Origin of the sequence: Streptomyces sp. NPDC014734, assembly GCF_043083325.1 — a bacterium.
GTDB lineage: Bacteria > Actinomycetota > Actinomycetes > Streptomycetales > Streptomycetaceae > Streptomyces.
This window is the reverse complement of the sequence record NZ_JBIBYN010000016.1, coordinates 115,343-172,288: the sequence shown is the minus strand read 5'-3', so window position 1 is coordinate 172,288 and position 56,946 is coordinate 115,343. Positions and strand designations below refer to the sequence as shown.

Here is a 56,946-nt window from a genome sequence, read left to right as displayed (position 1 = left end):
TGACGCCGCCGCCGCAGCGCACCGCGTACTTCTCCATGGCGCGCAGGCCGGGCGTGGTCTTGCGGGTGTCGCGGACCTCGGCCCCGGTGCCCTCCAGCACGTCGGCCCAGGCGCGGGTGGCGGTCGCGATGCCGGAGAGCCTGCACAGCAGGTTGAGCGCGCTGCGCTCGCCGGTGAGCAGGTCGCGGGTGCGGGTGGTGACGGTCAGCAGCTTCTGGCCGGGGACGACCCGGTCGCCGTCCTCGACGTGGCGCTCGACCGCGAACTCGTCGGTGCAGACGATGGACAGGACCGCCTCGGCGATGCGCAGCCCGGCCACGACACCGTTCTCGCGGGCGGTGAAGTCGCCGGTGGCCACGGCGTCCTCGGCGACGGTGGCGACGGTGGTGACGTCGACGCCGCCGTCGAGGTCCTCCGCGAGGGCGACGTGCGCGACGTCCTCGACCTGGACCGGGTCCAGACCCGCGTCGGCGAGGAGCCGGGCCAGGTCGGGATCGAGACCGCACTCCAGGTCGTCGATGTCCCCGCCGCAGCCGCAGCCGTCCCCGCAGCCGCCCGCGGACGGTGCGGGCACACCGATCTGGATCAGCGGTACGTCCACGGGTTCGGGGCGCGGGTTCTCTTCGGGCGTGCTCACGGTTACGACTCCTCGGTGACGTCGGAGGGGTGGTTCGGGGGTGCTGCTGCGCAGTGTGACGGCTGTGCGGGGTCCACGGGGCCGAATGCCTCGGTCTCCGTCCGGCGCAGGACCGGACGGCGCTCGGGGGTGAGCCGGACGACGAGGTGGCGGCGCCAGTTCTCGTCGTCGCGCTCGGGCCGGTCCTCGCGCCAGTGGCAGCCGCGGGTCTCCTCGCGCCGCCGGGCGGCGGCGACCAGGACGCGCGAGACGAGCAGCAGGTTGGTGGCCTCCCACGCGTGGACGCCGGGCTCCACGGGCTTCGGCCCGTCCGTGCTCCCGTCCCCGGCGGCGGCCCGGACGGCGTCGTCGTGGAGGGCTTCGAGCGCCTCGGCGGCGGCGGCCAGGCCCTCGGCGGAGCGCAGGACACCGGCGCCGCGGGTCATGATCCGCTGGACGGCGGTCCGGGCCCCGGGGTCGAGCAGCGGGGAGGGGGCCGGGCCGGGGTCGGTGACCGCGGCGCCCGCGCGGGGCAGGTGCCCGACGATGTCCGCCGCGATGCGCTCGGCGAAGACGAGGCCCTCCAGCAGCGAGTTGGACGCCAGCCGGTTGGCACCGTGCACACCGGTGCAGGCGACCTCGCCGCAGGCGTACAGGCCGGGCACGGTGGTACGGCCCCGCAGGTCGGTGCGGACGCCGCCGGAGGCGTAGTGCGCGGCGGGCGACACCGGGATCGGCTCGGTGACCGGGTCGATGCCGTGGGTGCGGCAGGCGGCCAGGATGGTGGGGAAGCGTTGTTCCCACATCCCGGCGCCGAAGTGGCGGGCGTCGAGGTACATGTGCTCGGTGCCGTGCCGTTCCATCTGCCGGGTGATGGCCTTGGCGACGATGTCGCGCGGGGCAAGCTCGGCGAGTTCGTGCTGTCCGAGCATGAAGCGGGTGCCGGACGCGTCGACGAGATGGGCGCCCTCGCCCCGTACCGCCTCCGACACCAGCGGCTGCTGGCCCTCGGAACCGGCGCCGAGGAAGAGGACCGTGGGGTGGAACTGGACGAATTCGAGGTCGGAGACCTCCGCGCCCGCCCGCAGCGCCAGGGCGACGCCGTCGCCGGTGGAGACCGCCGGGTTGGTGGTGGCGGAGAAGACCTGACCCATGCCGCCGGTGGCGAGGACCACGGCGGGGGCCCGGACCGCGCCGACGCCGTCGTGCCTGCCCTCGCCCATGACGTGCAGGGTGACGCCCGCGGTACGGCCCTCGGCGTCGGTGAGGAGGTCCAGGACGAGGGCGTTCTCGACCGTGTGCAGGGCCGCCTCGCGGACCGCGTCGACGAGGGCCCGGGAGATCTCGGCCCCCGTGGCGTCGCCGCCCGCGTGGGCGATGCGGCGGCGGTGGTGACCGCCCTCGCGGGTCAGCGCGATGTCGCCGCCGTCCGTGGTGTCGAAGCGGGCGCCGGTCCCGATGAGCCGACGCACCGCGTCCGGGCCCTCGGTGACCAGGGCGCGGACCGCGTCCTCGTCGCACAGGCCCGCGCCCGCGACCAGGGTGTCGTCCAGGTGCTGCTGGGGGGTGTCGCCCTCGCCGAGGGCCGCGGCGATGCCGCCCTGTGCCCAGCGGGTGGAGCCGTCGTCGAGGCGGGCCTTGGTGACGACGACGGTGGCGAGGCCCGCGGCGGCGCAGCGCAGTGCGGCGGTGAGACCGGCCACGCCCGAGCCGACCACCACGACGTCGGCGTCGATGGACCAGCCGGGGGCAGGGGCGGTCAGCCGTATTCCGGTCACGTGGTGGCTCCGAAGGTCAGCGGGATGTTGTCGATGAGGCGGGTCGTGCCGACCCGCGCGGCGACGGCGAGGATCGCCTCGCCGGTGGTGCGGTCGTCGGGGATCTCGGTGAAGTCGGCCGGGTCCACGAGCGCGAGGTAGTCCAGGGCCAGCGGCGGCTGTTCGGCGGCCGCGTCGTCGAGGATCAGTTGCGCGGCGGCCCGCACGGCCGCCGGTCCGTCGACGGGGCGGGCCAGGGCCACCGCCTGGGTGTCGGCGGCGGCGCGGGCCTCGCCGAGCGCGGTGAGCGCGGCGGCCCGGCCGGTGGTCGCCGCGGTGGTCTGCGCGCGGGCGTGCAGCGCCTGCTGGGCGGCGAGCCTGTCGTGTGCCGCGAACAGGGCCCGGGACAGGGCGAGGGCGGTGTGCCGTTCCCCGGGGTCCAGGAAGCGGTTGCGGCTGGACAGGGCAAGCCCGTCCGGCTCGCGGACCGTCTCCACTCCGACGATCTCCACGGGGAAGTTCAGATCGCGCGCCATGCGCCGGATCAGGGCAAGCTGCTGGGCGTCCTTCTGCCCGTAGAACGCCAGGTCGGGGCGGGTGAGGTGGAGGAGCTTGGCGACGACGGTGAGCATGCCGTCGAAGTGCCCGGGGCGCGAGGCGCCTTCGAGCCGCTCGCCCATGGGGCCCGCCGAGATCCGGACCTGCGGTTCGCCGCCGGGGTAGACCTCCTCGACGGACGGCGCGAAGACGGCGTCCGCACCGGCCGCCCCCGCCACGGCGACGTCGGCGTCGAGGGTCCGGGGGTAGCGCTCCAGGTCGGCGGCCTCGCCGAACTGGAGCGGGTTGACGAAGACGGTGACGACGACCTGGCCGTCCCGGCCCGCGGCGGCGCGTGCGGCACGGATCAGGGTGGCGTGGCCCTCGTGCAGGGCGCCCATCGTCATGACGACGGCCCGCAGGCCGTTGCGAGGGGCGAAGCCGGCCAGCTCGGCGGCCGTGCGGAGCAGGACCGCCCCCGGGCTTCCGGCGGACGCGTGAAGGCCGGACGCGTGAGGACCGGACGCGTGAGGACCGGACGCGGAGGCGGGGGACGCGGAGGCGGGCGCGACGGGCGCGTGCGCGGAGGTCGTGGTCATGGTTGCGGTGCTGTCGGTGGTGGGGCGGGGGCTGTCGGCGGCGGTGGGGCGGGGGGCGCCGGCACCGCCCGGTGCGTGGGTCATCGCGACTCCCCGGGTCCGGGGCCGCCCGTGGTGCCGGGGTCGTCGGCGAGGACTCCGAGCAGGTCCTCGGCCGGTTCCGGCTTGAGCATGCCGTGGGCGAGCGCACGGTCGGCGGTGGCACGGGCCATCGCGACGTACCCGGCCACGGCCTGTGGCGCGTGCCTGCGCAGCTCGCCGATGTGCGCGGCGACCGTGCCCGCGTCGCCGCGGGCCACCGGGCCGGTCAGGGCGGCGTCGCCGGAGCGCAGGGCGTTGTCGAGCGCGGCACCGAGGAGCGGGCCGAGCATCCGGTCGGGGGCGGCGACCCCGGCCGTGCGCAGCAGTTCCATCGACTGGGCGACCAGGGTGACCAGGTGGTTCGCGCCGAGCGCGAGCGCCGCGTGGTAGAGCGGGCGGGACTCCTCCGCGATCCACTCGGGCTCGCCGCCCATCTCGATGACCAGCGCCTCGGCGGCGAGCCGCAGCTCTTCGGGGGCGGTCACTCCGAAGGAACAGCCGGCCAGCCGCTGGACGTCGACGGGGGTGCCGGTGAACGTCATCACCGGGTGCAGGGCCAGCGGCAGCGCACCGGCCCGCAGGGCGGGGTCCAGCACCTTCGTCCCGTACCGCCCCGACGCGTGGACGATGAGCTGGCCGGGCCGCACCGCACCGGTTCCGGCAAGGCCCTCGACCAGGCCGGGAAGGGCGTCGTCGGGCACGGTCAGCAGGACGAGTTCGGCGCGGGCGAGCACCTCGGCGGGCGCCACCAGCGGTACTTCCGGCAGCAGCTCGGCCGCCCTGCGCACCGACGCGTCGGAGACGCCGGAGACGGCGACCGGGCGGTGCCCGGCGAGGCGCAGGGAGGCGGCGAGCGCGGGGCCGACGCGGCCCGCGCCCACGACGCCGACCGTGAGTCGGGCGGGACGGTCCCTCGCGTCGAGGGGCTCCTTGGAATTCGTTGTGTTCACGCGGCGGTGGCCTTCCGTTCCAGTCCGCAGGGGGTACCGGACGATTCCTCTGCATGCTACGCCAGCGCTTCGCCCGGGCCCCGGCCGTCCACAGCCTGTGGGCGAGGCCCGCGGACCGCGGAGGCGGGGCGCAAAGGGCCCCGGGCGCGGAACGGAGCGCGACAGGAACGGTACGGACGGCGACGGGCACCGGGCGGAGAGCCCCGAAAACCATGCGGGCCCGGGGTCCGCCCTGCGTGATGATCGTGCCATGACGGATACGGCAGACACGGACGAACAAGCACGGCGGGAACGGCCCCGGCAGGAGGCCGCTCCGGCGGACGGACAGCCGCACGAGGACAGTCGCGCGGCGCGCGACGAGCAGCGGCTGCGCCGGGTACGGGCCTGGCACTCGGCCGACCGGACCCTGTGGCGACCGCACATGCACGTCCCGCTCGGTGAGCGCCTGGCGGAGCTGGTGGCGGACGCCGGGGGCGTCACCGATCTCGACCGTCCCACGGACATGTACGGGGACGGCGTGGTCGCCGAACTGGAGGAGCGGATCGCGGAGCTGCTGGGCAAGGAGGCGGTGGCGTTCTTCCCGACCGGGACGATGGCGCAGCAGGTCGCACTGCGGTGCTGGGCCGGGCGCACGGGCAACCCCGTGGTCGCCCTGCACCCGCTGTCCCACCCCGAGGTGCACGAGCGCGGCGCGCTGGGCGTGGTGAGCGGCCTGCGCACCGTCCACCCGACGTCCGAGCCCCGGCAGCCCACGGCAGAGGAGATCCGTGACCTCGACGAGCCGTTCGGCACGCTGATGCTGGAGCTGCCGTTGCGCGACGCCGGTTTCCTCCTGCCCACCTGGGAGGAGCTCCAGGACGTGGTGGCGGCGGCGCGGGAACGCGATGCCGTGGTCCACCTCGACGGGGCGCGGCTGTGGGAGTGCGCCCCGCACTTCGGGCGGGAGCCGGCGGAGATCGCGGCGCTCGCGGACAGTGTGTACGTCTCGTTCTACAAGACGCTGGGCGGGCTCTCCGGGGCGGCGCTGGCCGGCCCCGAGTCCCTGATCGAGGAGGCCCGCACCTGGCGGCACCGCTACGGCGGCCAGTTGTTCCAGCAGTTCCCGGCGGCGCTCGCCGCGCTGATCGGACTGGACCGGGAGCTGCCCCGGCTGCCGTCGTACGTGGCGCAGGCGAAGGTGGTGGCCGAGGCGCTGGTGGAGGGCTTCGAGGCGTCCGGCGTCGGCTGGTACCGGGTGCATCCGGAGCCGCCGCACACGCACCAGTTCCAGGTGTGGCTGCCGTACCCGGCGGCCGTCCTGACGGAGGCGGCGGTGCGGCAGGCGGAGGAGACGGGGGTGGTGCTCTTCTCCAGCTGGCACACCACGTCGGCCGGTCCGCCCGGTGTGGCGTTCACCGAGGTCACGGTGGGACGGGAAGGGCTGGAGTGGACGGCGGCCGACGTCCGGGAGGCGGTCGCGGCGTTCCTGGAGCTGGTGGCGTCCGCCTGAGGACCTGCCTGTCGGACGGCACACCGCGTCCTGCCCGCCCACCGCATTGCCCGCTCACCGCATCGGCCGGACGCGGCGGGTGCGCGGGGCGCGGGCACGGCGGCGGGTGAACAGGTCCCGCGGCACCGTCCGCCACCGGCCGCACGGTAACGAGCCGGGGAGGCCGAACGGCGTCCGTGGACCCGCCCCGGTCCGGGCCCCGCCGCCGCGCCCCGTCGTTTGACGACCCCCGTCAAACGACGGGGGCCTTCCGCACGCGACCCCGCACCATGGAGGGGTGAGCGTGCACATCGACATCAAGGGGCTGGCCCCCGAACGCATCGTCTTCGAGACCTCTCCCCTGGCCGAACTGTGCCTGGCCCTGCACGCCCTCTCCGAGCCCGGTCACCACCCGGGCCTGCACGGCTGGGCGACGGCGACCGCCAGCGCGCTGGAACCCGATCTCGCCGACCGGCTGCACGAGGCCGACTTCCTGTGGCGCCACACGTTCTCGGACATCTTCCTGGCGTTCGCCGGGGTCCGCGGCGGCAACGGCGGAACGGGCGCGAACCTCGCCGAGGACCTGGACGTCCTCGACCGCCTCGACGACGAGCGGTTCGTCTCCGCCGCCCTGGAGTTCACCTGCACCAGCCTGTACGGGGTCGGCGCGCCCTCCCCGCTCGGCAACGCGACGATGGGTGCCAGGGCCCTGGAGATGGCGGCGGCGCGCGGCCCCCGGCAGGTGGAGTTCACCCAGCAGCTGCTGGCCGATCCCGCCCCGGTGCGCCGCTGGGTCCGGCGCCTCTTCGAGGACTGCGACCAGGCGTTCTTCGCCGACACCTGGCAGCGGGTGCGGGTCCAGCTGGTCGCCGACGCCCGGCACAAGACGGATGTGCTGCGGCGCAAGGGGCTCGCCGAGGCGCTGGCGGCGGTGTCCCCGGCGCTGAGCGTCGACGAGGCGGGGAGCAGGATCAGCGCCGACAAGCTGACCGAGGGCCGTACCAGCGCCGTGGACCTCGGGCTCACCCTCATCCCGTCCACCTTCGGCTGGCCGCACCTGAACCTGCTGCACGCACCGGGCTGGCGTCCGGTGATCCACTACCCCGTGCACCAGCCGGAACTGCCCTGCCCGGCCTCCGTGGAACTGCTCCAACTGCGCATGGAGGCACTGGCCCACCCGATGCGGATGCGCCTGTGCCGCCATCTCGCCCGCTCCGCGCACACCACCGGCGAACTCGCGGAAACGCACGGCATCACGGCCCCCGAGGTCTCCCGGCACCTGTCGGTGCTGAAGAAGGCGGGCCTGGTCACCACCCGTCGGCGCGGCCGGTACGTACTGCACCAACTGGATCTGACCACCGTGGCCCGGCTCGGCAGCGACTTCCTGGAAGGCATCCTGCGCTGATCCGGGCCGCCGCCGGCCGGAGGCCGCGGTCAGGCTCTCAGCCGACGCCGCCCATTCCCCCGGCCCGGACCATCCCGGTCTCGTACGCGAGGACGACGACCTGCACCCGGTCGCGCAGCCCCAGTTTCGTGAGGATGCGGCCGACATGCGTCTTCACGGTCGCCTCGGAGAGCACCAGGCGCGCCGCGATCTCGCCGTTCGACAGGCCCTGCGCGACCAGCAGCATCACCTCGCGCTCGCGCTCGGTGAGCCGTGCGATGCCCTCGTGCCTCGGTTCGCTCGCACCGCTCGGCAGCATCGGCGAGAAGCGGTCGAGCAGCCGGCGGGTGGTGGACGGGGCGACGACGGCGTCGCCGCTGTGCACCGCGCGGATCGCGCTGAGCAGTTCGGCGGGCGGGACGTCCTTGAGCATGAAGCCGCTGGCCCCGGCCTTCAGCCCGGAGAACGCGTACTCGTCGAGGTCGAACGTGGTCAGGATGAGCACCTTGGGGGCGCCCGGCTGCGCACAGATGCGCCGGGTGGCCTCGACTCCGTCCAGTCGCGGCATCCGGACGTCCATGAGCACCACGTCCACGGCGGTGGAGCGCAGGACGTCGACCGCCTCCGCGCCGTCGCCGGCCTCGGCCACGACCTCCATGTCCGGCTGGGCGGCGAGCACCATCCGGAAACCGGTGCGCAGGAGCACCTGGTCGTCGACGAGCATCACGCGGATCGCCATGAGGGTTCTGTCTCCTGTCTGTCCCGCTTCGTCCGAAGCGTGAGGTCCGGTGGAACGGTGTTCCGGGTGCGTGCGGTGCGGTCGTACCAAGGTCCGACCGGTGGAACCGACCCGGCAGGCCCGACCGGAGGAACCGGCCGGCAGGCCCGGCCCGGCGGGCGGATCCGCCGGGCCCGGCGTCAACGCGCCGGTTTGAGCGGCAGCAGCGCACTGATCCGGAAGCCGCCGCCGGGCCGGGGCCCGGCGTCCAGCGTGCCGCCGACCATGCCGACGCGTTCACGCATCCCGATCATCCCGTGTCCCGCGCCGTCGGCGCCCCCGTCCTCGTACAGCTCGTGCGAGGCGCCCCGTCCGTCGTCCTCGACGAGCAGTCCGAGTCCGTCGTCGAAGTAGACGAGGCGCACACTGGCACCGGCGTCCGGGCCGCCGTGCTTGCGGGTGTTCGTCAGCGCCTCCTGCACGATGCGGTACGCGGTGAGCTCGACGCTGCTGGGGAGCGGACGCGGCGTGCCCTCGATCTTGAAGTCGACGGTCAGCCCGGCCTGCCGGACCTGCTCGATCAGGACCTCGATCTGGTCCACGTCGGGCTGCGGAACGTACTCCCCGGCCTCCTCGGTGTCGCCGGTGCGCAGTACCCCGAGCAGCCGCCGCATCTCGGCGAGGGCCTGCCTGCCGGTGCCGGAGATGGTCTCCAGGGCCTGTTTGGCCTGGTCGGGGGCCGTGTCCATGACGTATGCCGCGCCGTCGGCCTGCACCACCATCACCGACACGTTGTGCGCGACGACGTCGTGCAGCTCACGGGCGATACGGGCGCGCTCGGCCGCCACCGCGACCTTCGACTGCGCCTCGCGCTCCCGCTCCAGCCGGGCGGCACGCTCCTCCAGCTGGGTGAAGTAGGCGCGCCGGGTCCGCATCGAGTCGCCCAGCACCCAGGCCAGCACGAACGGCACGGTCATCACGACACCCATGAAGGTCTGCTGCGCCCAGCTGCTGTACAGCTCCGGCTGCGACCAGCGGAGTTGCGCGATCCCGGCCGCGCACAGGCTGCAGACCAGCGCGAGCCGGGACGCCCAGCGCCGCCCGACGGCGGCCACCGTGAAGACGATCACCAGCATCGCGAAGTTCATGAGGCCCGGCCGGACGCCGGACAGCAGTTGCACCAGGCCCGCCCCGACGGCCAGCAGCAGCATCTTCTCCGGCGCGCGACGGCGCAGCGCCACGACGGTGCAGAGTCCGAGGACGACCAGCACGAAGACCGGCAGATCGTGCTCTTCGCCCGCTTTCGCCGCCGACAGGCCGGAGAGCCCGAGGAGGAAGACAGCCCAGAAGGTGTCGACGCCCGTCGGGTGTCTGCGGAGGAAGTCGTAGAGACGCTGCACGTGCCCCAGGGTAGGGACAGACGGAAGGCGCGCGGGTCAGCCGAAGGGCCGATCCGGCCTGCTGGACCGTACTCCCCAAGGTGGAGACTTGGGAACGTGACGGACGAGTGGCGTGGGTGGCGGGAGGCGGCGGAGGCCGCCCTGTACGGGGACGCGGGGTTCTACCGGAGTAGCGAGGGACCGGCCGGACACTTCCGTACCTCCGTCCACGCATCTCCGCTGTTCGCCACCGCCGTCGCCCGGCTGCTGGTGAGGACGGCGCGGGAGCTGGACGTCGACGAGGTCGATCTCGTCGATGTCGGGGCGGGGCGCGGTGAACTGCTCACCGGGGTGCTGGCGGCGCTTCCCGCCGAGGGCGCCGACGGTCTCCTCGTGCGGGCGTGCGCCGTGGAACGCGCCGCCCGGCCGGACGGTCTCGATCCCCGGATCGAGTGGTGCGCCGAACCGCCGCAGCACACCTGCGGGCTGCTGTTCGCCAACGAGTGGCTGGACAACGTGCCGACCGAGGTCGCCGAGACGGACGCGGACGGTGTCGACCGCTACGTCCTGGTCCGGGTCTCGGACGGTGCGGAGCGGCTGGGCGAGCCGGTGACCGGGGCCGACGCGCGGTGGCTGCGGCGGTGGTGGCCGTCGGACGGGCCGGGCCGCCGGGCGGAGATCGGGCGCCCGCGCGACGAGGCGTGGGCGCGGGCGGTGTCCACGCTGGACGGCGGGCTCGCGGTGGCGGTGGACTACGCCCACGCGTACGGGGAACGGCCGCCCTTCGGGACGCTCACCGGTTTCCGGTCGGGCCGCGAGGTGCGGCCGGTGCCGGACGGCAGCTGCGACCTCACCTCGCACGTGGCACTGGACTCCTGCGCGGCGGCGGGGGCGCCGGGCGGGCCCGACGGGGGCACCGGGCCCTCGACGCCGCCCCGGCCCGAGGTGCTGACGCAGCGCGAGGCGCTGCGCCGGCTCGGCATCGACGGCGGGCGCCCGCCCCTGTCCCTGGCGACGACCGACCCGGCCGGATACGTACGGGCCCTCGCCGCGGCGGGCGAGGCCGCGGAGCTGACGGCCCGGGGCGGCCTGGGGGACTTCGGCTGGCTGACGCAACGCGTCGACCGGTCGGACCACGCACACCGCGGGCGGCCCGGCCGCCGCACGGCGCGCACGGGCCGAGAGCCTGTCGGGTGACCTTCGGCCGGAAAGCGGACGCGGCATGGTGCGTGCGATTCCCGGGCGCCGGGAGGGCCCAGTAGCGGAGCTGCTCGGCCCTCCCGGCAACGCCGGAGGCGTGCGTGCCAGGACGTGGCCGCCCGGCCAGAGGCCACCCGACAGGATCTGAGCGGCACCGGAATCACGCGCTGTGCGGTCCGTGCGCCCGGAGGGCACGCACCGGCCGGGCGGCGCGGGGAGCACCGCGCCACCCACCGCCCCGTCACCCCGCCGTTCAGGGAATACTGGCCGCATGACGGAGACGACAGTCGGCATCGGCGGCGCGGCGGAGAGCACCGACATGGTGCTCAACATCGGTCCTCAGCACCCCTCCACCCACGGCGTGCTCCGTCTGCGCATCGTCCTCGACGGCGAGCGCGTCCAGCAGGCCGAACCGGTCATCGGCTACATGCACCGGGGCGCGGAGAAACTGTTCGAGGCCCGCGACTACCGGCAGATCGTGATGCTCGCCAACCGCCACGACTGGCTGTCGGCGTTCTCCAACGAACTGGGCGTCGTCATGGCCGTCGAGCGGATGCTCGGCATGGAGGTCCCGGAGCGCGCGGTCTGGACGCGCACGCTGCTCGCCGAGCTGAACCGGGTCCTGAACCACCTGATGTTCCTCGGCTCGTACCCGCTCGAACTCGGCGGCATCACCCCGGTGTTCCACGCCTTCCGCGAGCGCGAGGAGCTCCAGACCGTCATGGAGGAGATCTCCGGCGGCCGGATGCACTACATGTTCAACCGGGTCGGCGGCCTCAAGGAGGACCTCCCCGCGGGCTGGCTCGGCCGTGCCCGGGACGCGATCGCCTCGGTCCGCTCCCGGATGAACGTGTACGACGACCTGGTGCTCGGCAACGAGATCTTCCGGGGCCGCACCCGCGGCGTGGGGGTGCTGTCCGCCGCGGCCGTGCACGCGTACGGCGTGTCCGGGCCGATCGCCCGCGCCTCGGGCGTCGACTTCGACCTGCGGCGCGACGAGCCGTACCTCGCGTATCCGGAGCTCGGCGACACCCTGCGGGTCGTCACCCGTACAGAGGGCGACTGCCTCGCCCGCTTCGAATGCCTGCTGGAGCAGACGCACAACTCCCTGGACCTGGCGGACGCCTGCCTGGACCGGATGGACGGTCTCGCCCCCGGCCCGATCAACCAGCGGTTGCCCAAGGTGCTGAAGGCCCCCGAGGGCCACACCTACACCTGGACCGAGAACCCGCTGGGCATCAACGGCTACTACCTGGTGTCCAAGGGCGAGAAGACCCCGTACCGGCTGAAGCTCCGCTCCGCCTCGTACAACAACATCCAGGTGCTCGGCGAACTCCTGCCCGGCACCCTGGTCGCCGACATGGTGGCGATCCTGGGCTCGCTCTTCTTCGTCGTCGGCGACATCGACAAGTAGTCCCCGGCGACCTCGACTGCACCGACGCCGCGCGAGGTGCGGCGCGAGCCGCGCGGCGTGCCGCCACGGCGGGCAGCACCCCGCGCGGTTACGAGATCGCGCTGCGCAGCTCCCCCATGTCCAGCTGTTCCGTCTCGTCGTGGGCGGTCAGGTCGATCACCTTGCCGACGGCACGGTTGCCGGCCGTTCCCGTGCGGTGCACGGCCAGGGCCTCCTCGCCCACCACGTCCGCGAGGTCCTCGTTCTGCACGGACTCGATCGCGGCGCGCGCCTTCTGCGCACCGAAGAAGTCGAAGCTGCCCTGCGGGACGTTCCTGCGCCGCGGCGCGGCGTCCGGGGCGACCGGGCTTGCCATCGGCATCGGGCGGGCCGGGGGCAGCGCGGCGGACTGCCGGGGCGCCGGAAGCGGGGTCGGCGGGCGGAGGTGCTTGGCCGCGGACGCGTCCGCGGCGACCGCGTGCCTACCGCGCCGTTCCTCCGCCTCCCGGGCGCGCTCCGCGAGATCCCGCTCCCGCGCCCGTTCGGCGATGCGACGGGCCTCCTGGAGCGCCCCGTTGCGCGACAGGTCCTCCAGCGCCTGGGCGGCGCGCAGGTAGGCGGCGGGGGTCGGGGTGCTGCGCGCGGGCGGCAGCGCCCTGGGCGCGGCGGCTTCGAGTGCGAGCTGCCGACGCCCCTCCAGCGCGCTGGCCCGCCCGGTCTCGGCGTTGGCGTAGCGGCGCAACAGCGCGGCGTGCTCGCCGCGCAGATGGGCGATCTCCACCCGCTTGCGCCGCAGCTTCGTCTCCAGCCGGGCGCGCAGCTCCCGCGCCTCCTCCAGATCGGACTCCAGCTCGGCCAGGCGCTCCTCGGCCCGCCACTCGTCACCGGCACGGGCCCGCTTCAGCTCCGCGACACGAAGGCCCGCTTCCCGGTCCCAGCTGCGCATCAGATACGCGCCCGTCACGGCGGCGGCGGCCGCGACGGCCGCCAGACCGCGCAGGACCAGGGGATCGGCGAGCAGCCAGGCGCCCGCGGCACAGAGGACCGGGACTCCGGCGACGACCGAAGGCGGAAGGATTCTGTGCAGAGGTGGCGAATGGCGATGACGTCCACGTGGCATGGCCTGAAATTTACCGTGTGTAGGAAGCACTTGGGAGGCCGCCCGCCAATCTGTTCCCTGCCGGTTACCTGACACCCTCCTGTCACCCCGAATCCCTACGTCGTTTCCGCTTCCTTCGTTCCCGTTTTCTTCCTCACCGCCGCGTTCCTCACGGCTTCCCGATGAGGCCCTTCGCTCGCAGATAGTCCGCGGCCACATCGGCGGGCTTGGCTCGCTCCGCGTCGACCTTGCGGTTCAGTTCCGCGAGATCCGCGGTGGTGAGCGCCTTGGTGATCTTGCCGAGTGCGTCGGCGACGTCCTGCGATCCCGCGTCCTTCGCATTGACGACCGGCAGAACGTTGTCCGCGTTCTGAAGCTTCTTGTCGTCCTCCAGGAAGACCAGACCATAGCTGTCCAGCACCGCGTCCGTGGTGGTGGTGAGGACCAGTTGGTCCTTGCCGTCCTTGACCGCCTGCTTGGACTGGGGCGTCCCGACTCCCTTGGGGTCGACGCCGGTGACATTGATGCCGTACGTCTTTTCCAGACCCGGCGCGCAGAACGGCCGCACCTCGCACTCGTCGCCCGCGGCGATCTTCACGGCCGCCTTCGACCTGCCGAGATCCGAAAGGCTCCGCAGCTTGTGCTCGGCGGCGAATTCCTTGCTCACCGCGAAGGCGTTCTGGTCGACGGCCGCGCCGAACGGGAGCACCTTCAGTCCGCGTGGTGCGGCGAGCTTCTCCAGCGCCGCGACCGTGGCTGCCGCGTCACCGGAGGCGACCGGCTTCCGCGCGGCCTCCTTCGCCCCGTTCGCCTTCGCGTTGAGGAATTCGGCGATCGTCGCGGCGTATTCGGGAACGACGTCGATCTCGCCCTTCTCCAGGGAGGGTTCGTACAGTTCCCGGTTGGTCACGGTCGTGATGGAGGTGCTGTATCCGGCGTCGGCGAGGATCCGCGCGTACAGCTCGGCGAGCACCTTGGACTCGGTGAAGGAGGCCGCGCCGATGACCAGCGAGCCCTTCGTGCCGGAGCCGCCGGAGCCGTCCGGGCCACCGGACGCGGAGCCGCCCTTGTTCTTCTCCAGGCTGTCGCCGCCGCAGGCGGCGAGCGAGCCCGCCAGCGCGACCACGCCGATGACCGCGCCGGCTATGCGCGAGGTCTTTCTCATCGTTGTTGTTCTCCGTCCGCAGCGACAGGGCTGCACGAGATGGAACAGGGCTGTGGGCAGGGGCGGGGCACCGACGGCGGGCCGGCCGTCATGCCGTCCCGCGACGGCGCAGCGGCGACAGCGTCCGGTCCAGCACCACCAGTACCGCCTCCACCAGCAGGGCGAGCACGGCGACCAGCAGCGCCCCCGCGACCACCTGCGGCGTGTTGTACGTGTTGAAGCCTGCGGTGATGATCCGGCCGAGGCCGCCCTGACCGACCATCGCGGCGATCGTCGCCGTGGCCACCACCTGGACCGCGGCCGAACGGAGCCCGGTCATGATCATCGGGTAGGCCAGGGGGAGTTCGACCCGCAGGAAGAGCTGTCCGCCGGACATCCCCATGCCCCGTGCCGCCTCGGCCACCGAACGGTCGACCTCCGTCATCCCGACGTAGGCGTTGGTGAGCAGCGGCGGCACGGCGAACAGCACCAGCGCGGTGACCGTCGGTATGTACCCGGCGTTGCGCAGCGGCGAGACCATGAAGAGGGCGAGCACCGCGAAGACCGGGATCGCCCGCCCCACGTTGGAGATGTTGACGGCCAGCGCGCCCCCCTTGCCGATGTGCCCGAGGTACAGCGCGAGCGGCAGCGCGAGCGCGCAGGCCACGAGGAGCGCGACACCGCTGACGTAGAGGTGCTCGACGAGCCGGTGGGCGGCCCCGCTCTCCCCGGACCAGTTCGCCCCGGTGGTGAGCCAGGTCCACGCCTGACCGAGAACTCCCATGACTCAGACCGCCTTTGCCGCGGTGTCGACGGAACCGGCCGCCGCGGAAACCGTGTCCCCGGCCGTGCGGCGTATCCGGGTCCAGGGGGTCAGCAGGCGCTGGAGACCCAGCAGGAGCAGATCGGCGACGACCGCGAGCAGGACGCACAGGACCGAGGCGGTGAGCACCTGGGCCTTGAAGAAGCTGGGCAGGGCGTCCCCTATCAGGTTGCCGAGACCGCCCCTGCCGATGATCGAGCCGACCGTCGTCAGGGCGATCGTCGAGACCGTGGCGATTCGCAGGCCGGCCATCACCGCGGGCAGGGCGAGCGGCAGTTCGACCTCCCACAACAGCCGCAGCGGCCCGTACCCCATCCCGCGGGCGGCCTCCTTCGCCTCCTGCGGCACCGCTTCGAGGCCGGCCAGGATGTTCCGGACGAGGATGGTCAGCGAATACAGCACGAGGCCGGTGACGACCAGTGCCGCGGAGAGCCCGAAGAGCGGCAGCAGCAGTGAGAACATCGCCAGCGAGGGCACCGTGTAGAGCACGGTCGTCAGCCCGAGGACCGGCCCGGCGAAATGACGGCCGCGGCGGGCCAGCAGCGCCAGCGGAAAAGCCACCAGCAGCCCGATCAGCACCGACACCGCCGTGATTCCGATGTGCTGGACCGTCGCATCGGTCAACTCCTGGCTACGGGTCCGGAGATACTCCCCGCAGATCCAGTCGTTCGTCACCATGCAGTTCTGTGCGGTCATCCGTCCCCCCACCTCCCGTTCACCGCTCCATGGCGCCGTGCGCCGAAGCACCGCCGTACCGATGTCCCGCCACCGATGCGCCGATTGCCCGTACCGATGTACCGCCGCACCGATTGCCCGTACCGAATACCCCGGATCAGCCGGCGTACGCGAAGTCATCGATGTCCGGCGACCCTATCCTCGACCACTGACAATCGCCGAGGCCGTTGTATTCCAGCAACATGTCCTTCACAGAACACCCGCGACAATGGGGAACCATGATCCGTTTCGAGCACGTCACCAAGCGGTACGCGGACGGCACCACCGCCGTCGACGGCCTTTCCTTCGAGGTCGCCGAGGGTGAACTCATCACGCTCGTCGGACCGTCGGGCTGCGGCAAGACGACCACGATGAAGATGGTGAACCGGCTGATCGAACCGACCGAGGGCCGGATATTCCTCGACGGGGAGGACATATCCGCCATCGACCCCGTTCAACTGCGCCGCCGTATCGGGTACGTGATCCAGCAGGTCGGCCTCTTCCCGCATCGCACGATCCTGGAAAACACCGCGACGGTCCCTCATCTCCTGGGCTGGAAACGGCAAAAGGGCCGGGAACGCGCGGCGGAACTCCTCGACCTGGTCGGACTTGACCCTTCCGTTTATGGCGACCGCTATCCGGAACAGCTCTCCGGCGGTCAGCGCCAACGCGTGGGCGTGGCCCGGGCACTGGCGGCGGACCCACCGGTCCTGCTGATGGACGAGCCTTTCGGCGCGGTCGATCCCGTCGTACGGGAACGGCTGCAGAACGAATTCCTGCGGCTCCAGGCGCAGGTCCGCAAAACCGTCCTGTTCGTCACGCACGACATCGAGGAGGCCGTGCGGCTCGGCGACCGCATCGCCGTCTACGGGCAGGGAACCATCGAGCAGTTCGACGCGCCGGCGACCGTGCTCGGCGCACCCGCCACGCCCTACGTCGCGGACTTCGTGGGCGCCGACCGCGGCCTCAAGCGGCTCTCCGTGACCCCCATCGAGACGAGCGACCTCGACCAGCCGCCCGTCGTCCATCTCGACGACCCCCTGGACCGGGCGACCGAACGGCTACGGGCCGAGGGGGCGCGCTGGGCGGTCGTGCTGGACGGCAAGGACAACCTGCACGGCTGGATCCCGGCCGACCGCGCCACCCCCGCGACCGCGACCGCAACCGGCTCCGGCTCCGGCTCCGGCTCCGGCTCCGGCTCCGGGGACACGGTGCGGGCGCACGCCCGGCGGATGGAGGCGTGGCTCCCGGTCGGCGCCCCCCTCAAGCAGGCGTTCGCCACCATGCTCCAGCACGACGCGGGCTGGATCGCCGTCATCGACAAGGAGGAGACGGGCCGCTTCCTCGGCGTGCTCACCCCGGCCCGGCTGCACGAGGCGCTGCGCCGCTCCATCGACGCCGACGCCCAGGACGTACCGCGTGCCGCGGTGGCCGTCGAGTCGGTGGGGAGCCTCGCCGAACCGGCGTGACGACGCGCCGCCGCCGGCCGGCCCCGCTCGCCGCCGCGCGCCCGTCCGTCACCGAGCCAGCCGCCCATCCGTCACCGAGCGGACCGTTCATCCGTCACCGGGTCGACTGCTCATCCGTCGCTGAGCCGGCTGCTCATCCAGTCCAGCGTCGACGGTATCTCCCGCCGCCAGGTGTTGAAGTTGTGACCACCGCTGTCGAGCACGATCGACGAGACGTGGGCCGGCGCCTTCACCTTGTCGATGAACCGCTGCGTGGAACGGTAGTTCCCCTCGCCCTGCTTGGAGGTCGTGACCAGGAAGGATCCGGCGGGCTGCGGCAGGTGGTCCAGACTCCACAGCAGATTCGCCCGCTCGCGGGCCCGCCGATCGCCGTGGAAGAGGTCACCCGTCGTCGGGTCCTCGGCCGCCTTGTAGTACGCGGAGAGCCCGGCACTCGCGGCGAACCGGTCGGGGTGGTGGAACCCGATCTTCAGCGCGCAGTAGCCGCCGGTCGAATTGCCCATGATGCCCCAGTTCCGGGGCAGCGTGCCGACCCGGTACATGCCGGAGACCGCCTGCGGCAGATCATCGGCGAAGAACGTCTCGGTCTGCGGTCCGTTCTTGATGTCCACGCACTCGGTGTCCCTCGGCGGCGCGACCGTCGGCCGCAGCATCACCAGGATCATCGGCTGCGCCCGCCCCGCCTTCACCCGCTCGTACGCCGTCTGCGGGTACCGGAGGCCCTTCAGGAGGTTCTCCGCCGTCCCGGGGTAGCCGGTGAGCACCACGACCGCCGGGAACTTCCGGTGGGCGAACGCGGGCTGGAAGTACTCCGGCGGCAGGTACACGTACGCCGCGCTCTCGATCTTCGACTTCCGGCCCGCTATCACCACCTTGTCTATTCGCCCGGCCCTGGTGGGGCGCACCCCGCCGGGCACCCCCGTGTGCTGCATCCCGAGCCGGACGATGTTCCCGGACGCCGCCGTTCCGGCCGCGTGTTCCGTGACCGTGCCCAGTTCCTGCTCCTGGCCCAGCAGATCCGCCCAGGAGCCGTAGAAGAGGAAGGAGTTGTTGGCCACCAGGCCCGCGGAGGCGAAGATCATCACCTGGGTCGCGAACAGCAGCCCCACCCTGCCGAACACCGCGGAGACGCTGCGCCGGGCCAGCCGGGGCCAGAGCCAGACCGTGGCGGCGAAGGAGACCGCGGCCAACAGGATGACCACGGCCAGGAGCGTCTTGCTGGTGAGACCCATGGGGGGTGAGCTTTCTTGTCTGGAAATTTCCGGTCGGCGGGTGAACCCTCCGCCCGGAAGCCTCGTCCTACAGGGCACACGTCGTCCGAACGGCCTCGGCCGAAGGACTCAGGAATCTCTCGCGGAGCCACGGGAAGCCATGTCTGTCACGCTAGATGGGGATAAATCAGGATCGGTTCCGAGTCCCACACGCGACTTCGTACGCAAGTTCGCACGTGGGCCTCGTCCCGAGACCGTGCCGACGCTGATCGGTACCGCCTGCACCGTCGTCGGCCTGATCGATGTGGCCGCGGGCGTCTTCCCGCGCTTCCGGCACAGCCGGATGCACACCCTCGCCGAAGTGCTCCCCGGCGCCCTCGGGCCGTTCGCCGCCGCGCTCTCGCTGAGCGCGGGCGTCCTGCTGCTGCTCCTCGCCCACGGCCTCAAGCGGCGCAAGCGGCGGGCCTGGCGGGCCGCCGTGGTGCTGCTGCCTGCGGGCGCGCTGGCGCAGTTCGCCTACCGGCACTCGATCGTCGGCATGCTCGTCTCCCTGGCGCTCTGCCTGCTGCTGGTCCGTCACCGCGGCGAGTTCGCCGCTCTGCCCGATCCCCGGAGCCGCTGGCGGGCGCTTGCCAACTTCGTCCTGCTCGGCGCCGGCTCGCTCGGCCTGGGCCTGGTCGTCGTCAGCGTCCACCCCGGCCGGGTCGTGGGCAGCCCGAGCATCACCGACCGGCTCCAGCACGTGCTGTACGGACTGTTCGGCGTCGAGGGCCCCATGGAGTACGCCGGGGACACCTCCTGGACCGTGGGGTACTCGCTCGGCGCCCTCGGCCTGCTGACCGCCGTCACCACCATCTACCTCGCCTTCCGTCCCGAACACCCGGCCGCACGCCTCACCGAAAACGACGAGGCACGGCTGCGCGCCCTGCTGGAGAAGCACGGCGGCCGGGACTCGCTCGGCCACTTCGCGCTCCGCCGCGACAAGGGCGTCGTCTTCTCGCCGAGCGGCAAGGCCGCCGTCTGCTACCGCGTCGTGTCCGGGGTGATGCTGGCGAGCGGCGACCCGATCGGCGACGTGGAGGCCTGGCCCGGCGCCATCGAACGCTTCATGGACGAGGCAAGGGCCCACTCCTGGACCCCCGCCGTGATGGGCTGCAGCGAGACCGGCGGCGAGGTCTGGACCCGCGAGACCGGACTCTCCGCGCTGGAACTCGGCGACGAGGCGGTGGTGGACGTCGCGGATTTCTCGCTCGCCGGGCGCGCGATGCGCAACGTGCGCCAGATGGTGAAGCGCATCGAACGGCTCGGCTACGAAACCCGGGTCCGGCGCACGAGTGACATCGGCGAGGAAGAGCTGGCCCGCATCCGGCAGGCCGCCGCCGACTGGCGCGGCACCGACAACGAACGCGGCTTCTCGATGGCACTCGGCCGGATCGGCGACCCGGCCGACGGGGACTGCGTCATCGCCACCGCCCACAAGGCCGACGAGCACACCGCCGAGTCCCCGTACGGTGACCTGAAGGCCGTGCTCCACTTCGTGCCGTGGGGCAGCGACGGCATGTCCCTGGAGCTGATGCGCCGCGACCGCTCCGCCGACCCCGGCATGAACGAGCTGTTGATCGTCGCCTCGCTGCAGGCCGCCCCGCGGCTGTCCGTCACCCGGGTCTCGCTGAACTTCGCGATGTTCCGCTCGGCACTGGCCCGCGGCGAGAAACTGGGCGCGGGACCGGTGCTGCGGCTCTGGCGCGGACTGCTGATCTTCCTGTCGCGCTGGTTCCAGATCGAGTCGCTGTACAAGTTCAACGCCAAGTTCCGGCCCCGCTGGGAGCCCCGCTTCGTGGTCTACCGCGCCGCCCGGGACCTCCCCCGGATCTCCCTCGCGGCCATGCGGGCCGAGGGCTTCGTGAACGTCGCGCTGCCCCGTCCCTTCGCCCGCCGGTTCCCCCGGCACCAGGCCCGCCCCTGCGCCCACACCCCACAGCCCGGCCAGGAGCACCACGTGCGCGCGGCGTGACCGGAAGCACCGTGTCCGCGCGGCGTGGCGGCACACCGCGCGGGCCTACGCTGGTCGCATGAGTACGTTGCGTGGACGAGGCACGGTCCAGGGCCTGCCGGAGTGGGACCGCTGCGCGGTCATGGGTGTCGTCAATGTGACCCCGGACTCCTTCTCCGACGGGGGGCGCTGGTTCGACACCACGGCCGCGGTCAAACACGGCCTCGACCTGGTCGCCGAGGGCGCCGACCTCGTCGACGTCGGCGGCGAGTCGACCCGGCCGGGCGCCAGCCGGGTGGACGCCTCGGAGGAGCTGCGGCGGGTGATCCCGGTGGTCCGGGGCCTGGCGGCCGAAGGGGTCGTGGTCTCCGTGGACACCATGCGGGCCCGGGTCGCCGAGGAGGCGGTCGCGGCCGGAGCCGTCCTGGTCAACGACGTGAGCGGCGGACTCGCCGACCCGGCCATGGTCGGCGTCGTCGCCGCGGCCGGCGTGCCGTTCGTCGTGATGCACTGGCGCGGCTTCAGCGAGTCGATGAACAGCCGGGCCGTGTACGAGGACGTCGTCGCCGAGGTCGTCCGGGAGCTGCGCGAGCGGATGGACGCCGTGGTAGCGGGCGGCGTCGCCCCGGAGCGGATCGTCATCGACCCCGGACTCGGTTTCGCCAAGGACGCCGCCCACGACCTCGCCCTGATCGCCCACCTCGACGAGTTGCGCGCCCTGGGCCGCCCGCTGCTGGTCGCCGCCTCCCGCAAACGTTTCCTCGGCCATGTACTGGCCGGCGAGGGCGCGGCGCCGCCGCCCGCCCGTGAACGCGACGCCGCCACCGCGGCGGTCTCCGCGCTCTCCGCCCACGCGGGCGCCTGGGCCGTCCGGGTCCACGAGGTCCGGGCCACGGCCGACGCCGTGCGGGTCGCCCGCGCCGTCGAGGGCGCCGCGTGAGCGGCCACCGCGACGAGCACGCGGAGGCGGCCGCCGACATCGCCGCCGTCGAGCAGGCCAACACCGCCTTCTACGAGTCGTTGGAGCGCGGCGACCTGGAGGGGCTCTCCGCGCTGTGGCTGCCGGGCGAGGACCTCACCGTCTCCTGCGTCCACCCCGGCTGGCCGGTGCTCACCGGCCGCGGCGAGGTGCTGCGCAGCTACGCCCTGATCATGGCCAACACCGAGTACATCCAGTTCTTCCTGACCGATGTCGTGGTGGCGATGACCGACGACACGGCCCTGGTGACCTGCACGGAGAACATCCTCAGCGGCGGTCCTGCGGAGGACGGCAACGCGCTCGGGCCCCTGGTCGGCCAGCTCGTCGTGGCCACCAACGTGTTCCGGCGCACCGCCGACGGCTGGAAACTCTGGTCCCACCACGGCTCCCCGGTGCTGGCCGAGGCCGACGAGGACGGGGACGAGGGCGAGGAATCCCCCTCCTGACCGGGATCCCACCGGACCGGGCGGAGGTCCGCACCGGGACCGGGACCGGGGCCGGGCGAGGACGGGAACGTCTCGCCCGGCGGGGATATCTCACTCAGCCGGAAGGGTTGGAATCCACGACCGCGGGTAGTAGCGGCTACCAGTCCCGTGAGGTCCTGTCCATAGCCCCCACGGGGGAGCACTGTCGGTGCTCGCAGGTAAATTCGGAAGAGAGCACCTCGCCGTCCGCACGCGGCCGCGTGTCTCTACGCCCTACGACAGCAGGAGTGATTCGCGTGGATCGTGTCGCGCTGCGCGGCCTCAAGGCCCGTGGACACCACGGCGTCTTTCCCCGGGAACGGGAAGAGGGCCAGACCTTCATCGTCGACCTGGTGCTCGGCCTGGACACCCGCCCGGCGGCGGCCTCCGACGACCTGGAGAAGACCGTGCACTACGGCATCGTCGCCGAGCAGGTCGTCGAGGTCGTGCAGGGCGAACCCGTCGATCTGATCGAGACGCTCGCGGAACGCATCGCGCGGAAGTGTCTCGAACACGAAGGAGTCGAGGAGGTGGAGGTGGTGGTGCACAAGCCGGACGCGCCGATCACCGTCCCCTTCGACGATGTCACCATCACGATCACCCGGAGCCGAGTATGACCGCGTTTTCCACGCAGGGGCAGAGCGACCCGACCGTGCAGCCGGTGCCCGCCGCCGTGGTCGAGCAGGTGGACGCCGCGGACATCACCCTCTCCAACCCCAAACGCGCCGTGCTCTCCCTGGGCTCCAACCTCGGCAACCGCCTGGAGACCCTCCAGGGCGCCATAGACGCCCTGGAGGACACCCCCGGCCTGCGGGTCAAGGCGGTCTCCCCGGTGTACGAGACGGAGCCCTGGGGCGTCGAGCCCGGCTCCCAGCCGTCGTACTTCAACGCCGTCGTGGTGGTGCGGACGACGCTCCCCCCGACGTCGCTCCTGGAGCGCGGCCAGGCCGTCGAGGAGGGCTTCGGGCGGGTCCGTGAGGAACGCTGGGGCCCGCGCACCCTCGATGTCGACATCGTCGCGTACGCGGACGTCGTCTCCGACGACCCGGTGCTCACACTCCCCCACCCGCGGGCCGGCGAGCGGTCCTTCGTCCTCGCCCCGTGGCACGACGTCGAACCCGACGCGGAACTGCCCGGTGCCGGCCCCGTGGCGGAGCTGCTGGCCGCCGTCGGCCGGGACGGCGTGCGTCCCCGTCCCGACCTGGAACTCCGGCTCCCCGAGTAGGGCCCGGCCAAGGACCGTCCCGTCGTCCCCGGCGGGCGTACGACGACGAAGCCGCGGCGCGCTCGCCGGGCAGACGGGACTTTCGGAACACGCTTGAGTCGATAGGCTCGGCGGGCACGGGTCCACGGACGGCCGCCGCACCCACGGGTGTCGTCGGCGGCCGGGACCACCGGCGACGGACATCGCCCGCGGCGGGAGACCCCGGCGGCGGGGCCACTGGCGGCGAAGGGCGGATCACTCGGTGAAGCAACTACGGCTCGGGGTACTGGTCGGCCTCTTCGCCGCGGCCGGAGTGCTCTCGTGGGGCGGTGCCCGCCTCTGGGACTCCCTGGGAAGTCTGCCTGGCGTCCCCCTCGCCGCACCGATCGTCCTCGCGGTGATCGCCGCCGTGCTGTGCGCGGCGGCGCTCTCCATCCGTTCCCGACTGCGCGCCCAGCGCGAGCGCAGGCCGGGAGCCAAGGGCGTCGAGCCGCTGATGGCGGCCCGGGCCGTCGTCTTCGGCCAGGCCAGCGCGCTGGTCGTCGCCCTGGTCTCCGGAATGTACGGCGGCACGGGCGTCTTCCTGCTCGGCTCGCTCGACATCCCGGCCCGCCGCGACCAGGCGATCTACGCCGGTTTCGCGGTCCTCGCCGGTGTCGCGGTGGTCGCCGCGGCCCTCTGGCTGGAGCGCGTCTGCAAGCTCCCCGAGGACGAGGACGACAACACGAGCAGGTCGTCGGCCTGACCCGACCGGTCCGGGCCCCGGGACCGTCCGCACCCGCCTCCCGGCCCGCGCGAAGGGCCGGGGCTCCCGCTCGGTCCCGGTCCAGCCCCCCGGAGGCTCAGAGCCTGCCGGGGGCCTTCGACCGGAAGGCGGACGCGGCATGGCGCGTGCGATTCCCAGGCGCCGGGAGGGCCTGGTAGCGGAGCTACTCGGTCATCCCGGCAACGCCGGAAGCGCGCGTGCCAGGACGTGACCGCCCGGTCAGAGGTCACCCGGCAGGCTCTCAGCGGGCCAGTATCAGGCTCATCGCCTCGGCCCGGGTGGAGGCGTCGCGCAGCTGCCCGCGCACCGCCGAGGTGGTGGTCTTCGCACCCGGCTTGCGGATGCCGCGGACCGACATGCACATGTGCTCCGCCTCGATGACCACGATCGCGCCGCGCGCCTCCAGAATGCGCATCAGCGAGTCCGCGACCTGTGTGGTCAGCCGCTCCTGCACCTGAGGACGGCGGGCGAAGACGTCGACAAGGCGGGCGAGCTTCGACAGCCCCGTGATCTTGCCGCTCTCCGCCGGGATGTAGCCGACGTGCGCGACCCCGTGGAAGGGGAGCAGATGGTGCTCGCAGAGACTGACGATCTCGATGTCCTTCACCAGGACCATCTCGTCGTGTCCCAGGTCGAACGTCGTGGTCAGAACGTCCTCGGGCTCCTGGCGCAGACCCGCCAGGATCTCCTTGTACGCCCGCGACACCCGGCCCGGCGTCTCGCGCAGCCCCTCGCGGTCCGGGTCCTCGCCCACGGCGAGGAGGAGCTCGCGCACGGCGGCCTCGGCCCGCTTCTCGTCGAACTCGCCGATCGGCCCCTGGCCGTCCAACGTCACCGGGTCGGTCATCTGTGCCTCGTTCCTCTGAGCTGTCACCCGCACATTTCTCGTACGGTCATACGAAAACGCCGTGCCCCCACAGGCTAGAACCTGTGGGGGCACGGCATCCATTCCGGACCCGGTCCGGCCCCGTGACAGGGGCCACACCCGGCGTCAGCCCTCGGGGCGGTCCTCCGGGATCACCTCGGTGGCCGGGACGGTGTCCGTGGAAACGGCCGCGCCGTTCGCCGTGGTGGCACCGTTGGTGAGGGCGAGCTCCTTCGGCGAGAGCACCGGCGGCCGCGTCGACGGGGTGCGTCGGGCGGAACCGGTCCACGCCGGACGGGCGGGACGCTTCACGATCGGGGCGAAGATCTCGGCGATCTCCTCCTTGCCGAGCGTCTCCTTCTCCAGGAGCTGGAGAACGAGGTTGTCCAGCACGTCACGGTTCTCTACGAGGATCTCCCACGCGTCGTTGTGGGCGGTCTCGATGAGCTTCTTGACCTCTTCGTCGACGAGGGCCGCGACCTCTTCCGAGTAATCGCGCTGGTGCCCCATCTCCCGGCCCACGAAGGGCTCGGTGTTGTCGCCGCCGAACTTGATCGCGCCGAGCCGCTCCGTCATGCCGTACTGCGTGACCATCGCGCGGGCCGTGGCGGTGGCCTTCTCGATGTCGTTCGCCGCACCGGTGGTCGGGTCGTGGAAGACCAGCTCCTCGGCCGCGCGCCCGCCCAGCATGTACGCGAGCTGGTCGAGCATCTCGTTGCGCGTCGTGGAGTACTTGTCCTCCTCCGGGAGCACCATCGTGTAACCGAGGGCGCGACCGCGGGAGAGGATCGTGATCTTGTGGACCGGGTCCGCCTGCGGAGACGCCGCCGCGACCAGGGCGTGTCCGCCCTCGTGGTACGCGGTGATCTTCTTCTCCTTCTCGGACATGATCCGGGTCCGCTTCTGCGGGCCCGCCACGACGCGGTCGATGGCCTCGTCGAGCATCTTGTTGTCGATCAGCTTCTGGTTGCTGCGCGCCGTGAGGAGCGCCGCCTCGTTCAGCACGTTCGACAGGTCGGCACCGGTGAAACCGGGCGTGCGGCGGGCGACGGCGCCGAGGTCGACGTCCTTCGCGACCGGCTTGCCCTTCTGGTGCACCTTGAGGATCTCCAGGCGGCCCTGCATGTCCGGCCGGTCGACCGCGATCTGCCGGTCGAAGCGGCCCGGGCGCAGCAGCGCCGGGTCGAGGATGTCCGGCCGGTTCGTGGCGGCGATCAGGATGACGCCGCCCTTCACGTCGAAGCCGTCCATCTCGACGAGCAGCTGGTTCAGCGTCTGCTCGCGCTCGTCGTGACCGCCGCCCATTCCGGCACCGCGGTGCCGGCCGACGGCGTCGATCTCGTCGACGAAGACGATCGCCGGGGCGTTCGCCTTGGCCTGCTCGAAGAGGTCGCGGACCCGGCTGGCGCCGACACCGACGAACATCTCGACGAAGTCGGACCCGGAGATCGAGTAGAACGGGACGCCCGCCTCGCCCGCGACGGCGCGCGCGAGCAGGGTCTTGCCCGTACCGGGAGGCCCGTACAACAGGACGCCCTTGGGGATCTTCGCGCCGACGGCCTGGAACTTCGCCGGCTCCTGGAGGAACTCCTTGATCTCCTCAAGCTCCTCGACGGCCTCGTCCGAGCCCGCCACGTCGGCGAAGGTCGTCTTCGGGGTGTCCTTGGTGATGAGCTTGGCCTTGGACTTCCCGAACTGCATGACCCGGGAGCCGCCGCCCTGCATCTGGTTCATCAGAAACAGGAAGACGACAACGATGAGGACGAAGGGCAGCAGCGACAGGAGGATCGAGATGAACGGGGACTGCTTCGACGGGGAGACCGTGTAACCCTTGTCGATCTGGCCGCTCTCGAACTTCTTCTGCAGCGTGTCGGCGAGCTGGACGCCCTGGTTGCCGATGTAGCTCGCCTGGAACTTGCTGCCGGACTCGCCCGAGAGCTTCTGGTCCTTCTTCAGCTCGATCTTGATGATCTGTTCGTCACCGGTGGTCAGCTTGGCCTGCGCCACCTGGTCCTTGCTGATCGCCTGGATCACCTTGCCGGTGTCCACCGATTTGTAGCCGCCCGACGAGCCGACGACTTGCATCAACACGACCACGGCGAGGACGGCCAGCACGATCCACATGACCGGCCCACGGAAGTATCGCTTCACGTCCATCCATACGGGGCGATGACGCCCCGTCCCTCCTGCCCGTAGGTAAATGCTGCTGTGAGAAAAGACTGTTCTTCGGACGGTACCCCAGCATTGTCACCCGCGGCTGCCGGGGACGTCTGTCAAAACCCGCCTTCCACGTCCCAACGACGGGAATCCGGTGAAAGGTTCCCTTCCGCCGTACCCGGCCGGGCCGGACGCTCCGGAGCGGCCGGGGAGACGGGACCTCGGGGCCGGGAGACGGCGGGTCAGCCGCCGTAGACGTGCGGGGCGAGCGTGCCGACGAAGGGGAGGTTGCGGTACTTCTCCGCGTAGTCCAGCCCGTAGCCGACGACGAACTCGTTGGGGATGTCGAACCCTACCCATTTGCAGTCGAGCGCGACCTTGGCGGCGTCCGGCTTGCGCAGCAGCGCGCAGATCTCCAGGGAGGCCGGCTCGCGCGACCCGAGGTTCGACATCAGCCAGGACAGGGTCAGCCCCGAGTCGATGATGTCCTCGACGATCAGGACGTGCTTGCCCTTGATGTCGGTGTCCAGGTCCTTGAGGATCCGGACCACTCCGGAGGACTGGGTGCCCGCGCCGTACGACGAGACGGCCATCCAGTCCATGGTGACGGGGTTGGACAGCGCGCGCGCCAGGTCCGCCATCACCATCACCGCGCCCTTGAGGACGCCGACGATGAGCAGGTCCTTGCCCGCGTACTCCGCGTCGATCTTCCCGGCCAGCTCGACGAGCTTCGCGTCGATCTCTTCCTTGGTGAGGAGCACCGACTGGAGGTCGGTGCCCATGTCCTTCTCGTTCACCCGCGTCTCTTTCTGTGCCTGCCGGGCCCGGGGTGGTGCCCGGTACCCGGCGCGGCCCCGCTCGCCTGCGTGTCAGCCGCTCGTGCTTCAGCTCTGCCGAATCACCAGTCTGCCACCCTGGCGACTGGCCTCGACGCGACCGGGCAGGTTGATGGCCCGTTGGCCGCGCCAGCCGGTGATCAGCCGGTCGACCTCCTCGATGTGCCGGGCGAAGAGCGAACCGGCCGGGGAACCCGCCTCCATGGCGGCCCGGCGCAGCACCCGGCGGCGCACGGCGGGCGGCAGCGCGTGCAGCTTGGCGCACTCCAGCCGCCCCGCCTCGTCGCGGACGGTGCGTTCGGCCTCGGCGGCCCAGGTGTCCAGGGCGTCGGCGTCGTCGCGGGAGAGCTGCGCGGTGCGGGCGAGGGCCTCGACGACGCCCTTTCCGAGGGCCTTCTCCAGGGCGGGCAGGCCCTCGTGGCGCAGTCGGGAGCGGGTGTAGGCGGGGTCGATGTTGTGCGGGTCGTCCCAGACGGGCAGCGACTGGACGAGGCAGGCCTTGCGGGCGGTCTGCCGGTCGAGCTGGAGGAAGGGGCGGCGGTAGCGGCCGGACGCGGCGGCCATGCCGGAGAGGGAACGGATGCCGGATCCGCGGGCGAGGCCCAGCAGCACCGTCTCCGCCTGGTCGTCGCGGGTGTGGCCGAGCAGGACGGCGGCGGCGCCGTACCGTTCGGCCGCCGCGTCCAGGGCGGCGTAGCGGGCGTCGCGGGCGGCGGCCTCGGGGCCGCCCTCGTGGCCGACGCGCACGGCGACGGACTCGACGGGGTCGAGCCGCATGGCTGCGAGGCGGTCGACGACCTCGGCGGCCCGGGTGTCGGAGCCGTCCTGGAGGCCGTGGTCGACGGTGATGCCACCGGCCCGGACGTCGAGTTTGCGCGCCTCGAAGGCGAGGGCGGAGGCGAGGGCCATGGAATCGGCGCCGCCGGAGCATGCGACGAGCACCAACGGGGTATCGGGGCGTTCGGGGAGTGCGGCGCGGTGTCGGCCCGCGCCTGCTTCGGTGAGCTCGGCGTGCGGGGCGCGCCGGGTGTGTTCGGCGTTCCTGGTCTGTTCGGTGAGTACGTCGTGGAGTACGCGGCGGACCGCCAGGCGTATCGCCGCGACCGCAGGATGGGGACCCATGTCCGGTGCCCTTCGTGAAGTTTCGGGAGGTGCCTCGGAGCGGCGGAACGGGAGAAAATGCCGTCACTCAGAGTGCATCGATGGTGACAGAGGCAAGCCGTCCATCGAGCATTGCACGCCTTCCCATGCCTCTACGGTCCCTCGGATGGGTGATTACCGGCGCGTTTCCGTCCTGTCGTGCGCCGTCCGAGCCGTCGGGATCAGGACTCTGCTTTACGGTGCACCCTCGCGATCCAGTCAGCGGGCTTCGCGATCTCGGCCTTGGTCGGGAGGGTGTTCGGCGAGGTCCAGATCCGGTTGAAGCCGTCCATGCCGACCTCGTCGACCACGGCGCGGACGAACTGCTCGCCGTCGCGGTACTGACGGAGCTTGGCGTCGAGCCCGAGGAGCTTGCGCAGTGCCTGGTCGAGGCGGCTCGCGCCGCGTGCCCGGCGCTGCTGGAACTTCTCCCGGATCTCGGCGACGGAGGCGACGGCCTCGGGTCCGACGCCGTCCATCACGTAGTCCGCGTGTCCTTCGAGCAGGGACATCACGGCGGTGAGCCTGCCGAGGATCTCGCGTTGGGCGGGCGTCTGGACGAGTTCGACGAGGCTGCTTCCGCCGTCCTCGCCCCGCTCGCCCTCGGGGCGGCCCCCGGCGAGGGACTGGGCGGCCTCGCGGAGCCGTTCGAGCACGGTCATGGGGTCGACGTCGGTCTCTTCGAGGAAGGACTGGATCTCGCCCTGGAGGTGGTCGCGGAGCCAGGGCACCCCGGTGAACTGGGTGCGGTGGGTTTCCTCGTGGAGGGCCACCCAGAGCCGGAAGTCGTGCGGGTCGACCTCCAGCTCGCGCTCGACGTGGACGATGTTCGGGGCGACCAGCAGCAGCCGGCCGCCGTCGGCCGCGGCCGGGAACTCGCGGCCCGCGGGGGCGAAGGTCTCGTACTGGCCGAGCACCCGGGAGGCCAGGAACGACAGCAGCATCCCCACCTCGACGCCGGTCACCTTGGAGCCGACCACGCCGATCACGGCGCCGCCGGGGCCGTTGCCGCGCCGCTCCCGCATCTTGCCGAGCAGGGGGCGGAGCAGTTCGCGGAAGCCGTCGGCGTTGGCCCTGATCCAGCCGGCCCGGTCCACGACCAGGACCGGGGTGTCCTCCGGTTCGGTCCCCTCGGGGATCATGCGGGTGAAGGAACGGACGTGCTCCTCCGCGGCCTTGGCGTGCCGGCGCAGCTCCGCGACGACCTCGCGGGCCTCCTCCCGGCTGATCTCGGGCCCCGGCCGGACAAGCCGGGTCGCGGTCGCGACCGCGAGATTCCAGTCGACCAGTTCGGCACCACCGATGCTCGTCATGTGTCAACCGTACGTGCTCGGGTCCGTCCGTGGTGGGGTGTTGACCGGGTCATCGGGTGGCGGCGTCCGGTGCCGGGGCCGCCGGACGCCGCGTGTCTCCGGTCACCGCACCAGGCGGGTCGCGAGGGCGTCGAGGGAGGACTGCGCCTCGGACGGCGAGGTGGTGCCGGAGGCCAGGAAGGCGAAGGCGAGCAGGCGGCCCCGCGTGTCGACGACCGTGCCGGCGAGGGAGTTGACCCCCGTCAGGGTGCCGGTCTTGGCCCGGACCAGTCCGGTGCCGGCGGACTTCGCGGTGTAGCGGTCGCTGAGCGTCCCGGTGAACCCGGCCACCGGGAGGCCGGTGAGGACCGGGCGCAGTTCGGGGTGGGCCGGGTCGGCGGCGCGGGCGAGCAGCCCGGCGAGCAGCCCGGCGGTGACCTTGTCCTTGCGGTTCAGCCCGCTGCCGTCGGCGAGGTTCGCACCGGCCAGCGGCAGGTGGAGCCGGGTGAGCCGGTCCGTGACGGCCCGTCGGGCCCCCGCGAAGTCGGCCGGGGCGCCCGCGGCGAGGGCGGTCTGCCGGGCGAGGGCCTCGGCGATGTCGTTGTCGCTGTTGGTCAGGGCACGTTCGACGAGGGCGGAGAGCGGGGCGGACCGGTGCCGGGCGACGGGCCGGGAGTCGCCTGCCGCGCGGCCCGGCACCGGGGCGGGCCGGACGACGACGCCCGCGTCGCCGAGCAGTTCGCCGAAGGTACGGGCGGTGTCACCGGCCGGGTCGTCGCTGCGCTCGGCGGGTCCGCTGTCGCTGCTGTCGAGCCTGCCCTCGTTGGTCATCAGTGCGCTGACGGGCGCGATGTTCTCGTTGCGGCCGATCGGGTGCCGTGCGGGACCGGAGTAGCGCGAGGTGTCGTACCCGAGGCGGACCTCCTTCACGCCCTTGCCCTTCAGGACGCGGGCGGTGTCGGCGGCGAGCGTGCGCAGACCCGCCTTGTCGAGGGTGGGATCGCCGCCGCCGACCAGGGTGAGGGCGCGGAGGTCGGGGGACGCCCGGACCGTCGTGTCGATGCGGTGGTGGGGTCCGAGCGCGCTCAGGGCGGCGACCGAGGTCGCGATCTTCACGGTGGAGGCGGGCGTCATGGGTGTGTCGGCGCCCTGCGCGTAGAGCCGTTCGCCGGTGGCGGTGTCGATCACGACACCGGTGCGCACGGTGCCCAGTGCGGGGGCCTTCAGCAGCGGGGCGAGGGCGGCGGCGAGGGCGGACGGGGTCCGGTCGGGGGCGGTGCCGGCGCCGGGGGCGGAGTTGTCGGCGGCGGCGGAGAGGGGCGCGAGGACGGGCGGCGCGCTGGGGGCCGTTCCCGGTCCCGACGACGTACCCGCATCGTGATGTGCGCCACCTGTGCCGGACTGGGCGGCCGCCCAGTCCAGCTCGGCCTTACGCTGACCCGAGTCCCATGGGCCGGCGGCAAGGGCGACGCCGGCCGCGAGCACCAGACCGAGGCCGGCGGCGACGGCCGTGAACTGCCGGTCGCTCCGCACGTTCAGCCTGATCGCACGGCCCCTCCGGGTCAGCGCGGCCAGCTTGTCCAGCGGATCGACCGACGGTCTCTTCACCGGCTCGTCCACCGTTGACCAGCCCCTTTCGCGAGCACACATCTGCGTGGGGGACACTTAACCACCAGTCGCATGTCTTGATCATGGAGGAGCCACCCGTGGAGTTCGACGTCACCATCGAGATCCCGAAGGGTTCGCGGAACAAGTACGAGGTGGACCACGAGACCGGTCGGATCCGCCTGGACCGTCGGCTCTTCACCTCGACGAGCTACCCGGCGGACTACGGATTCGTCGAGAACACCCTCGGCGAGGACGGTGACCCGCTGGACGCGCTGGTCATCCTGGACGAGCCGACCTTCCCCGGCTGCCTCATCAAGTGCCGTGCCATCGGAATGTTCCGTATGACGGACGAGGCGGGCGGCGACGACAAGCTGCTCTGCGTTCCGGCCTCCGACCCCAGGATGGAGCACCTGCGCGACATCCACCACGTGTCGGAGTTCGACCGCCTGGAGATCCAGCACTTCTTCGAGGTCTACAAGGACCTGGAGCCCGGCAAGTCGGTCGAGGGCGCCGACTGGGTGGGCCGCACCGAGGCCGAGGCCGAGATCGAGGCCTCCTACAAGCGCCTGGAGGCGCAGGGCAACGCGCACTGACCCACGGAGCACGGCCGGGTTCCTCCGGCCGGGTCGCCCCGTACGGTTCCGTCGAACGGTTCGGCCGGACGGGTCCGTCGAAAGGTTCCGCGCCGGGACGGGCGGCACTCCTCACGAGGGGTGCCGCCCGTCCCGCGTGAACGGGGGACATGGCCGCGCACGGCCGTTCACACGGCCGCGCCACACGCCCGGCACGCCGCGCACGTTCCGCACAAGGGCGTGTCCCGCATTCCGCATGGGTGCGTTCGCCGCGTTCCGCATCGGAGTGCGTTCCGCGTTCTGGAGGGGACGCGGTGGCCGCCGTACACCTCACCCGCACGCACCTCGCACGGCCGGTCCGCCGATCCCCGCCCCGCGTGATTCCGGCCGTCCCGCGTGATCCGCCCATGCTCGTGGCCATACTGGGCAGCAGCGCAACCGAAGACGCGCAGCCAATGGGGAGCGAGGTCGAGTGGTGGCGGAAACGGGCGGTCCGGAGGACCAGAAGCCCCAGTCCGACGAGGCGCGCAGCGCCTTTGTCCCGCCTGCCGGGGTGGGGCGGCGGACGACTGCGTCCGAGGACGACCAACCGACATCGGAGTTCGCCATTCCGGCCGGTCTGGCGTCCGAGCCCCAGGGGCCGGGCGCGGGCCCGTCCCCGGGCTCCGGTTCCGGTTCTTCCTCCGGTACCGGCTCCGGTTCCTTCTCCGGCTCGGACACGATCGGTTCCGCCTTCGCCCCTCCGAAGACGTATCGCGCCCAGCATTCGCCGCCCGCCTTCACCCCGGCGCACGGCATCCCGATGATCCGGCTGACCAAGGAGGCGCCCTGGCAGGACCGGATGCGCACGATGCTGCGGATGCCGGTCGCCGAACGCCCCGCGCCCGAGCCGGTGCAGAAGCCCGACGAGTCGGGCCCGGCGGTGCCGCGCGTACTGGACCTGACGCTGCGCATCGGTGAGCTGCTGCTGGCCGGCGGCGAGGGGGCCGAGGACGTCGAGGCCGCGATGTTCGCGGTGACCCGCAGCTACGGACTGGACCGCAGCGAGCCCACGGTCACCTTCACCCTGCTGTCGATCTCGTACCAGCCGTCGCTGGTGGACGACCCGGTGACGGCGAGCCGCACCGTGCGCCGCCGGGGCACCGACTACACCCGGCTTGCCGCCGTCTTCCGGCTGATCGACGACATCACCACCGGGGACGTCGAGGTCTCGTTGGAGGACGCCTACCGGCGCCTGGCGGAGATACGGCGCAACCGGCACCCGTACTCCGGCTGGGTGCTGACGCTGGCCGGTGGCGGCCTGGCGGGCGCGGCGTCGGTGCTGGTCGGTGGTGGTGCGCTGGTGTTCGTGGTGGCCGCGATCGGCGCGATGCTCGGCGACCGGCTCGCCTGGCTGTTCGCCGGGCGCGGGCTGCCGGAGTTCTACCAGTTCGTGGTGGCGGCGATGCCTCCCGCCGCGATGGGGGTGGCGCTGACCCTGACCCACTGGTCGGACGTACGGCCATCGGCGGTCATCACCGGTGGGCTGTTCGCGTTGCTGCCGGGGCGGGCCCTGGTCGCGGGCGTGCAGGACGGGCTCACCGGTTTCTACATCACGGCCGCCGCGCGCCTGCTCGAAGTGATGTACCTGTTCATCGGCATCGTCGTCGGTGTGCTGCTGGTGCTGTATCTGGGCCTTCAGCTGGGCGCCCAGCTGAACCCCGGAACCAGGTTCTTCGCCCCCGACCGGCCCGTGGTGCAGATCCTGGCGTCCATGGCGCTCTGTCTCGCCTTCGCGATCCTGCTCCAGCAGGACCGGTCCACCATCCTGGTGGTGACCCTCAACGGCGCCGTGGCCTGGGTGATCTTCGGGGCGATGGCCCGCACCGGCAAGATCTCGCCGGTGCTGGCGACGGCGACGGCGGCCGGTCTGGTGGGCCTGTTCGGACAGTTGTTCTCGCGTTACCGGTACACCTCGTCGCTGCCGTACATCACGGCGGCGATCGGGCCGCTGCTGCCGGGCTCGGCCACCTACTTCGGACTGCTGGCCGTGGCGCAGGGGAAGGTGAACGCCGGGCTGGTCTCGTTGTCGACCGCCGTGGCGACGGCGCTGGCCATCGCGATCGGGGTGAACCTCGGGAGCGAGATCTCCCGGTTGTTCATGCGGGTACCGGGGACGGTCGGCGGCGCGAACCGCCGCGCGGCCAAGCGGACGCGCGGATTCTGAGGCGGGTGCCGCGCCGGTCCGGCGGCGGCACGACACGGGCCCCGGTCCGGAACCGTGTCGGTTCCGGACCGGGGCCCGTGTCGATGCGGGTGGGTCCGGGTCAGCGCTTGGCGTGGCGGCCGCGCTGGGACGTGGCCGGGCCGTCGGCCGCGGGCAGTGCGTCACCCGCGACCCGGTCCGCCGTCGCCGCCGCCTTCTTCGCCTTGGAGCGGGCCCGAAGGAACTCGATCGCGATCGGCACCACCGAGATCAGCACGATCAGGATGAGTATGGCCTCGATGTTCTTGTGGACGAACTCGATCTTCCCGAGCGCGGCCCCGAGCAGCGTGACGCCCACGCCCCAGAGGACACCGCCGATGATGTTGAAGGTGATAAACGAGCGGTAGTTCATCCGGCTCACACCGGCGATGATCGGCGTGAACGTACGCACCACCGGGACGAAGCGGGCAAGGATCAGCGACTTCGGGCCGTACTTCTCGAAGAAGTCGTGCGCCTTCTCGACGTTCTCCTGCTTGAAGAGGCGGGAGTCCGGGCGTTTGAAGAGCGACGGGCCGACCTTGCGGCCGAAGAGATACCCCACCTGGTCACCGATGATCGCCGCCAGTGCCACCAGGGTGCAGACCACCCAGAGCGGCATGTGCAGCTTGCCCGCCGTCACCAGCAGCCCCGTGGTGAACAGCAGCGAGTCACCGGGCAGGAAGAAACCGATCAGCAGACCGGACTCGGCGAAGACGATGAGCAGTACACCGGGCAGTCCGAACTGTCCGATGAGATAGTCCGGGTCCAGCCAGCTCGGTCCGAGCGCAAGCGTATTCAAGGGTCCGGGCTCCTGGGATCGGTCGAAGGCGGTTGCCTGGCCGCCTGCAAGCTGCGTGGCCGCCCAAAGCTATCAACGCAGAATGACATCTTCGGGTTCCAGTGGCCCACGCGAAAGCGCGGACCGGGCCAACCTGGACAAAATATCCCCAGGAGGTGCCACACCATGAGCATCGAGGATTACGGCGGCGGGCAGACGGACCAGTCCGACGTCCTTGTCGTCACCACGAACGACGTACCGGGCTACCAGGTGACCCGTGTGATCGGGGAGGTGTTCGGCCTGACCGTGCGGTCCCGCCACCTCGGCAGCCAGATCGGGGCCGGCCTGAAGTCCATGATCGGCGGCGAGCTGAAGGGCCTGACCAAGACGCTCGTCCAGACCCGGAACCAGGCGATGGAGCGTCTCGTCGAACAGGCACGGGCCCGGGGCGCCAACGCGGTGCTGATGATGCGCTTCGACGTGACCGAGGCCGCCGACGTGGGCACCGAGGTGTGCGCGTACGGCACGGCGGCCGTGATCAGCAAGATCTGAGCGACGGCGGGGGTGCCGGGTGGGTGCGGGAACCGGCCCGGCACCCCCTCCACCCCCGCCCACGCCGAGATATGAGGCTTTTGCGTCGTTATGGTGAGCCGATGGTCACCGATTCATCCGGCGTCGTCGGTCCAGCCGGTGCCGCCGGGCCCACGCCGGGCCCCTCCCCCGCGCGTCGTCTGCTGCCCCTCATCGTGCCCGCCCTGGTCGTCGGAACCGCCTCCGCACTCGTTCTGCTCGGGATCAGCCTGCTGGCGGAGAGGCTGCAGGACGTGCTCTGGGAGACGCTTCCCGACGCGCTCTCGGCGGACCGGTGGTCCGTGCTCTGGACGGTCGTGGTGCTCACCGCGTCCGGACTGGTGACGGGGCTGCTCATCCGGACGGTGCCCGGCCGCGCCGGTCCAGATCCGGCGACCACCGGGCTGGTCGATCCGCCGCTCGCGGCGGGCGTGGTGCCGGGGCTGCTCCTCGTCACGGTCCTCACCCTGGCGGGCGGCATCAGCCTCGGCCCGGAGAATCCGATCACGGCCGCCAACATCGCGCTGGCCTTCTGGCTGGGCCGCCGGGTCGCCCCGGGCACCCCGGCGGAGCTGTGGGTCTCGCTCGCCGCGGCCGGAACCGTCGGCGCGCTGTTCGGCACCCCGGTCGCCGCCGCCCTGATCCTCTCCGAGGCCCTCGCCTCCCGCCCCGGACCGGGCCTGCTCTGGGACCGGCTCTTCGGCCCGCTCGCGGCGGGCGCGGCGGGCGCGCTCACCATGACCCTGCTGGCCCACCCCTCCTTCGACCTCGCGCTGCCGCCCTACCCCGGGCCGCACTGGGCCGATCTGCTCTCCTCGACCGTGATCGCGGCGGCGGGAGCGGTGCTCGGCCTGCTGGCGGTCTGCGCGTTCCCCTGGGCGCACCGGTTCTTCCGGGCGCTGAGGCACCCCGTCGCGGCCCTGACCCTGGGCGGGCTGCTGCTCGGGGTCCTGGGCGCGCTGGGCGGCCGTCTCACCCTGTTCAAGGGGCTCGACGAGGTGAAGGAGCTCGCCGCCGATCCGGGCGGCTGGTCGGCGGGGCAGTTCGCGATGATGGCCGTGGTGAAGACGGCCGCCCTGCTGATCGCGGCGAGCTGTGGTTTCCGGGGCGGGCGGATCTTCCCCGCCGTCTTCGTGGGTGTCGCGCTGGGGCTGTGCGCCCACGCGCTGGTCACCCAGGTGCCGGTGGCGCTCGCGGTGACCTGCGCGGTCCTCGGCATGTTGCTGGCCATCACCAGGCAGGGCTGGCTGAGCCTGTTCACGGCGGCCGTGCTGGTCGGTGACGCGAGCGTGCTGCCGATGCTGTGCGTCGCCTCGCTGCCGGCCTGGCTGCTGGTGACCGGGCGGCAGCAGATGCTGCTGCGGGCGGACGGCACACCGCTGAAATGACCCCCTGACCGCCCGGCCGCCCGCCCGGCCGCCCCGTTTCGGTCGCCGACCGCCCGTACGGCCGTACGACGTCACCCCGGGGCCCCGCCCGACGCGCCGGAAGCAGCCGCCTTCCGTATCGTCGCCTCCATACGTGTACGCCCCGTTTCATCACCATGTGTCACCACCGCCCAGGGACCCGGATGCCCCCGGAACGCTTCCACCGGGCCCCACCGGGCTCCACCGGATTCCACCGGGCCCCGCTCTTCCTCCACGAGACCGTCGAGAGCCGAGAAGGACTGTCCGCCGATGCCTCTCCACACGGGTTCGCCCCGCAGTTCGGAACCGTCCCACGAACGCCGCCGGCTCTCCCTCAACCCTTTCTTCGGGGAGGCCGACCCGATCGGCGGTATGGAGTCGGCGCCGCCCCGGCACCGGCTTCCCGACGGGCCGATGCCGCCGTCGATCGCGTACGGGCTGGTCCACGACGAGCTGATGCTGGACGGCAACGCGCGGCTCAACCTCGCCACCTTCGTCACCACCTGGATGGAGCCCCAGGCCGGGGTGCTGCTGGGCGAGTGCCGCGACAAGAACATGATCGACAAGGACGAGTACCCGCGCACCGCCGAGCTGGAACGACGTTGCGTGGCGATGCTCGCCGACCTGTGGAACGCGCCCGACCCGTCGGCCGCCGTGGGCTGTTCGACGACCGGTTCCAGCGAGGCCTGCATGCTCGCGGGCATCGCGCTGAAGCGCCGCTGGTCGGCCCGGAACGCCGACCGCTACCCGGCGACCGCCCGGCCGAACCTGGTCATGGGCATCAATGTGCAGGTCTGCTGGGAGAAGTTCTGCAACTTCTGGGAGGTCGAGCCGCGCACGGTCCCGATGGAGGGCGACCGCTTCCACCTCGACCCGCAGGCCGCCGCCGACCTCTGTGACGAGAACACCATCGGCGTCGTCGGCATCCTCGGCTCCACCTTCGACGGTTCCTACGAGCCGGTCGCGGAGCTCTGCGCCGCACTGGACGCCCTCCAGGAGCGCACCGGCCTCGACATCCCCGTTCATGTCGACGGGGCGTCCGGCGCGATGATCGCGCCGTTCCTCGACGAGGACCTGGTGTGGGACTTCCGGCTGCCCCGGGTCTCCTCGATCAACACCTCCGGGCACAAGTACGGCCTGGTCTACCCGGGCGTCGGCTGGGCGCTGTGGCGCTCACCCGCCGAACTGCCCGAGGAACTCGTCTTCCGGGTCAACTACCTGGGCGGCGACATGCCGACCTTCGCGCTCAACTTCTCCCGGCCCGGCGCCCAGGTGGTGGCGCAGTACTACACGTTCCTGCGGCTGGGCAAGGACGGCTACCGGGCCGTCCAGCAGTCGTCCCGGGACATCGCGGTCGCGCTGGCGAAACAGATCGAGGGGATCGCGGACTTCCGGCTCCTGACCCGGGGCGATCAACTGCCCGTCTTCGCGCTGACGACCGCGCCGGACGTGGAGGCGTACGACGTCTTCGACGTGTCCCGGCGGCTGCGCGAGCGGGGCTGGCTGGTGCCCGCGTACACCTTCCCCGCCAACCGTCAGGACCTGTCCGTCCTGCGGGTGGTGTGCCGCAACGGCTTCACGGCGGACCTCGCCGAACTGCTCATGGAGGATCTGCGGCTGGTCCTGCCCGACCTGCGCCGCCAGCCCCACCCGCTGAGCCACGACAAGCGGGCGGCGACGTCCTTCCACCACTGAGAGCCCGCCGGCGGCCCGTCCCGCAGAGCTGTGCCCGGCGTGCTCACCTGTCGTCGCCGGGGTCTCGGACCCCGGTCGCGTACGGGTTCTCCTGTCCCTCGGCCAGCACGCCGACGAACGGTTCGCCCTCCCCCGCGAAGGTGTAGGCGCCGCCCTCGATGCGGGCGATCAGGCCACGGGTCCACTCGGCGTCGGCGTCCGACGAATGGACCCACATGTTCATGATCTCGCCGATGTGGCCGATCGACTCGGGTCCCGCCTCCGGCGTGTAGTACTCGGTGACGGAGGAACGCCAGGCCGCGAGACCCGCCACCCGCTCCTTCAGCAGCGCGACCGCCTCGGACCGCTCCAGGTCGACGATGCCGCCGAGCCCCGCCGCCAGCACGTCCGGCTTCTGGTCGTACGAGGTGAGCGCCGCGCGCAGCAGCGCGAGGTACTCCTCGTTGCCGCGCCCGGTGATCTCGTACTCGGTACGGGGCGGGCCGCCCGCCGTGCTCGGGGCGGTCTCGTGGGCGACCAGCAGTCCCTGCTTCGCCATCTGTTTCAGCGCGTGGTACACCGATCCGGGTTTGGCGTTGGACCACTCGTGCGCGCCCCAGTACTCCAGATCGTTGCGGACCTGGTAGCCGTGCGCCCGGCCGTGCTGCCGCACGGCGCACAGCACCAGCAGCCGGATCGCCGACATGTCACGCACCGCCCCTCGTCCCCGTCACGTCCGTTCAGCGTATCCCTCGGCCTCGGCGACCAGCTCGAACGCGGTCCGGCCGTCCAGGGACTCCCGGATGACATCGGCGTGCCCGGCGTGCCGGGCGAACTCCTCGACGAGGTGGATCAGCAGCCACCGCATCGAGACCCTGCCGTCCTTCGGGAACCAGGGCATGTCCGGCAGCGGGAAGGTGTCGTCGAGGCTCGGTACCGAGCGGATGAACTCCTCGACCTCGGCGGTGACGCCGTCCCAGAACTCCAGCGTCCGCGGAACCGTCTCGTCGCCGACGAGACGGAAGCCGTCCGCCCAGGTCTCCTCGTTGCGAACGGCTTCGTTCGTCCGCTGCTGAGCCATCCGCAGCCAGTTGAGCTCGCACTCGGCGACGTGCTTGAGCAGCCCGGAGAGGGAGAGCCCGCTGGCGCTGGGGCGGCTCGCCGCCTGTTCCTCGGTCAGGCCGAGCACGGAGCGCCGGAGCGCGCCGCGCTGCGCCTCGACGAAGGAGAGGAGCGCGCCGCGCTCGTCGCCGTGTGCTTCCGCGGGAACGTGAGTGACCATGGTGTCCGCCTTGAAAGGTGCCGATTGCTTCCTGACACCGCTCAAGTTACCCACTGTTGCGGTCAGTTCCTGTCCGCAAGGCGTCCGAAGTCAGCACTCCGAAGGGGCCGGACGGACAGGCCTGACGGACAGGCCTGACGGACAGGCCGGACGAGGGCGGACGGGGGCGGACGAGGGCGGACGAGGGCGGACGAGGGCGGACGAGGGCGGACGAGGGCGGACGAGGGCGGACGAGGGCGGACGGGGGTAGATGTGCGGGCGGACGGGCGGACGGGTCAGAAGGGGAACACGCTCCGGCCGTGCTGGACGGACATCCAGGTCTGGGTGGTGAAGGCGTCCACCGTGGCCTCGCCGTTGAGCCGGCCCAGCCCCGAGGACTTCTCACCGCCGAAGGCCACCAGCGGGTCGTCCTGGACGGTCGAGTCGTTGACGTGGAACATGCCGCTGACCACACGCCGCGCGAACCGCACCCCCCGTTCGATCCCTCGGGTGTGGACGGCGCCGCTCAGCCCGTACGGGGTGTCGTTGGCGATCCGTACGGCCTCCTCCTCCCCGTCGAAGCCCATCAGCAACGCCACCGGGCCGAATATCTCCTGGGCCGGAAGCGAGGAGTCCTCGGGCAGCCCGGTGAGCACGGTCGGCTCGACGAGGTTGCCCCGGGTCCGGCCCCTGACGAGGGCGGTGGCCCCCTCGGCGACGGCCCGGTCGACCAGGGCGGTCAGCGCGTCGGCCTGGAAGGCGCTGATGACCGGACCGATCTGGGTGTCCGGGTCACGCGGGTCCCCGGTCCTGAGCGCGGCCACCCGGGCGGTGAACTTCTCGGTGAACTCCTGCTCGACGCGGCGGTCCACCAGGATGCGGTTGGCGGCCATGCAGACCTGCCCCTGGTACACGAAGCGGCTGAAGACGGCGGCGTCGACGGCGTAGTCGACGTCCGCGTCGTCCAGCACCACCAGGGCGCTGTTGCCGCTGAGTTCGAGGATCGTCCGCTTGAAGAGTCCGGCCGCCGTCGCCGCGACGTGCCGGCCGACCCGGTCGGTGCCCGCGAAGGAGATCACCTTGGGCACCGGGTGCTCGATGAACGCGTTGCCGATCTCGGCGACATCGGTGATCACGACGTTGAGCAGTCCGGCGGGCAGCCCGGCGTCCTCGAAGATCTTCGCGACGAGCCCGCCGCCGACGACCGGCGCGTGCTGGTTGGGCTTGATGACGACGGCGTTGCCCAGCGCGAGCGCCGGGGCGACGGACTTCATCGCCACCAGGAAGGGGAAGTTGAACGGGCTGATGACACCGATGACGCCGACCGGGCTCCGGTGTAGGCGGTTCTCCTTGCCGTCCACCGGGGAGGGCAGGAGGCGGCCCCGGGGGCGCAGCGCCTGGTGCATCGCGTCGCGCAGGAACTCCTTGGCGACGCGGACCTCGTACTCCGCCTTGGCGCGGGTACCGCCCAGTTCGTCGATGATCGCCTCGACGACGGCCTCGTGCCGCTCCTCCACGATGCGCAGCGCGCGTTCCAGTACGCCGCGGCGCTCGTAGGGGCCCGTGGTGGCCCAGGACCGCTGGGCGCGCTCGGCGGCGCGGTAGGCCAGGTCGACCTCTCGGACGGTCGCGATGGTGATCGCGGCGAGTTTCTCACCGTTGTAGGGGTTGAAGTCGATGATGTCCCACGAGCCGCTTCCGGTCCGCCACTCACCGTCGATGTACTGGTCGGCCAGCTCGTAGAAGAAGGACATGCGATCCCTTACTCAGGTGCAGACTCCTGTCGAATCGTCATCGTACTGATGATTCAGGTGAGTTGAAGGAGACCGCGGAGGAGATCGCGACTCTCCTCGGGACCCGGACTGTCCTCGTGCAACCGGTTCATCGCCCTTTCGTACTGAGCGACTTCTTCACGCTTGTCCAGATAGAGCGCACTTGTCAATTGCTCCAAATAGACGATGTCCGACAGATCGGATTCCGGGAAACGGAGCATCGTGAAAGAGCCCCCTTCTCCCGCGTGTCCGCCAAAACTGAACGGCATCACCTGAAGGGTGACGTTGGGGTGTTCCGACATCTCGATCAGATGCCGCAATTGACCACGCATCACTTCGCGATCGCCGTACGGGCGGCGCAGTGCCGCCTCGTCCAGCACGGCGTGGAAACGCGGGGCACGTTCCGACACGAGGGCCTTCTGCCGCTCCAGCCGGAGTGCGACGCGCCGGTCGATCTCGACGGCGGGGGCGTCGCCCATGCCACGGGTGACGACCGCGTGCGCATAGGACTCGGTCTGCAACAGACCGTGGATGAACTGGACTTCGTACACCCGGATGAGCGATGCCGCCCCTTCGAGACCGATATAGGTCTGGAACCATCCGGGCAGTACGTCTCCGTAACTGTGCCACCATCCGGCCACGTTGGCCTCGCGCGCCAGACCGAGCAGGGCGTCGCGCTCCGCCTCGTCCGTGACTCCGTAGAGCGTGAGCAGGTCCTCTACGTCCCTGGCCTTGAAGCTCACCCGTCCCAACTCCATGCGGCTGATCTTCGATTCGGAAGCCCGGATGGAGTAGCCGGCCGCCTCGCGGGTGATCCCGCGCGAGTCGCGCAACCGCCTGAGCTGCGAGCCCAGCAGGATGCGCCGCACCACAGATCCACTCGACTCGCCTGCCGCCACTGGACCGATCCTCCCCATCGCTTCCCTGGACACGAGGTCCCCCCGAACCCCAAGTGCCGGATTCTGCCATCAAAACGCTTCAGCCCGTACTCATTCGATTACGCAGACGGGAAGGGCTCGGCAAAGCTGTGAAAATACCCGCAGGAAGAAATGGCCAAGAAACGGCACGGGCTCGGACAGGACGGGCGCGTGCACGTGCATCTGCCCTTGCATCTGCCCTGCGCATTCGGAACCATGGCCATCGCGCACCTGCGTGCTCGTTCGTGTTGTGCCGCTGTACCCCGCAGTACCGATACAGCCGCGAATCCCGGGAGTGCCTCGCATGGGGACGAATGGATCGACGATGCTCGCGCCGTTACGGCAGGGGCTTCCACCCATCGATCCCTCAGCCGTCTCCGGCTCGGCGACCTGCACCTTGCCCGCCCGCTACGAAGCCGTGCGCGGCGCGCGGCGGTTCACCAGGTCGACACTGACCGGCTGGGGGCTGGACGACCGCTTCGACGACGTCGCCCTTGTCGTCTCCGAACTCGTCACCAACGCACTGCGCCACGCCCTGCCCGGGGACACCGCTCCGGACCCCCAGGAACCGCCGGTGCGACTGCACTTGATGCGCTGGAGCTCACGCCTGGTGTGCGCCGTGCGCGATCCCAGCCAGGAGAGCCCGGTCGCCTCGGAGGCGGGGGAGTCCGCGGAATCGGGCCGCGGTCTCTTCCTCGTGGAGTCCTTCAGCGACTCGTGGGGCTGGCACCCCTCCCCCGTCCTGGGGCCGGAGGGCACGACCACCGGGGCGACACCGCGCGGCAAGGTGGTCTGGGCACTGTTCCGGCTGCACGACGGCATGTGAGCGGCGCGACCGGCCCGCGGCCCCGGCCCCGGCCCGCCCGGCGTGCACGACGCGATCGACACGCACGGCCCGCACGACGCGATCGACACGTACGACATGTACGACATGTACGAGGAACGCGACACGTACGGCCCGCGTGCCCGCACCGCGCGCCGTGCCGCATCACCGGCGGACGGTACCGGCGGAGGTCGTCGCCCGTGAGGGCGGACGCCACCCCTCCGGGGCACGGGATCCCGACCGGCCGAACCCCCCGCGACGGCGGGCGGGTCGGGACCTGTGGTCAGCCGCCCGCGACGAGGTGGTCGAACTCGCCGTCCTTCACCCCGAGCAGCAAAGCCTCTATCTCGGCAGGCGTGTAGACGAGGGCCGGCCCGTCGGGGTGACGTGAATTACGCATCGCCACATCCCCGCCGGGCAGTTTCGCGAACTCCACGCACGATCCCTGGGAGTTGCTGTGTCTGCTCTTCTGCCAGACGACTCCGCGAAGCTCTGTGGCCGCCATGCCGTTGTACACGTGGTGCACAGGACGCTCCCCGAGTTACAAGGTGCAAGTGTCAACTGTCTCGGATCATAACCTTGTTCCAGATACCGCTGCATGAGCAGATGCATGAGCGGATGCACGTGCACGCGGGGTGTTCCCGCGATTACAGTTTCAGACGCAGGAAGAGGCCTTCCGGATGCCTCAACACTTCGCCTACCCCGAGTCGGGCCGCCCATCCCGTTGACTCGCGCTGGTAACTTGGCGCGGTCTTTTGCCGCACAAGGGGGGAATTCCAGATGCAGAAAGTCGTGCGCTCCGGCGCCGTGATCGCCACCGGACTCGTCGCCGCGCTCGTGCTGACCGGCTGTGGCGGCGACAGCGGGAAGAACGACGCGGACAACGGTTCCGACGCCGGGGAGTCCGGCCGGGTCCCCGCCGACAACGGCTCCGGCGGTGATTCCGGGGGCGGCTCGGGCAATGACGCCGCGGCACTGGAGGGCGCCTGGTCCGGAAAGACCGACGGCAAGACGGTGGTCCTGTCCGTCGCGTCCGGGAAGGCCGTACTCGTCACCGAACAGCGCGCCTGCACGGGCGAGGTGCAGAACACGGGCAAGGTGACGCTGTCGCTCAAGTGCGCCGACGGTGACACCGACCGCACCCACGGGTCGGTGGAATCCAACGACGGCAGGACCATCGAGATCTCTTGGGGCGCCGGGACGAAGGACACCCTGGCGAAGACCGCGCCCGGCACGCTTCCGTCGGACCTGCCGAGCCTGCCGGACCTGCCGACCTCCTGACCTCCTGACCTGCCGACCTGCCGACCTGCCGACCTGCCGACCTGCCGGACCGCCGGACCGCCGGACCGCCGGACCGCCGGACGAGTATCCGCGACGAGGCACGTTCCCGCGCCGAGGGACGCCCCCGCGACCGGACGGCACCGCGACCGCACGCGCTTCCCCGTGACCGGACTCGGGTCCCGTCGATCGGCCCGCGTGCGGGCCCCGTCGTCCATCAACCCGGACGCGGCCCCGGCCATCGGCCTGCGTGCCGGTCCCGGCCGTCACCCCGGGTGCGGGCCCGGCCGACGATCGGGCGGACCCGCTGCCGGCGCACCGTCCAGCCCCCGGGAGAACTCCTCCAGGGCTTCGAGCAGCAGGCCGGCCCCGTTCCGCACGAACGGGTCGTCCCCGCCCTCTCCCGTCCGCGGCTGCGCGTCCCATCGCGCCAGCGCCTCGCGCACCTCGGCCCAGTCCGGCACCCGTCGCTCCCGCACCTCCTTCGCCCCCCGCTCGGTGGCCCGGCGCAGCGCCTCGGCCAGGGCCGACGCCTCCGGTACGGGGGTGGCGCCGCCACGGGGGAGGTGGGCCTCCAGCAACATCGCGGCCCGGCCGAACTCCGCCAGGGCGTGCTCGGCGTCGGCGGTGGCGGAGCGCGAGAGGCCGCGGTTGCGCACCGGTTCGTGCTGGGCCGCGGCCACCGCCTCCTGCCAGGCGACCCTGGCCTCACGGGTGGCGAGCAGGGCGGAACGGACGTCGCCGTGGCCGCGCTCGACCGGTTCGGCGTACTGGTCGACGACCGCGGCGGCGTACCGGCCGTCCGCCTTCAGCCAGTCACCGAGCCTGCCGCGCAGTCGCGGGGTCTCCCAGGCCGGGTATGCCGCGTACGAGACCATCGCGAGGAGGCCGCCGACGAGGGTGAGCACCACCCGCTCCGGGACGGTCTGCGACCAGTTGTCACCCGCCATCCCGAGCAGGAAGACCACGTACGCCGAGACGCACGCCTGGCCGACGACGTACCCGGTGCGCATCAGCAGGTACATGAGCAGGGCGCAGCACACGGCGAGCACCGCCGACGAGGTCACCCCCGGGTGGACGGTCCGGACGATCGCGGTGGCCAGCGACACCCCGACGATCGTGCCGCCGAAGCGGGCCACGGCCCGCTCGTACGTCTGGGAGAAATCCGGCCGCATCGTCATCACGGCCGCCATCGGCGCCCAGTAGCCGTGGCCGAACGGCAGGGCGGTGCCGATGAGGTAACCGATCGCGACCACGACGGCGACCCGCACGGCGTGCCGCAGGATCGGGGATCCGGGACGGAGTTCCGCGCGCATCGCCCGCGCCACGACGGGGACCATCCGCGGCAGGGTGGGACGCCGCCGGTGCGGGACCTCGGGTGTCCCCTTCCCTGCCGTCCTGATGTCCTCGGCTGCCCTTCCGGCCTCGGCCTTCTCCGCCTTCGTCCCCTCGCCCTCGGCCGTCTCGATGACGTCGGAGAGCAGGGTGTCCAGCCGGTCGGCGGCGCGGCGGGGCGGGCCGGTGAGCAGCGAACCGGTGTCGGGGGTCTTCAGCGCGGCGACGGCGGACGGGGAGAGCTTCACCGGGTCGCCGTGGCGGATCGCGCGGGCCGCCGAATCGAGTACGGAACCGGCGGCGCCGAGGAGTTCACGGACCCGGTCGCGCTCCGGCCCCTCGTCCGGCACGCCCATCGCCGGATCCGCGAGCGAGGCGAGCACCGGCCTGATCCGCTCGGCGACCGCGCGCGAGCCCCGCAGCTCCGGCGGGCGGCGGCGGGCCTGCGAGGGGGTGACGGCGGCGGCGCTGCGGGCGGTCATCAGCGGTACCGGGTCGAAGAGGGCGAGCGGGTCGTGGCGCAGCCTGCGGGCGTAGTCGGCCTCGGCGGCCAGGGCGTCGGCGAGGGCGTCGCGCTGGGCGCCCCATCTGCGGATCCGGAACAGCACGATCAGCACCGCCTGCACGACCCCGCCGAACAGGATCATCGCCGCGTGCACGGCCGAGTCGGCGACGGAGGTGGGCAGGGTGACCGTCACCAGCATGATCGCCACGTTGGACGAGGCGATGATTCCGCCGGTCGCCCCCGCCGCCCAGGCCAGCCCCGCCAGGAACGTCCACAGCACCAGCAGGGCCAGGAACAGCACCGGCCGGGAGGCGGTGAGGTAGCCGAGGAACGTCGACCCGGCGAGGCTCGCCCCGGAGACCAGGGCCAGCACGGGCCGGGGACGCCAGCTGCGCTGGAACGTGGCGATGGCCGCCTGGAACGCGCCGAACGCGGAACTCGCGGCGACGACGGGCCCGAAGAACGCGAGGCTTACCCCGATGACCAGGGCGAGCCCGGCCGCGCCGCGGATCGCGACAAGCGGTTCGAGACGCCGCCGCTCGATCGTCAGCCCCGAGTGGGCGGTCTCCTTCAGCGCCCGGAGCCAGCTCATGCCCCAGAGACTATCCGTAATATCCGAATTGACCCGCCTTGTCGCAGTGATGCATCTCCTCGCCCGTCACCCCCGTCTCTCACCCCTCACCTCCGCCCGCCGCGCTTCGGGTGGTCCCCGCGCCCGTCGTGAATTCCGGGCCCCGGCGCGCCCGTCCTGGCCCGGTCGGCGGCAGCCGTTCCGTCGTTCCATCCATCGAGATCGGTGACGCCGCGGACCCGGGTGGTCGTGGTCCGGGGGAACATCCGCTCGGCGGCGTCCGTGACGGCCAGGTCCCGCGCGGCGAGTACCGGAAGCAGGCGGGGCTCCGATGCCCGCCCCTCTCCCCCTGCCGCGCCCCCCGCCCCCGCCTCGGCGCCCGCCTCCGCAGCGGTGACCCGGGCGGTGTCGGCGGCGAGCCGTACCCCCAGGCGCTGGGCGTACGCCATCAGGAAGGACTGCCGGAAGGTCTTCGTGCGCTTGCGCCCGCCCGCCCGCTGACCGGCCTCCGCCCTCGTCATCGCCGCCGTGCCCTGCACCAGCAGGGACGTGTACAGCAGTTCCACGGCCTCCAGATCCGGTTCGAAACCGACCACCGTGGAGAACCCGAGGTCACCGTTCCACACCGCGCGGCAGCGGTTCGCCGAGGCGACCGCGTCGAGCAGAATCGCCTTCGCCGTCTCGTACGGGGCGTCCACGCCGATCCGGCACGCCCCCGGCACCTCGCCGCCGCAACCGCGGGCCGCGAGCAGGGCCTCGTCGATGGAGTGCCGGGCCATCAGCTCCTGCGCCTTGGTCGTCAGCGCCTCCGCCTCCTCCGGGAAACCGGTCGCCTCCGCCTTGGCCAGCAGGGCGCGGATACGGGTCAGCATGCGGGGCTCGCCGTGTGCGGGGGGCAGGGGGTGCCCGAGCGCGGAGGCGCCGGGCGGCGGACCCACCGCTTCGATGACGGGAAGCCGGAGCAACAGCCGGTACAGCCCGAGGAGGGCCGAGGCACAGGAGAACCGGTCGGGCCGGTTCCGGGACGGCGCGGCGGGCAGCCCGTCGAGCTGGGCGCTCCAGCGGGGCGGCAACGACCCGTAGCGCCGGGTCTCCGAGACGATCAGCCCGGCGACGAGCCCGGCGGCGGTCTCGTCGAGCTCATGGCGGACGACGCGGACGACATCCGCCGGCTGCCAGCCGCGCTCCCAGGCGCGACGGACGAACTCCTCGCCACGACGGCCGAGTTCCGCGTCGGCCCCCGGATCGGCGGCCAGCAACGAGGCCCCGGCGTCGAGCCCGGCGTCGCCGTCCGAGTAGAGGGCCGCCGCGAATGCCTGGTCGATCACCGATTCCATGAGGTCAGCGTAGGCAGGAAGGCGGACGCACCGGACACCCGCGGCCGGTCACCCCGGGCTCGCCGCAGGCGCGACCATCCGGCTCCGGAACGACGGCTGCCGGATGACTGCCACCCGACTGCCGCCGCCGGACCGCCACCCACAGCGCCATCCACAGCCTGTGGATATCAAACTTCTGCTCGACTGCCGAGCACCTGTCGATTCCCCATGCGCCGACGAGACCCGACGCGGTGAAGCACTACCGGTGCACGTCGCTCTCGACACCGCTTCCGGCACCATTTCTGGCATTGCACCCGGGGAACGAGTCGGGTGTTCCCGCGTGAGATCCGTCTCCAGCGCCTCGCGGGTGGGGTCCGACACGTCCCACGAATGCTCGGCGGGAAGGCCCGCGAACAGCCCGCACGCATCCTCCTCCTCGCCGTCCAGCACCGGGCACCAGGGCAGCCGGGCGAGCACGGCAGCGCCGCCGCCCCAACGGACCCACACGGCACCGCCCTCCTCGTCGTCGACCCCCAGCATCCGGGCGTGGTCGTAGCGGTGCCCCTCGCCGAGTTCGCACAGGACGCATCCGCGTTCGGAGCAGCCGGTCACCCGGCTGGCATCGGGCGGGGCGGCAGCGCCAGCATGGATGTGCACTGGTGGAACGGCCGGCCTTCTTCGGTACGGGTGAGAAGGAGGGGAAGCCGGGGTGCCGGAAGGACTGACGCCGCTGGTCCGCGTCGTCCTGGACGTCCGCGTTCGCGTCCCCGTGGATACGCCGCAGTTCGGCGCGGGCGATCTCCGTCATTCGACCAGACGGTGGATCCGGTGCCGCGCCGGTGCCGGTCCAGAACAGCCATAAGCCGCACAGGAGCGGTGGTTCGACCGTCCAGAGCCGCGCGGCGCGCTCGGTCCGTTCGTCGTCTCGGCGAGTTCGCACAACACGTGGTCGTCCATCGCCTCCGGCAGGTTCTCCGGACCGCCGTTCATGGGGGCGAGCGCGAGAAGTCTCTCCACCCCGGGCACAGCGGCCACAGCGGCCACAGCGGCCACAGCGGTGCACTGGAGCATTTCGGATCTCTTCCGTGGTTCGGATCTCTTCCGTGACGGACGGGACGTACGGCGATCGTTGACGCGAGCGCGAGACACGCGGCTGGAAGCAGGACGACCTGGGTGTACGTGTCGGATATTCCGGATGCCACATCTCAGGCGTGGAAAACGCCCACAAGCCGCCGCCCCTCAGGCTTTCTCTCGCCGTCGACGCGGCGTTCGGCATCGTGGGAACGGCGGATGCGTCCGGCGCGAGTGACGCGAGAACCGTCGTGGTGTATCACTCCAGGGCTTCCCCCAGCAGCAACGGCGGCCTGCGTCGAATGGGCCCCGGAACACGCGCCCACCAGCGTCCCCGTCCCCGTCCGCGACTCCAAAAACCCGGGCGGTCCGGTGCTGGCTGTCCCCACCAACGCGTTCGCATCGTTCGTGGCAGGTGTCAAAGCCGGTGAGTTCGGCACTGCCTGATCCGCTCCGGCCCCATGCGTACCGTCCCAGCACGACGAAGCCCCGCCCCCCTCCGAACGCCACCGCTCACGCGGATCGCGAGGTGGGGCGGGGCCTGCTTCGTTCACGCCGCGCGGCGGTAGTCGCCCGGACCGGTGCAGGCGTTGCAAACGGCCCGCTCATCGAGCGGCGTGGTCCTCACTGCTGGGAACGGGAGTTGAACGATGACAACAGCAGGGTGATCAGAATCCACAGGCCGTCAGGAACCGGCCGCCGCGACGGATCGGCACCCGCAAAAGAGCCATCACGCCGCAGCTCACACCATCACCACATGAGACGCCCTCCTGCTTCGGCCACCTCGCGCCCACGCGCTTGCCCGTCAGCGCCTCACCATGGCTGTCAGCGAAAGGCTTGCGGCATAGAGAACCAACGCAACGCTCCATGCCATAACACTCTCCGAAGGCTGAAGTGGCAACGCCCACCATCGCGCAGAAACAAGGCCGTTGGGATCGTAGCCCCGGCCAGTGTTCGCGACGCCCAGCAAAAGCATGAGACAGACTGCTCCGGCAGCCGCCTCATTGCTCAGCGCCTGTACCACAAGCGCCACGGCGAGCAGCAGCATCGTATTGCGCGCAACCTCCAGGCCGATCAAGGGACTGAGCAGATGGAGCGCTATGACGAGTGTCGTGAGCACAAGGCGATCCCACAGCATGATGGGAGTAACCGCCGTACGTTCTACTGCTGTCAGACGTCGTTCGGAGCAGTACATGACTGCGATCACCAGCAAGAGAGGTGCAAAGTACCGGACCGGAACTCCACCGACACCGCTCAGAATCGTCGGTAGTGGAACCTCTGCGCCGCCGGCTTTCAGACACACGACGCAGAGCAGTGCCAGCGCCGCGAGGGCAACCCACCAGCGCCTTACCGGAGTGAGGTAGATCCTCACCACATCACCGACCGGCAATAGTCCTGGCTCTGAACGTGCTGGGTAAACCATTGCACTTGATCGGCCGGAGAAGTTGCCAGAACGCTCTGCAGCGCCTTCCACTCTGAATCTGTCAGCGCCGCACGTACGTCCTTCTGCGGGACACCCACGGTTGCCAAGGCCCAGGCTTCCTGAATCGATGGCTGGCGGCAGTCGCGCACGCCGACGAGTGCGGCCGTGCCTGCCACTGCGGAGTCCGCGACGGTCGACTCGATGTTCTGAGGCGACCAACGACTGTCCCAGTTGAGAGGCCAGACACCCGGCTTGAGTGGTTGCCTGTCCGATGCCATCCGCAGCATGGCGGGCTCCGGAAGCCCAGCCTTGTGCAGCGAGCGCACGGCGGGCAAAACATCCTCGCGTATCGCAACAGCCTGACCTGCGAATTCATCAGGAAGACACAGGGCAGGAGATGAACCGACGCAGGTAGTGTGCCCGGTGCGGGCCACCGTGGGAGGCGAGTATCCCCAGTTGACGACGAGGACCCTCCCCAGGATGAAGGTGCAGACCACCATCGCCACGCTCACAGCCAGTATCCACGGTCGACGACGCGCCTGAAGGAGTAGAGCGGCGGCACACGCAAGTCCGAGTGAGACCAGCCAAGGAACCCAGTAGACATTGGGTACGAGCACGTCGGTAAGGCTGGAACTTTCACTGATGAAGCCTCCGAGATGACGCCAGAACGGGACCTGCATCGCCTGCGTCATGGCGAGCAATATCCAGCAGAGGACCGATGCGACCGGCGCCGCAATCGCACGAGGGAGAAGTTGTCCCAGCGCCCAGCCCACCACCATCCATCCACAGGGAAGAACAAGAAGATGCGCTATCGGGAGGAGCCCGGGAAGGTCCGGACTTGGCCAGACACCCGTCGCCGACCTGGCAACAATCAACGCGCCAACAACAAGCAGAACCTGAAGTACGAGGACTGGGGCGAGCGCCCGGACTATCTGGGAAAAAATCCTGCGGGTCGCGACGGTTCGAAGTGCCCCCAGTTGCCGCTGCCGACCGGACTCCCATGCTGCCGCTCCCGCCACGGCAGGGGCGATCACGACTATCGCCCAGGAAGAGAGCTCACCGGAAGATATACCGTATCCGGAAACAGCATTACCACCCGACACGAACATGACCATGTAGATCAGGGCGGGCAGCAATAGCCATGGTGTTGCGGATCCCCGCAAATTTCCGAAGAAGATCACAGCTCCACCGCATCCAGCAATGTTGAATAGGCGCTTTCGAGCTGGCGCCCTGGGGCGCAATCAGGAGCGGCATGCGCCTGAAACTCACTCACAGTTCCATGGAATTTCGTTGCACCACCTTCGAGGACAACGACTTCGCCGAATGTCTGATCAAGATCCACTATTTCATGAGTGGACACGATGACAGAAACATGCCCGGGAAGCCCCTCAAGCACATCATGGAACCTGCGGCGCTGAGCAGGATCCAAGCCCACCGTGGGTTCGTCGAGCAACAGGAGTTCCGCTTCGTGAATTAGCGCTTGCGCAATCGCAAGGCGCTGCTGCTGCCCCCCTGAAAGCGTGGACACCTTGTCACTTAATTTCCCTCCCAGCCCTACACGATCAATTGCTTGCGGTGCAGCATTCCAAGCCTCGCGCTCACTCAATCCCTTGAGCCACCCGACATATGCCACATGTTCGCGGCATGTCGTTCCGGGCAGGAACGCGGGACGCTGCGGAAGCCAGGAAACCTTCCTGCGGTACTCACGCAGATCGTTCCGCTTCACGACGGACAGACCATCAAGGGCAACTTCCCCTGAATGCGGAAAAATTGCACTGGCGCCGAGCGCGAGAAGCGTGCTCTTTCCAGCACCGTTGGGACCGAGCAGAACAGTACGCGGTGCGGTGAATCGCAGGTCGAGCCCATCGATCACCAGCCTCTCCCTCCGCTTGTAGCGGAACGAGCAGGACTGGAAGTGCAGCGCCATAGAGGCAACCTCGTGAAATGAAGAGCCCCGGCTGACGAGAGGTCGGCCGGGGGGAGGATGGGGGTTAGCAGGAGACCGTCAGGGATTTGACGGTCGTAACCGTGGTCCCGACGAGATATTCATTTATAGAGAAGTAGTGGTTGGCGTTGCCATGAGCATTCCAGTTCCCAGTGGACGTGTACGTCGATCCTTTCAGACAGTTCGTGAAAGCGGCAGTCGAGTAGTACGTATCGGGGCTCAGGGAAATATCCTTCGCCAGGGTGACACGAACCGCATTTTGATCCGTCGAACAACCGGTGAACTTGATGGTGGTTGCAGTATTCGGCTCGTACCAACGGCGCGATTCGAACCCAGTAGGAACCTTACTGAGGTAGCTGCTCCAACTGGCAGCTTGGGCAGGCGCCGCAAATATTCCAAGGCCGGCCACAACGACACCGAGCGCGACCACTAAGACCCTACGAGAAGAATCCCGCATCGAATCGATGCGCACAGAAAGGGATGGAAATCTACCCACCTTCCGTCATGCGAGACTGAAACGGGGCAAACACAAACAGGCCCCCGTCGCACGAAATTCTCGCAGGTAGATAATCGGCACTCCGCCGTTCCGGCTGAGACAACCCTACGAGACTTGTCGATTGCGCTCAAGACGTGAAGGCATTGAAAATAGCCCCGATTCATCAGCAAATTTCAGGACAGAGTTCACGTTCCGCTTTGAGGACTCAACACCATTGCATTCGATTCTGTGAGCGGTACGCGCGGGCTTGCCGTCCGGTGGCGGCGCCTGAGACAACCGGCGCCAGGTTTCGACGGTGACATCCGGTTTCGACCGTAATGCCTGACGGCTGTCGACGGCACAACCCTGCCCGCAATCCCTGGCGGGCGCGCGACAACAGCTACGGCGCCTCGCGGCGTTGTCGGAACGTCCGCATACATCCAGCATGCGGACGCTCCTCCGCCTTGCGATGCACCGCATCCGACGCCGCGCACTGATCCACCGCGGATTACGGGACAGCCCTTGGGCCGGGTCCACGACACGTGGGCTACCTGGCGAACCCGCCCAGCCCGGCCGGAACGACGGTGAGAGGCAAGGGGCACGCGCCCGGGTTGACGGCGCAATTGGTCCATCCGGCCCGAACCGCTGACAGTGAATCCGTTTCTATGCTTTTATATCGTTTTCGCGTGATTTCATCCCGTCATGGGAGGCGATCACGTGAAGACCGATGACACGACCGGGAACGCAGCCAGGGGCAGGGCCGGGGACACGACCAGGAGTGGGGACGGAGACACGCCGGGGGGCACGACGAGAAATGAGACCGGGGACCGGACCGCGGCGCGGCGGCTGCACGGGGCCGCCCGGGCAGTCACCTCGCGGCGGCGGATGCTGACGGCGGCGGCTGCGCTCGCGCCTGCGCTGGCCGTCGCGGGGCCGGCCGCAGCGACAGCCAGCCGGCCACCCGGATCCGCAGCTGACACCGGACCGGGGCACGGCGGGCCCGGGCACGGCGGGCAGCGGATCACGCCGGTGCCGACCGCCCCCGCGGAATGGGCGGGCGTGGCCCGGGCCCTGGGCCGTCCCGGCAACATGCTGCGCGACACGATCTACCACACGGGCTTCCCCCGGCGGGACCTGCACGTGGTCTCCGAGGGCGTGCTCGTCACGGCGGGGCTCGCCCTCGGTACGCATGTGGCCTTCGTCCGCTACGCCGACGGCAGCACCATGGCGATGGGCGACGTGGTGGTCACCGAGGACGAGTTGCAGCGGGTGACCGATGCCTGGCTCGCGCACGGCATCCAGCAGACCGCGCTCCACAAGCACCTGCTCGCCCAGACCCCCGACATCTGGTGGACCCATGTCCACGCGCACGGGCACGACCCGGTCGCGATGGCCCGCGGCCTGCGCGCCGGGTTCGACCGCACCGGCACCCCGCCCGCCCGGCCGCCGCTGCGGGGTACCCGGGTCGATCTGGACACCGCCGGCATGGAGGCGGTCCTGGGGACGAAGGGGACCGTCGAGGACGGGATCTACAAGATCCTCTTCGTCCGCCGGGAGACGATCGCGGACGGCCGTCTGATCCTGCCGTCCGGCCTGGGTTCGACCAGCGCGTTCAACTTCCAGCCGCTCGGCGGCGGCCGGGCGGCGCTCAGCGGGGACTGCGCCATGCTCGCCGACGAGGTCCCGAAGGTGCTGAAGGCCCTGCGACAAGGCGGGATCAAGCTCGTCGAACTGCACAACCATCACCTCACCGAGGATCCCCGCCTGTTCTTCACCCACTTCTGGGCCGTGGGCGACGGCGTCGCACTCGCCCGTACGGCGCGCTCCGCCCTGGACGCCACCGACGTCGTCCCGGCCGCACTCGACTGAGCCACGGAGCGTCCCGTCCTCCGGTCCAGCGACCCCGGACACCCCGGGCTGTGGAATCCGTTCCGCATATGGACCAATCGGGCCCGGGCCGCGCGTGCCCCCGCGGGAGACCGGGCACCCATGTCCCGTCCACCCCGCCCCTTCCCGAACCACCCGCCAGTTTCTCCCCCTGGAGCTCCGCATGGAACCAGCCACCGGCGCCCGGCTGTGCCCGTTCGACTACGCCGAGGCCCTCGAATTCGACCCGGTTCTCCGGCATTTGATGACCGAAGAGCCCGTCTCGCGCATCCGGTTGCCGCACGGCGACGGCGACGCGTGGCTCGTCACCGGATACGACGACGTACGCACGGTGACCACCGACCGACGGTTCAGCAGGCACGCCATCATCGGCCGCAACTTCCCGCGCATGACCCCCGAGCCGATCGTTCAGGACGAAGCGATCAACGTGATGGACCCGCCGGGCAGCAGCAGGCTGCGCAGTCTGATCTCCAAGGGGTTCGCACCCCGGCACATGGAACGCATGAAGGTGCGCACCCAGCACGTCGTGGACCGGCTGCTGGACCGGATGGAGGAGCACGGCGCCCCCGCCGACCTCTTCGCGCACCTCGCGGCCCCACTGCCGCTGATCACCATCTGCGAGGTCCTCGACATTCCCGAGGCGGACCAGGCGCAACTGCGGACGCATGCCCGGACCATGATGGACACCACCGTCGAGAACCGGGACAACGCCGTACGGTCCAAGGCGGATCTGCGTGCCTATTTCCAGAAGCTGACCGCGGAACGCCGGGCGAACCCCGGCGACGACCTGATCAGCACGCTGGCCACGGCACGCGACGGCGACGAGATCCTCAACGACCAGGAACTGACCGTGATGGCCATGGTCCTGCTCATCACCGGCCAGGACACCACCACGTACGAGATCGGGAACATCGCCTACACGCTGCTGACCAGGCCCGATGAGCTGGCCATGCTGCGCGAGCGCCCCGAGATGCTGCCCCAGGCCATGGAGGAGCTGCTGCGCTTCATCCCCTTCCGCAAGGGCGTCGGCATCCCGCGCGTCGCCCTGGAGGACGTGGAGCTGAGCGGGGTGCAGATCCGTGAGGGCGACATCGTGCACGTCTCCTATCTGACGGCCAACCGCGACGGCCGGAAGTTCGACCGGCCGGACGAGCTCGACCTGGAACGCGAGGGACCGTCCCACATGACCTTCGGGTGGGGCGGTCACCACTGCCTCGGCGCCCCGCTCGCCGCCACCGAGCTCCAGATCGCCATCGGCACTCTGCTGGAGCGCTTTCCCGCGCTGAAGCTGGCGACG

The 56,946-nt window shown here is 71.0% G+C and carries 51 protein-coding genes (2 of these 51 only partly in view); 22 read left to right on the top strand and 29 right to left on the bottom strand.

All coding sequences use genetic code 11. The features are described from left to right. The 4 genes in view from nadC to ACF1CT_RS24370 are tightly spaced (at most 2 nt apart) and all read right to left on the bottom strand, a layout consistent with a single transcriptional unit that may run on beyond the window. On the bottom strand, window positions 1-637 hold the 5' portion of the coding sequence (gene nadC / locus ACF1CT_RS24385; protein ID WP_391786038.1) for a carboxylating nicotinate-nucleotide diphosphorylase. 395 nt of this gene lie to the left of the window's left edge; the window shows 637 of its 1,032 coding nt (coding positions 1-637); it begins with the start codon at window positions 635-637; its stop codon lies beyond the left edge, outside the window. Window positions 638-639: 2 nt separating this feature from the next. Then, on the bottom strand, window positions 640-2,394 hold the full coding sequence (locus ACF1CT_RS24380; protein ID WP_391786037.1) for an L-aspartate oxidase: 1,755 nt from the start codon (window positions 2,392-2,394) through the stop codon (window positions 640-642). Next, window positions 2,391-3,593 carry a pantoate--beta-alanine ligase gene (gene panC, locus ACF1CT_RS24375; protein ID WP_391786036.1) on the bottom strand — a complete coding sequence of 401 codons (1,203 nt, stop codon included), beginning with the start codon at window positions 3,591-3,593 and terminating at the stop codon, window positions 2,391-2,393. The genes ACF1CT_RS24380 and panC overlap by 4 nt, the downstream gene beginning before the upstream one ends. Continuing rightward, window positions 3,590-4,540, bottom strand: coding sequence for a Rossmann-like and DUF2520 domain-containing protein (locus tag ACF1CT_RS24370; protein ID WP_391786035.1), 951 nt, complete (start codon window positions 4,538-4,540; stop codon window positions 3,590-3,592). The genes panC and ACF1CT_RS24370 overlap by 4 nt, the downstream gene beginning before the upstream one ends. Window positions 4,541-4,790: 250 nt before the next feature. On the opposite strand from ACF1CT_RS24370, the gene ACF1CT_RS24365 reads away from it, so the two are divergent. Together ACF1CT_RS24365 and ACF1CT_RS24360 are read left to right on the top strand one after the other, a co-directional pair. Continuing rightward, window positions 4,791-6,029 (top strand): threonine aldolase family protein, encoded by a 1,239-nt coding sequence (locus tag ACF1CT_RS24365; protein WP_391786034.1) that lies wholly within the window; start codon window positions 4,791-4,793, stop codon window positions 6,027-6,029. Window positions 6,030-6,312: 283 nt separating this feature from the next. Continuing rightward, window positions 6,313-7,413: a DUF5937 family protein gene (locus tag ACF1CT_RS24360; RefSeq protein WP_391786080.1), complete on the top strand. Its 1,101-nt coding sequence runs from the start codon at window positions 6,313-6,315 to the stop codon at window positions 7,411-7,413. Between the two features lie 37 nt (window positions 7,414-7,450). Here ACF1CT_RS24360 and ACF1CT_RS24355 read toward each other — a convergent pair whose 3' ends face one another. Both ACF1CT_RS24355 and ACF1CT_RS24350 read right to left on the bottom strand, forming a co-directional pair. Then, window positions 7,451-8,131 (bottom strand): response regulator, encoded by a 681-nt coding sequence (locus ACF1CT_RS24355; protein ID WP_391786033.1) that lies wholly within the window; start codon window positions 8,129-8,131, stop codon window positions 7,451-7,453. Window positions 8,132-8,310: 179 nt separating this feature from the next. Continuing rightward, window positions 8,311-9,510: a sensor histidine kinase gene (locus ACF1CT_RS24350; protein WP_391786032.1), complete on the bottom strand. Its 1,200-nt coding sequence runs from the start codon at window positions 9,508-9,510 to the stop codon at window positions 8,311-8,313. A 96-nt stretch (window positions 9,511-9,606) separates the two neighbouring features. On the opposite strand from ACF1CT_RS24350, the gene ACF1CT_RS24345 reads away from it, so the two are divergent. After that, complete coding sequence (locus ACF1CT_RS24345) at window positions 9,607-10,686, top strand: SAM-dependent methyltransferase (protein ID WP_391786031.1); 1,080 nt, start codon at window positions 9,607-9,609, stop codon at window positions 10,684-10,686. A gap of 274 nt (window positions 10,687-10,960) precedes the next feature. After that, window positions 10,961-12,103, top strand: a complete 1,143-nt coding sequence (locus ACF1CT_RS24340) for an NADH-quinone oxidoreductase subunit D (RefSeq protein WP_391786030.1) — start codon at window positions 10,961-10,963, stop codon at window positions 12,101-12,103. A gap of 88 nt (window positions 12,104-12,191) precedes the next feature. Here the strand turns inward: ACF1CT_RS24340 and ACF1CT_RS24335 are convergent, their stop codons facing one another. From ACF1CT_RS24335 to ACF1CT_RS24320, 4 genes are all read right to left on the bottom strand, one after another. Next, window positions 12,192-13,202 (bottom strand): hypothetical protein, encoded by a 1,011-nt coding sequence (locus ACF1CT_RS24335; RefSeq protein ID WP_391786029.1) that lies wholly within the window; start codon window positions 13,200-13,202, stop codon window positions 12,192-12,194. 148 nt (window positions 13,203-13,350) lie between these two features. Beyond that, window positions 13,351-14,346 (bottom strand): ABC transporter substrate-binding protein, encoded by a 996-nt coding sequence (locus tag ACF1CT_RS24330; protein WP_391786028.1) that lies wholly within the window; start codon window positions 14,344-14,346, stop codon window positions 13,351-13,353. A gap of 88 nt (window positions 14,347-14,434) precedes the next feature. Continuing rightward, window positions 14,435-15,109, bottom strand: coding sequence for an ABC transporter permease (locus tag ACF1CT_RS24325; protein WP_391786027.1), 675 nt, complete (start codon window positions 15,107-15,109; stop codon window positions 14,435-14,437). A 3-nt stretch (window positions 15,110-15,112) separates the two neighbouring features. After that, on the bottom strand, window positions 15,113-15,844 hold the full coding sequence (locus ACF1CT_RS24320; protein WP_391786026.1) for an ABC transporter permease: 732 nt from the start codon (window positions 15,842-15,844) through the stop codon (window positions 15,113-15,115). Window positions 15,845-16,101: 257 nt separating this feature from the next. On the opposite strand from ACF1CT_RS24320, the gene ACF1CT_RS24315 reads away from it, so the two are divergent. Then, window positions 16,102-17,331: an ABC transporter ATP-binding protein gene (locus ACF1CT_RS24315; protein ID WP_391786025.1), complete on the top strand. Its 1,230-nt coding sequence runs from the start codon at window positions 16,102-16,104 to the stop codon at window positions 17,329-17,331. Between the two features lie 110 nt (window positions 17,332-17,441). Here ACF1CT_RS24315 and ACF1CT_RS24310 read toward each other — a convergent pair whose 3' ends face one another. Continuing rightward, entirely contained in the window at window positions 17,442-18,563 is a 1,122-nt protein-coding gene (locus ACF1CT_RS24310; protein ID WP_391786024.1) for an alpha/beta hydrolase, read from the bottom strand. 139 nt (window positions 18,564-18,702) lie between these two features. On the opposite strand from ACF1CT_RS24310, the gene ACF1CT_RS24305 reads away from it, so the two are divergent. From ACF1CT_RS24305 to ACF1CT_RS24280, 6 genes are all read left to right on the top strand, one after another. Continuing rightward, window positions 18,703-20,556 carry a phosphatidylglycerol lysyltransferase domain-containing protein gene (locus ACF1CT_RS24305; RefSeq protein WP_391786023.1) on the top strand — a complete coding sequence of 618 codons (1,854 nt, stop codon included), beginning with the start codon at window positions 18,703-18,705 and terminating at the stop codon, window positions 20,554-20,556. Between the two features lie 121 nt (window positions 20,557-20,677). Further along, a complete protein-coding gene (folP, locus tag ACF1CT_RS24300; RefSeq protein ID WP_391786079.1) occupies window positions 20,678-21,475 on the top strand; it encodes a dihydropteroate synthase in 798 nt (265 codons plus the stop codon). Further along, the gene (locus ACF1CT_RS24295; protein ID WP_391786022.1) at window positions 21,472-21,960 is read left to right on the top strand and encodes a nuclear transport factor 2 family protein; all 489 of its coding nucleotides are present in this window, start codon (window positions 21,472-21,474) and stop codon (window positions 21,958-21,960) included. Before folP ends, ACF1CT_RS24295 begins: the two co-directional genes overlap by 4 nt. Window positions 21,961-22,235: 275 nt before the next feature. Then, complete coding sequence (gene folB, locus ACF1CT_RS24290; RefSeq protein WP_391786021.1) at window positions 22,236-22,595, top strand: dihydroneopterin aldolase; 360 nt, start codon at window positions 22,236-22,238, stop codon at window positions 22,593-22,595. Beyond that, on the top strand, window positions 22,592-23,203 hold the full coding sequence (gene folK / locus ACF1CT_RS24285) for a 2-amino-4-hydroxy-6-hydroxymethyldihydropteridine diphosphokinase (protein ID WP_391786020.1): 612 nt from the start codon (window positions 22,592-22,594) through the stop codon (window positions 23,201-23,203). The genes folB and folK overlap by 4 nt, the downstream gene beginning before the upstream one ends. 241 nt (window positions 23,204-23,444) lie before the next feature. After that, complete coding sequence (locus ACF1CT_RS24280; protein ID WP_391786019.1) at window positions 23,445-23,927, top strand: DUF3180 domain-containing protein; 483 nt, start codon at window positions 23,445-23,447, stop codon at window positions 23,925-23,927. Window positions 23,928-24,189: 262 nt separating this feature from the next. Here the strand turns inward: ACF1CT_RS24280 and folE are convergent, their stop codons facing one another. The 6 genes from folE to dacB form a co-directional block, all read right to left on the bottom strand. Beyond that, complete coding sequence (gene folE, locus ACF1CT_RS24275) at window positions 24,190-24,795, bottom strand: GTP cyclohydrolase I FolE (protein WP_391786078.1); 606 nt, start codon at window positions 24,793-24,795, stop codon at window positions 24,190-24,192. 144 nt (window positions 24,796-24,939) lie between these two features. Beyond that, window positions 24,940-26,970, bottom strand: a complete 2,031-nt coding sequence (gene ftsH / locus ACF1CT_RS24270) for an ATP-dependent zinc metalloprotease FtsH (protein ID WP_391786018.1) — start codon at window positions 26,968-26,970, stop codon at window positions 24,940-24,942. A 242-nt stretch (window positions 26,971-27,212) separates the two neighbouring features. Further along, window positions 27,213-27,752, bottom strand: a complete 540-nt coding sequence (gene hpt, locus ACF1CT_RS24265) for a hypoxanthine phosphoribosyltransferase (protein WP_391786077.1) — start codon at window positions 27,750-27,752, stop codon at window positions 27,213-27,215. A gap of 102 nt (window positions 27,753-27,854) precedes the next feature. After that, window positions 27,855-28,928 (bottom strand): tRNA lysidine(34) synthetase TilS, encoded by a 1,074-nt coding sequence (tilS, locus tag ACF1CT_RS24260; protein WP_391786017.1) that lies wholly within the window; start codon window positions 28,926-28,928, stop codon window positions 27,855-27,857. 200 nt (window positions 28,929-29,128) lie between these two features. Next, the gene (locus ACF1CT_RS24255; RefSeq protein WP_391786016.1) at window positions 29,129-30,259 is read right to left on the bottom strand and encodes a zinc-dependent metalloprotease; all 1,131 of its coding nucleotides are present in this window, start codon (window positions 30,257-30,259) and stop codon (window positions 29,129-29,131) included. A gap of 102 nt (window positions 30,260-30,361) precedes the next feature. After that, on the bottom strand, window positions 30,362-31,858 hold the full coding sequence (gene dacB / locus ACF1CT_RS24250) for a D-alanyl-D-alanine carboxypeptidase/D-alanyl-D-alanine-endopeptidase (protein ID WP_391786015.1): 1,497 nt from the start codon (window positions 31,856-31,858) through the stop codon (window positions 30,362-30,364). A gap of 86 nt (window positions 31,859-31,944) precedes the next feature. Here dacB and ACF1CT_RS24245 point away from each other — a divergent pair, with 86 nt between their 5' ends. Further along, a complete protein-coding gene (locus ACF1CT_RS24245; RefSeq protein WP_391786076.1) occupies window positions 31,945-32,439 on the top strand; it encodes an inorganic diphosphatase in 495 nt (164 codons plus the stop codon). A gap of 451 nt (window positions 32,440-32,890) precedes the next feature. Then, on the top strand, window positions 32,891-34,624 hold the full coding sequence (locus ACF1CT_RS24240) for a threonine/serine exporter ThrE family protein (RefSeq protein WP_391786014.1): 1,734 nt from the start codon (window positions 32,891-32,893) through the stop codon (window positions 34,622-34,624). A 100-nt stretch (window positions 34,625-34,724) separates the two neighbouring features. On the opposite strand, the gene ACF1CT_RS24235 is transcribed toward ACF1CT_RS24240, so the two are convergent. Continuing rightward, on the bottom strand, window positions 34,725-35,441 hold the full coding sequence (locus ACF1CT_RS24235) for a DedA family protein (RefSeq protein WP_391786013.1): 717 nt from the start codon (window positions 35,439-35,441) through the stop codon (window positions 34,725-34,727). Window positions 35,442-35,606: 165 nt separating this feature from the next. On the opposite strand from ACF1CT_RS24235, the gene ACF1CT_RS24230 reads away from it, so the two are divergent. The 3 genes from ACF1CT_RS24230 (at window position 35,607) to ACF1CT_RS24220 (ending at window position 39,091) form a co-directional block, all read left to right on the top strand. After that, the gene (locus ACF1CT_RS24230) at window positions 35,607-35,972 is read left to right on the top strand and encodes a YbjQ family protein (protein WP_391786012.1); all 366 of its coding nucleotides are present in this window, start codon (window positions 35,607-35,609) and stop codon (window positions 35,970-35,972) included. A gap of 101 nt (window positions 35,973-36,073) precedes the next feature. Further along, entirely contained in the window at window positions 36,074-37,378 is a 1,305-nt protein-coding gene (locus tag ACF1CT_RS24225) for an ion channel protein (RefSeq protein WP_391786011.1), read from the top strand. A 288-nt stretch (window positions 37,379-37,666) separates the two neighbouring features. Continuing rightward, window positions 37,667-39,091, top strand: coding sequence for a glutamate decarboxylase (locus tag ACF1CT_RS24220; RefSeq protein ID WP_391786010.1), 1,425 nt, complete (start codon window positions 37,667-37,669; stop codon window positions 39,089-39,091). 43 nt (window positions 39,092-39,134) lie between these two features. Here the strand turns inward: ACF1CT_RS24220 and ACF1CT_RS24215 are convergent, their stop codons facing one another. The 4 genes from ACF1CT_RS24215 to ACF1CT_RS24200 all read right to left on the bottom strand — a co-directional run bounded on the left by ACF1CT_RS24215 (window position 39,135) and on the right by ACF1CT_RS24200 (window position 43,020). Continuing rightward, window positions 39,135-39,776 (bottom strand): PadR family transcriptional regulator, encoded by a 642-nt coding sequence (locus ACF1CT_RS24215; protein ID WP_391786075.1) that lies wholly within the window; start codon window positions 39,774-39,776, stop codon window positions 39,135-39,137. Between the two features lie 24 nt (window positions 39,777-39,800). Further along, window positions 39,801-40,352, bottom strand: a complete 552-nt coding sequence (locus ACF1CT_RS24210) for a DinB family protein (RefSeq protein WP_391786009.1) — start codon at window positions 40,350-40,352, stop codon at window positions 39,801-39,803. Between the two features lie 275 nt (window positions 40,353-40,627). Next, entirely contained in the window at window positions 40,628-42,085 is a 1,458-nt protein-coding gene (locus ACF1CT_RS24205) for an aldehyde dehydrogenase family protein (RefSeq protein WP_391786008.1), read from the bottom strand. A 53-nt stretch (window positions 42,086-42,138) separates the two neighbouring features. After that, a complete protein-coding gene (locus ACF1CT_RS24200) occupies window positions 42,139-43,020 on the bottom strand; it encodes a helix-turn-helix domain-containing protein (protein WP_391786074.1) in 882 nt (293 codons plus the stop codon). A gap of 325 nt (window positions 43,021-43,345) precedes the next feature. Here ACF1CT_RS24200 and ACF1CT_RS24195 point away from each other — a divergent pair, with 325 nt between their 5' ends. After that, window positions 43,346-43,846, top strand: a complete 501-nt coding sequence (locus tag ACF1CT_RS24195; protein WP_391786073.1) for an ATP-binding protein — start codon at window positions 43,346-43,348, stop codon at window positions 43,844-43,846. A 42-nt stretch (window positions 43,847-43,888) separates the two neighbouring features. Further along, window positions 43,889-44,047, top strand: coding sequence for a hypothetical protein (locus ACF1CT_RS24190; RefSeq protein ID WP_391786007.1), 159 nt, complete (start codon window positions 43,889-43,891; stop codon window positions 44,045-44,047). Window positions 44,048-44,126: 79 nt separating this feature from the next. Here the strand turns inward: ACF1CT_RS24190 and ACF1CT_RS24185 are convergent, their stop codons facing one another. Further along, window positions 44,127-44,369, bottom strand: a complete 243-nt coding sequence (locus ACF1CT_RS24185; RefSeq protein WP_376239767.1) for a DUF397 domain-containing protein — start codon at window positions 44,367-44,369, stop codon at window positions 44,127-44,129. Between the two features lie 254 nt (window positions 44,370-44,623). On the opposite strand from ACF1CT_RS24185, the gene ACF1CT_RS24180 reads away from it, so the two are divergent. Continuing rightward, window positions 44,624-45,124 (top strand): hypothetical protein, encoded by a 501-nt coding sequence (locus ACF1CT_RS24180; protein WP_391786006.1) that lies wholly within the window; start codon window positions 44,624-44,626, stop codon window positions 45,122-45,124. 263 nt (window positions 45,125-45,387) lie between these two features. Here the strand turns inward: ACF1CT_RS24180 and ACF1CT_RS24175 are convergent, their stop codons facing one another. Then, window positions 45,388-47,553, bottom strand: a complete 2,166-nt coding sequence (locus ACF1CT_RS24175; protein WP_391786005.1) for an FUSC family protein — start codon at window positions 47,551-47,553, stop codon at window positions 45,388-45,390. An 86-nt stretch (window positions 47,554-47,639) separates the two neighbouring features. Beyond that, window positions 47,640-48,869 (bottom strand): DUF2786 domain-containing protein, encoded by a 1,230-nt coding sequence (locus tag ACF1CT_RS24170; RefSeq protein WP_391786004.1) that lies wholly within the window; start codon window positions 48,867-48,869, stop codon window positions 47,640-47,642. 1,269 nt (window positions 48,870-50,138) lie between these two features. Here ACF1CT_RS24170 and ACF1CT_RS24165 point away from each other — a divergent pair. Continuing rightward, on the top strand, window positions 50,139-50,366 hold the full coding sequence (locus ACF1CT_RS24165; RefSeq protein ID WP_391786072.1) for a DUF397 domain-containing protein: 228 nt from the start codon (window positions 50,139-50,141) through the stop codon (window positions 50,364-50,366). A 358-nt stretch (window positions 50,367-50,724) separates the two neighbouring features. Here ACF1CT_RS24165 and ACF1CT_RS24160 read toward each other — a convergent pair whose 3' ends face one another. From ACF1CT_RS24160 to ACF1CT_RS24145, 4 genes are all read right to left on the bottom strand, one after another. Then, on the bottom strand, window positions 50,725-51,291 hold the full coding sequence (locus ACF1CT_RS24160; protein WP_391786003.1) for a hypothetical protein: 567 nt from the start codon (window positions 51,289-51,291) through the stop codon (window positions 50,725-50,727). Then, complete coding sequence (locus ACF1CT_RS24155) at window positions 51,288-52,523, bottom strand: hypothetical protein (protein WP_391786002.1); 1,236 nt, start codon at window positions 52,521-52,523, stop codon at window positions 51,288-51,290. The genes ACF1CT_RS24160 and ACF1CT_RS24155 overlap by 4 nt, the downstream gene beginning before the upstream one ends. Continuing rightward, window positions 52,520-53,269, bottom strand: coding sequence for an ATP-binding cassette domain-containing protein (locus ACF1CT_RS24150; protein ID WP_391786001.1), 750 nt, complete (start codon window positions 53,267-53,269; stop codon window positions 52,520-52,522). Before ACF1CT_RS24150 ends, ACF1CT_RS24155 begins: the two co-directional genes overlap by 4 nt. A 64-nt stretch (window positions 53,270-53,333) precedes the next feature. Further along, entirely contained in the window at window positions 53,334-53,759 is a 426-nt protein-coding gene (locus ACF1CT_RS24145) for a hypothetical protein (protein WP_391786000.1), read from the bottom strand. Window positions 53,760-54,791: 1,032 nt separating this feature from the next. Here ACF1CT_RS24145 and ACF1CT_RS24140 point away from each other — a divergent pair. Then, on the top strand, window positions 54,792-55,631 hold the full coding sequence (locus ACF1CT_RS24140) for a DUF1259 domain-containing protein (RefSeq protein WP_391785999.1): 840 nt from the start codon (window positions 54,792-54,794) through the stop codon (window positions 55,629-55,631). 181 nt (window positions 55,632-55,812) lie between these two features. Next, window positions 55,813-56,946, top strand: partial view of a cytochrome P450 gene (locus ACF1CT_RS24135; protein ID WP_391785998.1) — the 5' portion only. Its footprint extends 72 nt past the window's final position; the window shows 1,134 of its 1,206 coding nt (coding positions 1-1,134); it begins with the start codon at window positions 55,813-55,815; its stop codon lies beyond the right edge, outside the window.

What these genes read in the sequence shown, in the direction of transcription:
- ACF1CT_RS24355 (WP_391786033.1), bottom strand. Translation starts at nt 8,131, where the DNA reads ATGGCGATCCGCGTGATGCTCGTCGACGACCAGGTGCTCCTGCGCACC.
- ACF1CT_RS24335 (WP_391786029.1), bottom strand. Translation starts at nt 13,202, where the DNA reads ATGCCACGTGGACGTCATCGCCATTCGCCACCTCTGCACAGAATCCTT.
- ACF1CT_RS24170 (WP_391786004.1), bottom strand. Translation starts at nt 48,869, where the DNA reads ATGGAATCGGTGATCGACCAGGCATTCGCGGCGGCCCTCTACTCGGAC.
- ACF1CT_RS24365 (WP_391786034.1), top strand. Translation starts at nt 4,791, where the DNA reads ATGACGGATACGGCAGACACGGACGAACAAGCACGGCGGGAACGGCCC.
- ACF1CT_RS24320 (WP_391786026.1), bottom strand. Translation starts at nt 15,844, where the DNA reads ATGACCGCACAGAACTGCATGGTGACGAACGACTGGATCTGCGGGGAG.
- ACF1CT_RS24195 (WP_391786073.1), top strand. Translation starts at nt 43,346, where the DNA reads ATGCTCGCGCCGTTACGGCAGGGGCTTCCACCCATCGATCCCTCAGCC.
- ACF1CT_RS24225 (WP_391786011.1), top strand. Translation starts at nt 36,074, where the DNA reads ATGGTCACCGATTCATCCGGCGTCGTCGGTCCAGCCGGTGCCGCCGGG.
- ACF1CT_RS24210 (WP_391786009.1), bottom strand. Translation starts at nt 40,352, where the DNA reads ATGGTCACTCACGTTCCCGCGGAAGCACACGGCGACGAGCGCGGCGCG.
- ACF1CT_RS24165 (WP_391786072.1), top strand. Translation starts at nt 50,139, where the DNA reads ATGCGTCCGGCGCGAGTGACGCGAGAACCGTCGTGGTGTATCACTCCA.
- ACF1CT_RS24325 (WP_391786027.1), bottom strand. Translation starts at nt 15,109, where the DNA reads ATGGGAGTTCTCGGTCAGGCGTGGACCTGGCTCACCACCGGGGCGAAC.
- folP (WP_391786079.1), top strand. Translation starts at nt 20,678, where the DNA reads ATGGGTGTCGTCAATGTGACCCCGGACTCCTTCTCCGACGGGGGGCGC.
- ACF1CT_RS24310 (WP_391786024.1), bottom strand. Translation starts at nt 18,563, where the DNA reads ATGGGTCTCACCAGCAAGACGCTCCTGGCCGTGGTCATCCTGTTGGCC.
- ACF1CT_RS24330 (WP_391786028.1), bottom strand. Translation starts at nt 14,346, where the DNA reads ATGAGAAAGACCTCGCGCATAGCCGGCGCGGTCATCGGCGTGGTCGCG.
- ftsH (WP_391786018.1), bottom strand. Translation starts at nt 26,970, where the DNA reads ATGGACGTGAAGCGATACTTCCGTGGGCCGGTCATGTGGATCGTGCTG.
- ACF1CT_RS24305 (WP_391786023.1), top strand. Translation starts at nt 18,703, where the DNA reads ATGTCTGTCACGCTAGATGGGGATAAATCAGGATCGGTTCCGAGTCCC.
- tilS (WP_391786017.1), bottom strand. Translation starts at nt 28,928, where the DNA reads ATGGGTCCCCATCCTGCGGTCGCGGCGATACGCCTGGCGGTCCGCCGC.
- ACF1CT_RS24315 (WP_391786025.1), top strand. Translation starts at nt 16,102, where the DNA reads ATGATCCGTTTCGAGCACGTCACCAAGCGGTACGCGGACGGCACCACC.
- ACF1CT_RS24340 (WP_391786030.1), top strand. Translation starts at nt 10,961, where the DNA reads ATGACGGAGACGACAGTCGGCATCGGCGGCGCGGCGGAGAGCACCGAC.
- ACF1CT_RS24180 (WP_391786006.1), top strand. Translation starts at nt 44,624, where the DNA reads ATGCAGAAAGTCGTGCGCTCCGGCGCCGTGATCGCCACCGGACTCGTC.
- panC (WP_391786036.1), bottom strand. Translation starts at nt 3,593, where the DNA reads ATGACCCACGCACCGGGCGGTGCCGGCGCCCCCCGCCCCACCGCCGCC.
- ACF1CT_RS24230 (WP_391786012.1), top strand. Translation starts at nt 35,607, where the DNA reads ATGAGCATCGAGGATTACGGCGGCGGGCAGACGGACCAGTCCGACGTC.
- ACF1CT_RS24220 (WP_391786010.1), top strand. Translation starts at nt 37,667, where the DNA reads ATGCCTCTCCACACGGGTTCGCCCCGCAGTTCGGAACCGTCCCACGAA.
- ACF1CT_RS24200 (WP_391786074.1), bottom strand. Translation starts at nt 43,020, where the DNA reads ATGGGGAGGATCGGTCCAGTGGCGGCAGGCGAGTCGAGTGGATCTGTG.
- hpt (WP_391786077.1), bottom strand. Translation starts at nt 27,752, where the DNA reads ATGGGCACCGACCTCCAGTCGGTGCTCCTCACCAAGGAAGAGATCGAC.
- folE (WP_391786078.1), bottom strand. Translation starts at nt 24,795, where the DNA reads ATGACCGACCCGGTGACGTTGGACGGCCAGGGGCCGATCGGCGAGTTC.
- ACF1CT_RS24150 (WP_391786001.1), bottom strand. Translation starts at nt 53,269, where the DNA reads ATGGCGCTGCACTTCCAGTCCTGCTCGTTCCGCTACAAGCGGAGGGAG.
- ACF1CT_RS24255 (WP_391786016.1), bottom strand. Translation starts at nt 30,259, where the DNA reads ATGACGAGCATCGGTGGTGCCGAACTGGTCGACTGGAATCTCGCGGTC.
- ACF1CT_RS24175 (WP_391786005.1), bottom strand. Translation starts at nt 47,553, where the DNA reads ATGAGCTGGCTCCGGGCGCTGAAGGAGACCGCCCACTCGGGGCTGACG.
- ACF1CT_RS24215 (WP_391786075.1), bottom strand. Translation starts at nt 39,776, where the DNA reads ATGTCGGCGATCCGGCTGCTGGTGCTGTGCGCCGTGCGGCAGCACGGC.
- ACF1CT_RS24205 (WP_391786008.1), bottom strand. Translation starts at nt 42,085, where the DNA reads ATGTCCTTCTTCTACGAGCTGGCCGACCAGTACATCGACGGTGAGTGG.
- folK (WP_391786020.1), top strand. Translation starts at nt 22,592, where the DNA reads ATGACCGCGTTTTCCACGCAGGGGCAGAGCGACCCGACCGTGCAGCCG.